This window comes from Desulfovibrio sp. ZJ746, assembly GCF_011039155.1.
Taxonomy (GTDB): domain Bacteria; phylum Desulfobacterota; class Desulfovibrionia; order Desulfovibrionales; family Desulfovibrionaceae; genus Desulfovibrio.
Map to the genome: position 1 here is coordinate 221,446 of NZ_JAAKEK010000002.1, position 54,190 is coordinate 275,635.

General features: G+C 68.0%; 54 protein-coding genes and 1 pseudogene (2 of these 55 running past the window's edge). 21 read left to right on the plus strand and 34 right to left on the minus strand.

Translation table 11 applies throughout. The features are described from left to right. The 3 genes from G7Y54_RS05335 to G7Y54_RS05345 form a co-directional block, all read left to right on the plus strand. A protein-coding gene (locus G7Y54_RS05335; protein ID WP_346773628.1) for an ATP-binding protein crosses the window boundary here: on the plus strand, positions 1–1,000 show its 3' portion. 545 nt of this gene lie to the left of the window's left edge; only the last 1,000 of its 1,545 coding nucleotides appear in the window; its start codon lies beyond the left edge, outside the window; it ends in the stop codon at positions 998–1,000. A gap of 20 nt (positions 1,001–1,020) precedes the next feature. Beyond that, the gene (locus G7Y54_RS05340; RefSeq protein WP_165078252.1) at positions 1,021–2,400 is read left to right on the plus strand and encodes a sigma-54 dependent transcriptional regulator; all 1,380 of its coding nucleotides are present in this window, start codon (positions 1,021–1,023) and stop codon (positions 2,398–2,400) included. Positions 2,401–2,541: 141 nt separating this feature from the next. Further along, on the plus strand, positions 2,542–2,985 hold the full coding sequence (locus G7Y54_RS05345; RefSeq protein ID WP_165078253.1) for a cytochrome c3 family protein: 444 nt from the start codon (positions 2,542–2,544) through the stop codon (positions 2,983–2,985). Positions 2,986–3,185: 200 nt separating this feature from the next. On the opposite strand, the gene htpG is transcribed toward G7Y54_RS05345, so the two are convergent. Continuing rightward, positions 3,186–5,132, minus strand: coding sequence for a molecular chaperone HtpG (gene htpG, locus G7Y54_RS05350; protein ID WP_165078254.1), 1,947 nt, complete (start codon positions 5,130–5,132; stop codon positions 3,186–3,188). Between the two features lie 202 nt (positions 5,133–5,334). Here htpG and lepA point away from each other — a divergent pair, with 202 nt between their 5' ends. Continuing rightward, entirely contained in the window at positions 5,335–7,140 is a 1,806-nt protein-coding gene (gene lepA / locus G7Y54_RS05355) for a translation elongation factor 4 (protein ID WP_165078255.1), read from the plus strand. Between the two features lies 1 nt (position 7,141). Here the strand turns inward: lepA and G7Y54_RS05360 are convergent, their stop codons facing one another. After that, the gene (locus tag G7Y54_RS05360; protein WP_165078256.1) at positions 7,142–7,390 is read right to left on the minus strand and encodes a molecular chaperone DnaJ; all 249 of its coding nucleotides are present in this window, start codon (positions 7,388–7,390) and stop codon (positions 7,142–7,144) included. Positions 7,391–7,468: 78 nt separating this feature from the next. Then, positions 7,469–8,959, minus strand: a complete 1,491-nt coding sequence (locus G7Y54_RS05365; protein ID WP_165078257.1) for a hypothetical protein — start codon at positions 8,957–8,959, stop codon at positions 7,469–7,471. A gap of 325 nt (positions 8,960–9,284) precedes the next feature. Between G7Y54_RS05365 and rpsL the strand changes: the two genes are divergently transcribed. From rpsL to fusA, 3 genes are all read left to right on the plus strand, one after another. Continuing rightward, positions 9,285–9,656, plus strand: coding sequence for a 30S ribosomal protein S12 (rpsL, locus tag G7Y54_RS05370; RefSeq protein ID WP_165078258.1), 372 nt, complete (start codon positions 9,285–9,287; stop codon positions 9,654–9,656). 161 nt (positions 9,657–9,817) lie between these two features. Beyond that, positions 9,818–10,288: a 30S ribosomal protein S7 gene (gene rpsG, locus G7Y54_RS05375; protein ID WP_165078259.1), complete on the plus strand. Its 471-nt coding sequence runs from the start codon at positions 9,818–9,820 to the stop codon at positions 10,286–10,288. Between the two features lie 124 nt (positions 10,289–10,412). Continuing rightward, positions 10,413–12,491 carry an elongation factor G gene (gene fusA, locus G7Y54_RS05380; protein WP_165078260.1) on the plus strand — a complete coding sequence of 693 codons (2,079 nt, stop codon included), beginning with the start codon at positions 10,413–10,415 and terminating at the stop codon, positions 12,489–12,491. Between the two features lie 124 nt (positions 12,492–12,615). Here fusA and G7Y54_RS05385 read toward each other — a convergent pair whose 3' ends face one another. Continuing rightward, on the minus strand, positions 12,616–14,334 hold the full coding sequence (locus G7Y54_RS05385; protein ID WP_165078261.1) for a glutamine--tRNA ligase/YqeY domain fusion protein: 1,719 nt from the start codon (positions 14,332–14,334) through the stop codon (positions 12,616–12,618). A 287-nt stretch (positions 14,335–14,621) separates the two neighbouring features. On the opposite strand from G7Y54_RS05385, the gene G7Y54_RS05390 reads away from it, so the two are divergent. The 3 genes from G7Y54_RS05390 (at position 14,622) to G7Y54_RS05400 (ending at position 16,875) form a co-directional block, all read left to right on the plus strand. Next, positions 14,622–15,887: an AMP-binding protein gene (locus tag G7Y54_RS05390; protein ID WP_165078262.1), complete on the plus strand. Its 1,266-nt coding sequence runs from the start codon at positions 14,622–14,624 to the stop codon at positions 15,885–15,887. 204 nt (positions 15,888–16,091) lie between these two features. Beyond that, positions 16,092–16,466: a hypothetical protein gene (locus G7Y54_RS05395; protein ID WP_165078263.1), complete on the plus strand. Its 375-nt coding sequence runs from the start codon at positions 16,092–16,094 to the stop codon at positions 16,464–16,466. Positions 16,467–16,494: 28 nt separating this feature from the next. Then, positions 16,495–16,875: a RidA family protein gene (locus G7Y54_RS05400; protein WP_165078264.1), complete on the plus strand. Its 381-nt coding sequence runs from the start codon at positions 16,495–16,497 to the stop codon at positions 16,873–16,875. 63 nt (positions 16,876–16,938) lie between these two features. Here G7Y54_RS05400 and G7Y54_RS05405 read toward each other — a convergent pair whose 3' ends face one another. The 19 genes from G7Y54_RS05405 to G7Y54_RS05495 form a co-directional block, all read right to left on the minus strand. After that, positions 16,939–17,514, minus strand: a complete 576-nt coding sequence (locus tag G7Y54_RS05405) for a hypothetical protein (protein ID WP_165078265.1) — start codon at positions 17,512–17,514, stop codon at positions 16,939–16,941. Then, positions 17,505–18,005 carry a GNAT family N-acetyltransferase gene (locus G7Y54_RS05410; RefSeq protein ID WP_165078266.1) on the minus strand — a complete coding sequence of 167 codons (501 nt, stop codon included), beginning with the start codon at positions 18,003–18,005 and terminating at the stop codon, positions 17,505–17,507. Before G7Y54_RS05410 ends, G7Y54_RS05405 begins: the two co-directional genes overlap by 10 nt. A gap of 23 nt (positions 18,006–18,028) precedes the next feature. Further along, positions 18,029–20,092: a hypothetical protein gene (locus G7Y54_RS05415; RefSeq protein WP_165078267.1), complete on the minus strand. Its 2,064-nt coding sequence runs from the start codon at positions 20,090–20,092 to the stop codon at positions 18,029–18,031. Further along, positions 20,083–22,089 carry a phage tail assembly chaperone gene (locus G7Y54_RS12595; RefSeq protein WP_241159383.1) on the minus strand — a complete coding sequence of 669 codons (2,007 nt, stop codon included), beginning with the start codon at positions 22,087–22,089 and terminating at the stop codon, positions 20,083–20,085. The genes G7Y54_RS05415 and G7Y54_RS12595 overlap by 10 nt, the downstream gene beginning before the upstream one ends. Continuing rightward, entirely contained in the window at positions 22,086–22,688 is a 603-nt protein-coding gene (locus G7Y54_RS05425; protein ID WP_165078268.1) for a hypothetical protein, read from the minus strand. Before G7Y54_RS05425 ends, G7Y54_RS12595 begins: the two co-directional genes overlap by 4 nt. Before the next feature lie 87 nt (positions 22,689–22,775). Further along, positions 22,776–23,210 carry a hypothetical protein gene (locus tag G7Y54_RS05430; protein ID WP_165078269.1) on the minus strand — a complete coding sequence of 145 codons (435 nt, stop codon included), beginning with the start codon at positions 23,208–23,210 and terminating at the stop codon, positions 22,776–22,778. Positions 23,211–23,236: 26 nt separating this feature from the next. Then, a complete protein-coding gene (locus G7Y54_RS05435; protein WP_165078270.1) occupies positions 23,237–24,223 on the minus strand; it encodes a major capsid protein in 987 nt (328 codons plus the stop codon). A gap of 128 nt (positions 24,224–24,351) precedes the next feature. Continuing rightward, positions 24,352–24,834 carry a hypothetical protein gene (locus G7Y54_RS05440; RefSeq protein ID WP_165078271.1) on the minus strand — a complete coding sequence of 161 codons (483 nt, stop codon included), beginning with the start codon at positions 24,832–24,834 and terminating at the stop codon, positions 24,352–24,354. Continuing rightward, the gene (locus G7Y54_RS05445; RefSeq protein ID WP_165078272.1) at positions 24,803–25,144 is read right to left on the minus strand and encodes a hypothetical protein; all 342 of its coding nucleotides are present in this window, start codon (positions 25,142–25,144) and stop codon (positions 24,803–24,805) included. The genes G7Y54_RS05440 and G7Y54_RS05445 overlap by 32 nt, the downstream gene beginning before the upstream one ends. Continuing rightward, on the minus strand, positions 25,141–26,907 hold the full coding sequence (locus G7Y54_RS05450) for a portal protein (RefSeq protein WP_241159384.1): 1,767 nt from the start codon (positions 26,905–26,907) through the stop codon (positions 25,141–25,143). The genes G7Y54_RS05445 and G7Y54_RS05450 overlap by 4 nt, the downstream gene beginning before the upstream one ends. An 11-nt stretch (positions 26,908–26,918) precedes the next feature. Beyond that, positions 26,919–27,122 carry a hypothetical protein gene (locus G7Y54_RS05455; protein WP_165078273.1) on the minus strand — a complete coding sequence of 68 codons (204 nt, stop codon included), beginning with the start codon at positions 27,120–27,122 and terminating at the stop codon, positions 26,919–26,921. Further along, a complete protein-coding gene (locus G7Y54_RS05460; RefSeq protein ID WP_165078274.1) occupies positions 27,119–27,661 on the minus strand; it encodes a hypothetical protein in 543 nt (180 codons plus the stop codon). Before G7Y54_RS05460 ends, G7Y54_RS05455 begins: the two co-directional genes overlap by 4 nt. After that, entirely contained in the window at positions 27,658–29,001 is a 1,344-nt protein-coding gene (locus tag G7Y54_RS05465) for a hypothetical protein (RefSeq protein WP_165078275.1), read from the minus strand. The genes G7Y54_RS05460 and G7Y54_RS05465 overlap by 4 nt, the downstream gene beginning before the upstream one ends. A 10-nt stretch (positions 29,002–29,011) precedes the next feature. Further along, positions 29,012–29,257 (minus strand): hypothetical protein, encoded by a 246-nt coding sequence (locus G7Y54_RS05470; RefSeq protein WP_165078276.1) that lies wholly within the window; start codon positions 29,255–29,257, stop codon positions 29,012–29,014. Continuing rightward, positions 29,257–29,649, minus strand: coding sequence for a DUF2730 family protein (locus G7Y54_RS05475; RefSeq protein WP_165078277.1), 393 nt, complete (start codon positions 29,647–29,649; stop codon positions 29,257–29,259). Before G7Y54_RS05475 ends, G7Y54_RS05470 begins: the two co-directional genes overlap by 1 nt. 12 nt (positions 29,650–29,661) lie before the next feature. Next, positions 29,662–30,039: a hypothetical protein gene (locus tag G7Y54_RS05480; RefSeq protein ID WP_165078278.1), complete on the minus strand. Its 378-nt coding sequence runs from the start codon at positions 30,037–30,039 to the stop codon at positions 29,662–29,664. Continuing rightward, positions 30,039–30,722, minus strand: a complete 684-nt coding sequence (locus G7Y54_RS05485) for a glycosyl hydrolase 108 family protein (RefSeq protein WP_165078279.1) — start codon at positions 30,720–30,722, stop codon at positions 30,039–30,041. Before G7Y54_RS05485 ends, G7Y54_RS05480 begins: the two co-directional genes overlap by 1 nt. Before the next feature lie 257 nt (positions 30,723–30,979). Next, on the minus strand, positions 30,980–31,570 hold the full coding sequence (locus tag G7Y54_RS05490; protein ID WP_165078280.1) for a Mor transcription activator family protein: 591 nt from the start codon (positions 31,568–31,570) through the stop codon (positions 30,980–30,982). After that, positions 31,557–31,811, minus strand: a complete 255-nt coding sequence (locus tag G7Y54_RS05495) for a hypothetical protein (protein WP_165078281.1) — start codon at positions 31,809–31,811, stop codon at positions 31,557–31,559. The genes G7Y54_RS05490 and G7Y54_RS05495 overlap by 14 nt, the downstream gene beginning before the upstream one ends. Before the next feature lie 254 nt (positions 31,812–32,065). Here G7Y54_RS05495 and G7Y54_RS05500 point away from each other — a divergent pair, with 254 nt between their 5' ends. The 3 genes from G7Y54_RS05500 to larC all read left to right on the plus strand — a co-directional run bounded on the left by G7Y54_RS05500 (position 32,066) and on the right by larC (position 34,625). Beyond that, positions 32,066–32,743: a helix-turn-helix transcriptional regulator gene (locus tag G7Y54_RS05500; RefSeq protein ID WP_165078282.1), complete on the plus strand. Its 678-nt coding sequence runs from the start codon at positions 32,066–32,068 to the stop codon at positions 32,741–32,743. A gap of 323 nt (positions 32,744–33,066) precedes the next feature. Continuing rightward, complete coding sequence (larB, locus tag G7Y54_RS05505) at positions 33,067–33,741, plus strand: nickel pincer cofactor biosynthesis protein LarB (protein ID WP_165078283.1); 675 nt, start codon at positions 33,067–33,069, stop codon at positions 33,739–33,741. Continuing rightward, entirely contained in the window at positions 33,738–34,625 is an 888-nt protein-coding gene (gene larC, locus G7Y54_RS05510) for a nickel insertion protein (protein ID WP_165078284.1), read from the plus strand. Before larB ends, larC begins: the two co-directional genes overlap by 4 nt. A 98-nt stretch (positions 34,626–34,723) precedes the next feature. Here larC and G7Y54_RS05515 read toward each other — a convergent pair whose 3' ends face one another. Further along, positions 34,724–35,935, minus strand: coding sequence for an iron-containing alcohol dehydrogenase (locus G7Y54_RS05515; protein ID WP_165078285.1), 1,212 nt, complete (start codon positions 35,933–35,935; stop codon positions 34,724–34,726). 162 nt (positions 35,936–36,097) lie between these two features. Here G7Y54_RS05515 and G7Y54_RS05520 point away from each other — a divergent pair, with 162 nt between their 5' ends. The 3 genes from G7Y54_RS05520 to G7Y54_RS05530 are packed head-to-tail and all read left to right on the plus strand — an operon-like array spanning position 36,098 to position 38,743. Then, positions 36,098–37,414 carry a cytochrome ubiquinol oxidase subunit I gene (locus tag G7Y54_RS05520; RefSeq protein WP_165078286.1) on the plus strand — a complete coding sequence of 439 codons (1,317 nt, stop codon included), beginning with the start codon at positions 36,098–36,100 and terminating at the stop codon, positions 37,412–37,414. A 2-nt stretch (positions 37,415–37,416) separates the two neighbouring features. Next, on the plus strand, positions 37,417–38,442 hold the full coding sequence (cydB, locus tag G7Y54_RS05525) for a cytochrome d ubiquinol oxidase subunit II (protein ID WP_165078287.1): 1,026 nt from the start codon (positions 37,417–37,419) through the stop codon (positions 38,440–38,442). Continuing rightward, a complete protein-coding gene (locus tag G7Y54_RS05530) occupies positions 38,432–38,743 on the plus strand; it encodes a hypothetical protein (protein WP_241159385.1) in 312 nt (103 codons plus the stop codon). Before cydB ends, G7Y54_RS05530 begins: the two co-directional genes overlap by 11 nt. Before the next feature lie 161 nt (positions 38,744–38,904). Here G7Y54_RS05530 and G7Y54_RS05535 read toward each other — a convergent pair whose 3' ends face one another. Next, the gene (locus tag G7Y54_RS05535) at positions 38,905–39,312 is read right to left on the minus strand and encodes a thioesterase family protein (RefSeq protein ID WP_165078288.1); all 408 of its coding nucleotides are present in this window, start codon (positions 39,310–39,312) and stop codon (positions 38,905–38,907) included. 171 nt (positions 39,313–39,483) lie between these two features. Between G7Y54_RS05535 and G7Y54_RS05540 the strand changes: the two genes are divergently transcribed. From G7Y54_RS05540 to dinB, 5 genes are all read left to right on the plus strand, one after another. After that, positions 39,484–39,876, plus strand: a complete 393-nt coding sequence (locus G7Y54_RS05540) for a DoxX family protein (protein WP_165078289.1) — start codon at positions 39,484–39,486, stop codon at positions 39,874–39,876. Positions 39,877–40,027: 151 nt separating this feature from the next. Then, entirely contained in the window at positions 40,028–40,240 is a 213-nt protein-coding gene (gene rpmE / locus G7Y54_RS05545) for a 50S ribosomal protein L31 (RefSeq protein ID WP_165078290.1), read from the plus strand. Then, the gene (locus G7Y54_RS05550) at positions 40,227–41,225 is read left to right on the plus strand and encodes a DUF1385 domain-containing protein (RefSeq protein ID WP_346773629.1); all 999 of its coding nucleotides are present in this window, start codon (positions 40,227–40,229) and stop codon (positions 41,223–41,225) included. Before rpmE ends, G7Y54_RS05550 begins: the two co-directional genes overlap by 14 nt. A gap of 25 nt (positions 41,226–41,250) precedes the next feature. After that, positions 41,251–42,321, plus strand: coding sequence for a peptide chain release factor 1 (prfA, locus tag G7Y54_RS05555; protein WP_165078292.1), 1,071 nt, complete (start codon positions 41,251–41,253; stop codon positions 42,319–42,321). A gap of 48 nt (positions 42,322–42,369) precedes the next feature. Then, positions 42,370–43,632, plus strand: a complete 1,263-nt coding sequence (dinB, locus tag G7Y54_RS05560; RefSeq protein ID WP_165078293.1) for a DNA polymerase IV — start codon at positions 42,370–42,372, stop codon at positions 43,630–43,632. 46 nt (positions 43,633–43,678) lie between these two features. On the opposite strand, the pseudogene G7Y54_RS05565 reads toward dinB, so the two are convergent. The 9 genes and pseudogenes from G7Y54_RS05565 to G7Y54_RS05605 all read right to left on the minus strand — a co-directional run. Next, a pseudogene (locus tag G7Y54_RS05565) lies at positions 43,679–44,386 on the minus strand (prephenate dehydrogenase/arogenate dehydrogenase family protein); the annotation flags it as partial. A gap of 95 nt (positions 44,387–44,481) precedes the next feature. Beyond that, positions 44,482–45,921, minus strand: coding sequence for a 3-phosphoshikimate 1-carboxyvinyltransferase (locus G7Y54_RS05570; RefSeq protein WP_165078294.1), 1,440 nt, complete (start codon positions 45,919–45,921; stop codon positions 44,482–44,484). A 1-nt stretch (position 45,922) separates the two neighbouring features. Then, positions 45,923–47,116, minus strand: coding sequence for a prephenate dehydratase (gene pheA / locus G7Y54_RS05575; protein WP_165078295.1), 1,194 nt, complete (start codon positions 47,114–47,116; stop codon positions 45,923–45,925). Between the two features lie 2 nt (positions 47,117–47,118). Continuing rightward, the gene (locus G7Y54_RS05580) at positions 47,119–48,114 is read right to left on the minus strand and encodes a 3-dehydroquinate synthase II family protein (protein WP_165078296.1); all 996 of its coding nucleotides are present in this window, start codon (positions 48,112–48,114) and stop codon (positions 47,119–47,121) included. Positions 48,115–48,116: 2 nt separating this feature from the next. Further along, entirely contained in the window at positions 48,117–48,914 is a 798-nt protein-coding gene (locus G7Y54_RS05585) for a 2-amino-3,7-dideoxy-D-threo-hept-6-ulosonate synthase (RefSeq protein ID WP_165078297.1), read from the minus strand. Positions 48,915–49,224: 310 nt separating this feature from the next. Continuing rightward, positions 49,225–50,154 carry a potassium channel family protein gene (locus G7Y54_RS05590; RefSeq protein WP_165078298.1) on the minus strand — a complete coding sequence of 310 codons (930 nt, stop codon included), beginning with the start codon at positions 50,152–50,154 and terminating at the stop codon, positions 49,225–49,227. A 538-nt stretch (positions 50,155–50,692) separates the two neighbouring features. Next, positions 50,693–52,039, minus strand: a complete 1,347-nt coding sequence (locus G7Y54_RS05595) for an MFS transporter (protein WP_165078299.1) — start codon at positions 52,037–52,039, stop codon at positions 50,693–50,695. Between the two features lie 14 nt (positions 52,040–52,053). Further along, positions 52,054–53,091, minus strand: coding sequence for an urea transporter (locus tag G7Y54_RS05600; protein ID WP_165078300.1), 1,038 nt, complete (start codon positions 53,089–53,091; stop codon positions 52,054–52,056). Between the two features lie 420 nt (positions 53,092–53,511). Then, on the minus strand, positions 53,512–54,190 hold the 3' portion of the coding sequence (locus G7Y54_RS05605; protein WP_165078301.1) for an urease accessory protein UreD. It continues 269 nt past the right edge of the window; 679 of the gene's 948 nt are visible here — the last part of the coding sequence; its start codon lies beyond the right edge, outside the window — the gene reads right to left on this strand; its stop codon occupies positions 53,512–53,514.

Sequence of the window (54,190 nt, forward strand, 5' to 3'; positions counted from 1 at the left end):
GGGCACCTTCGTCCTCCGGGTGCTCTATCCGCTGCGCGGCGAGCCCATGGGCCCGGAGCACAAGGTGCCCGTCATGGGGGCGCTGGAGCTCACGCAGGACATCACGGACGACTACGAGCGCGTGCTGGCCTTTCAGGGCATCATCGTGGTCATGTGCCTGCTCTCGTCCGTCTTGCTCTTCGGCGTGTTGCACCTGCTCATCCAGCGGGCCGAGCGCGTGCTCGCCGAGCGCATGCAGAAAAACCGCCAGCTCGAGAACGAGCTGCACAGCAACGAGCGTCTCGTGAGCATGGGGCGGGTGGTGGCGAGCATCGCCCACGAGATCCGCAACCCGCTCGGCATCATCCGCTCCAGCGCGGAGCTCTTGCAGCGGCGCACCGCCGGGGCCGACAAGGGCACGGCGCGCATCCTGGGCGCCATCTACGACGAGGCCGTGCGCCTCTCGCAGACGGTCAACGACTTTCTGGACTACGCGAGGCCGCGCAAGCCCCGCGAGGACATGGTGGACGTGGACCTCGTGCTCGGCCAGGCGCTGGCCTTCCTCGAGGGGGAGTTCAGCCGCAAGGGCGTCAGCGTGGAGCGCGAGCTGGAGCCCGGGCTCTTCGTGCGCGGCGACAAGGATTTGCTGTACCGCGCCTTTTACAATATCCTCGTCAACGGGCAGCAGGCGCTGGACGGCCCGGGCGTCATCCGGGTGAGCGGGCGCAGGCTCGACGCTCAAGCGGGAGGCCCGGAAACGGCGGACGGCCAGCCGCCCGAACCACTCGTGGCGCTGGAATTTCTGGACTCCGGCCCCGGCTTCGACCCGGCAACCCTCGGAAGCCTGCTCGACCCCTTCTTTACCACCAAGGAGGGGGGCACGGGCCTGGGGCTGCCCATCGTGCAGTCCATCATCGTGGGCCACGGCGGGCGCATCGAGCTAGAAAACGGCGAAGAAGGCGGGGCGCTCGTGCGGGTCATCCTGCCCGGGGCGGCCGCGGCCCCCAAGGAACCGGCCTGACCACCGAAGAGAGACACGGCATGGGTGAAAAGGCGCATATCCTCGTCATCGACGACGAGAAAAACTATCTCCTCGTTCTCCAGACCCTGCTGGAAGACGAGGGCTATACCGTCACGGCCATCAGCGACCCGGAGACCGCGCTCGCCTTTCTGGAGGAGAGCGAGGTGGACGTGGTCGTCACGGACATGAAGATGCCCAAGGTGAGCGGCCGCGAGGTGCTCCAGCGGGTGAAGAAGGAGTGGCCGTATATCCCGGTGCTCATCATGACGGCCTTCGGCTCCATCGAGAGCGCCGTGGACGTGATGAAGTACGGCGCCTTTGACTACATCACCAAGCCCTTTTCCAACGACGAGCTCCTGCTTTCCATCCACAACGCCGTGGAGCTCTCGCGCGCGCACCGGCAGTACCGCCTCTTGCAGGAGGCCATGGAAAACCGCTACGGCATCCACCAGATCGTGGGCCGCAGCAAGGCCATCCGCGACGTGCTCGTCATGGTGGAGCGCGCGGCGCCGAGCCGTTCGACGGTGCTCATCAGCGGCGAGTCCGGCACGGGCAAGGAGCTCGTGGCCCGCGCCATCCACTACGCAAGCCCGCGCAAGGACAAGCCCTTCATCTCGGTCAACTGCATGGCCCTCAACCCGGGCGTTCTCGAAAGCGAGCTTTTCGGCCACGAGAAGGGCTCGTTCACGGGCGCGGTGGCCCTCAGGCGCGGCCGCTTCGAGCAGGCGGACGGCGGTACGCTCTTTCTGGACGAGGTGGGCGAGCTCACGCCCGACTTGCAGGTCAAGCTTTTGCGCGTCCTGCAGGAGCGCAAGTTCGAGCGCGTGGGCGGCGGCGAGGAGATCGAGGTCGACATCCGCGTGGTGGCCGCCAGCAACAAGGACCTCGCCGCGCTGGTGGAGCGCGGGGCCTTCCGCGAAGATCTCTTCTACCGGCTCAACGTGGTGCAGATACCGCTGCCCCCCCTGCGCGAGCGGCGCGAGGACATCCCGCTGCTCGTGGCGCACTTTGTGGAAAAGGTCTGCACGGACGACAACCTGCCCCCCAAGACCTTCTCCACCGAGGCGCTCAACTACCTCACGGGCTACGAGTGGCCGGGCAATATCCGCCAGCTGGAGAACGTGGTGGAGAGCTGCCTCGTGCTGGTGCCGGGGGCGACCATCGGCGTGGACGACCTGCCCGCCGAGATCCGCGACGAGGAGGCCCAGTTCAAGAGCGCCGTGGACCTTTTGCCCGTGCAGCTCGACCTCGCGGACACGCTGGAGAAGATCGAGGCCGCGCTCATCCGGCGGGCTCTGGTGCGCGCGGACCTTGTGCAGGTCAAGGCGGCGGAATATTTGGGCATTTCCAAGAGCCTGCTCCAGTACAAGCTCAAGAAGTACGGCATCACCGGCCATTAGCGTATTTTCGTTGGAAATTTTCCCGTTTCCGGCCATAATGGGCGCCGGGCCGTCTGGCGCGACGCTTTGCCCGGCTGCCCAGGCCCGTGCGTGGCCGCGGAGCGCCCCGGCGCGCTGAAACCCTCTAGCCGAGGAGCGAAGATGAAATCTCTCTGCATCGGGCTCTGCGCCCCTGTTCTCGTGATCCTTGTGCTCGGAGCCGCGGCTTCGGGCGCGTACGGCAAAAACCTCCTGGACCTGGGTGAGCCCATGGAGCTGGATGCGGGCAAGTCGCCGCGGATGTATGTGACCTTCAACCACAGCTCGCACAAGAAGATCGCCTGCCGCACCTGCCATCACGAGGGCCTGCCCGGCAACCGCTACGCCGCCTGCACCAACGAGGAGTGCCACTCCCTCCCCGGGCCTTCCGAACGCGACCCCATGAGCGTCTACATGGCCTACCACGCGCCGGATACCGACCGCTCCTGTTACGGCTGCCACAAGAAGCTCGCCGGCAAGTATCCCAATTTCAAGGGCTGCCAGCCCTGCCACATGACGCCGCAGGGCAAGAAGCTGGCCGCGGAAAAGGCGGCCGCCAAGAAATAGCGCCCGGGACGCTCCGGGGCCGGACATTTCTCGGCCCCGGCTCCAGCAAAACCTCTGCAAAAAACAGCCCCTTTCCCCGCCAGTCGCGGCCGGGAAAGGGGCTTTTCGTTTCACGGGGCGCCCCCGGTGCGGGGGCAATCTTCAACCGGTTCGCGCCCCCGGGAACTCGCGCCCCAAAGGCTTGCGCCCAAAGGCTCGTTCTAGATCTTCTTCACTTCCACATACCAGGCAGCGGCCTCGGTGAGCAGGCGGTTCTCACGCGTGGCCAGAGCCTGCGGGTCCTTGAGGTAGCCGTCCAGCAGGAGGCAGCTGTCAAAGAGGTTCTGGGTCATGTCGGAGAGCACCCTGTCCTCGCGGTCGGCCTTGAAGATGGTGAGCATGCTGCGCAACAGCGGATGGTCGCGGTTGACCTCCAGCACCTTGACGGGCAGGGAGTCGTCCTTGTTCATCACCTTGAGCAGCTTTTCCATGGAGGCCGTCATGCCACCGTCGGGCGAGACGAGCACGGCCGGGCTGTCGGCGAGGCGGCGCGAGACGCGCACTTCCGTCACCTTGTCGCCCAAAATCTCCTTCATGCGGGCCATGAGGCCGTCGAAAGAGGTGGAATCGTCCTCGGAGAGCGGGGCCACCTCCTCGGGCTTCTCCTTGTCCTCGAAGGCGGCCAGCGCGTCGTCCCCCGCGGTCTCCACGGCCTTGAACTCCCAGTCCTTGTAGGAGCCGAGGCCGTCCATGACGAACTCGTCCACGGGCTCGAAGAGGAAGAGCGCCTCGATGCCCTTCTTTTTGAAGATCTCCATGTGCGGGTTGAGACGCGCGGCCTCGCGGTTGGGAGCCGTCACATACCAGATGGTCTTCTGGCCCTCGGGCGCGCGGGCCATGTAGTCGTCGAGGCTCGTCAGGGCCTCGGCGTCGGGCAGCGCCGAGGAGTTGAAGCGCAACAGCGCGGCCACGCGCTCGCGGTTGACGAAATCATGGTAGCCCAGCTTGAAGACCTTGCCGTGCAGCCGCCAGAAGCGGTTGTACTTCTCCACGTCGTCGCGGGCCATGGCCTCGAGATGGGAGAGGGTCTGCTTGACGATGACCTGGTTGATCTTGCGCAGGATGATGTTTTCCTGAAGCGTCTCGCGCGAGATGTTGAGCGGCAGGTCCTCGGTGTCCACCACGCCCTTGAGGAAGGCCAGGTATTCGGGGATGAGCTCCTTGTTGCGGTGCTGGATGAGCACCCGGCGCGCGTAGAGGTCAAGGCCCCAGTAGTCGCGGTCGGCCCCGAAGAAGTCCATGCTCGAGTCGGGGATGAAGAGCAGGGCCGTGAACTGCACGGGCACGTCCACGGCGATGTGCTCCACGTCCAGCGGGTCCTTGCCGTCATAGGTGATGGCCTTGTAAAAGGCGGCGTAGTCCTCTTTTTTCACACTGGTCTTGGGCTCGCGCCAGAGCGCGGGCTGGGTGTTCACGCGCTCGCCGTCCACGAAAATGGGGAAGGGCACGAAGGCCGAATGCTTGCGGATGGCCGACTCCACGCGGAATTTCTCGGCATATTCGAGGCAGTCGTCCTTGAGGTGGGCGGTGATGACGGTGCCGCGCACGGGCTCGGACGCCGTGCTTTCCTCCACCGTGTAGGTGCCGAGGCCGTCGCTCGTCCACACATGGGCGGGAACGTCCTCATTGCCGAAGGCCGGGCGCGAGGTGACCTCCACCTTGTCGGCCACCATGAACACGGAATAGAAGCCCACGCCGAAACGGCCGATGATGCTGGCCGCGTCCGCAGTGGCCGCGGCCTCCTCGCCTCCGGGGTTTTTCGCGTTCTCGGCGGCGAGGTCGGCCAGAAAGGCCTCGGAGCCGGACTTGGCGATGGTGCCGAGGTTTTCCGCCAGCTCCTCGGCGGTCATGCCGAGGCCGGTGTCCGCGATGGTCAGGGTCTTGGCGTCTTTATCGAGCGTGATGCGGATTTCCAGCGGCAGGTCGGGGTGGCGCGGCGTCTCGCCGCGGTTGACGCGGAAGCGCAGCTTGTCCAGCGCGTCCGAGGCATTGGAGATGAGCTCGCGCAGGAAGATCTCGCGGTTGGTGTAGAGCGAATGGGTGAGGATATTGAGAACCTTGCGCACTTCGGCGCGGAACTGGCGTTTTTTCTTGCCGTTTTCGGCCATGGGGAACCTCCTTGGGTGATGCCGCCGGCCTCCGGGCCCGGCGGCGGAAGGGCGAACGCCCTTGAAGAGAATTAAGCCCGGCCGGGGCGGCGTCAAGGGCCGGGAGGGGCAGCCACCTTGGCCGCCAGCGCCGGCCGGCGTGGACTTTGGGCCGGCCTTGGGATAGGATATTGCGCCAATCGCCCAAGCGCAGGAAGGTTCCATGATCCCCCAGAGCCGCATCCGCAATTTCTGCATCATCGCCCACATCGACCACGGCAAGTCCACCCTGGCCGACCGCATCCTCGAGCTCACCCGCGTGGTGAGCGCGCGCGAGGCGCGGGAGCAGTATCTCGACCGCATGGACCTCGAGCGCGAGCGCGGCATCACCATCAAGGCCCAGACCGTGCGCATCCCCTACACCGCGGCGGACGGACAGGAATACGAGCTCAACCTCATCGACACCCCGGGCCATGTGGACTTTCACTACGAGGTCTCGCGTTCGCTGGCGGCCTGCGAGGGGGCGCTGCTCGTGGTGGACGCCACCCAGGGCGTGGAGGCCCAGACCCTCGGCAATGTCTACCTCGCGCTGGACCATGACCACGAGATCGTGCCCGTGCTCAACAAGATCGACCTCCCGAGCGCCGACCCGGCCCGGGTGCGCGGCGAAATAGAGGAGGGCATCGGGCTCGACTGCGCGGGCGCGCTGGAGGTCTCGGCCAAGACCGGCCTTGGCGTGGACGCGGTGCTCGAGGCCATCATCGAGCGCCTGCCCCCGCCGGACGGCGACCGCGAGGCGCCGCTCAAGGCGCTCATCTTCGATTCGTGGTATGACAGCTACCAGGGCGTGGTGACGCTTTTCCGCGTCATGGACGGGCGCATCCGCAAGGGCGACCGCATCCGGCTCATGAGCACGGGCAAGGAATACGAGGCCCTGCGCCTCGGCGTGTTCTCGCCCGAGGCCGTGGACGTGGAGGAGCTCGCGGCCGGCGAGGTGGGCTTTCTCTCCGGCTCCATCAAGGAGCTCGGCGACGCGCGCGTGGGCGACACCATCACCCTCGCCAGCCGGCCCGCGGACGAGTCCGTGCCCGGCTTCAAGGAGGTCAAGCCCGTGGTCTTTTGCGGGCTCTACCCCACGGAGTCGGACGAATACGAAAACCTCAAGGCCGCGCTGGAAAAGCTCCAGCTCAACGACGCGGCCTTCAGCTTCGAGCCCGAGACCTCGCAGGCCCTGGGCTTCGGCTTCCGCTGCGGCTTTCTCGGGCTCCTGCACATGGAAATCATCCAGGAGCGGCTCGAGCGCGAGTTCGAGGTGGGCCTCATCGCCACCGCGCCCTCGGTCATCTACAAGGTGGAGACCACGGACGGGCAGACCCTCGAAATCGACAACCCGAGCCGCCTGCCCGACCCCTCGAAAATCCGCGCGCTCTACGAACCGTATGTGCGCATGGATATCCACGTGCCCAACGAATATGTGGGCAATGTGATGAAGCTCTGCGAGGAGAAGCGGGGCGAGCAGAAAAATCTCCACTACCTCGCCGCCAACCGCGTGGTGGTGACCTATGAATTGCCCTTCGCCGAAATCGTCTACGACTTTTTCGATAGGCTCAAGTCCGTGACGCGGGGCTATGCCTCCATGGATTACGAGCCCGTGGACTACCGCCCCTCCGACCTCGTGCGCCTCGACATCCTGCTCAACGGCGAGCCCGTGGACGCCCTGGCCGTCATCGTGCACCGCGAGCGCGCCTATCCCTACGGCCGGGGCCTCGCGCTCAAGCTCAAGCGCACCATCCCGCGCCAGCTCTTCCAGGTGGCCATCCAGGCGGCCATCGGCCAGAAGATCATCGCCCGCGAGACCGTTTCGGCCTTTCGCAAGGATGTCACCGCCAAGTGCTATGGCGGCGACATCACCCGCAAGCGCAAGCTGCTGGAAAAACAGAAGGAAGGCAAGAAGCGCATGAAGCGCATGGGCAATGTGGAGCTTCCGCAGGAGGCCTTCCTCGCGGCGCTGAAAGTGGGGGACGAGTAGGCTAGAACAGGTAGCCCGGCCTCCACTCGCCCGACATGTCGCCGCATTCCGGGCAGGGCAGGCTGTTGCCGCACACCGTGCAACTCGGCGGCGTAAAGCGGCCCACGCCAGCGCAGCGGCCGCAGGGCGCGCCGTCCTTCTCGCTCACGCCGTTGCCGCGGCAGTCCGGGCAGAGGGAAGTGGACTGCCCGTTCCAGCAGGCGCCGCAGGAAAGGCGGCCGGAGCCGCCGCAGGTTTCGCAAATGGGCATGGGGTCTCCTTGTGGGATTTGCAGGGGCGCAGGCTGTGGAAAGCGCGGGCCGGCCCCCATTCATGTGCCTGGTCCAGCTCAGCGCGCACAGTACAGTCTCGCGGCCTTTTCCTCAAGAACCAGCACGATGAGCCCGGCCTCCGCGTCAATCAGCAGGGCGCCCGGTTTCGGCCAGGCCGGTGCCTGCTCCAGAAAGCCCCTGTGTCGCGCACACACCGTATCGCGCGCACCCGTGAAGTTCCCGAAATCCAGTTGTGGCGCAATATAGTTGAAGATCTCGGCGAAATTTCTCCCCAGATGCTGCGGCCGCTGGAGCTCCAGCGTGCCGTGCCCGTAGCCCGGCCAGAAGCGATTCCCGAAAGCCGGGCGCTCACCTAGGGCGAGGATGCGCCAGGAGCGGCCGGCGTCAAAGGCCGGCGCGGCCTCGATGCGCGCGAGCATCCGGTTGACATAGAAGAGGTCGGCGTCGATGGTGATCTTCCACACCTGCAGCGCCCGCGCGTCGCTACCCATGCTGAGGATGACGAGCAGCGCGGCAGCTGCGGTGAAGAGGCGCCCCCAAAGGCCGCCCGCGCCGAGCGCGACTGTGGCGCAAAAGCTGAGGATGAAGGGCGCGGAATAGTAGTCCATCCGCAAATTGCCGGTATTGGCCGACGCATCGCCCGAAATATAGGCGGCCACATTGTTGGTCAGCACGAGCGCGGCGATGAGCAGCAGGCGCAGGACGAAAACGCCCACAGGGATCGGCCCGAGGCGTGGGGCGTGGTAACGCGCGGCCGCTTTTTCCGGGCGCGCGAGCAGCAGGACGAAGCCCGCGAGGCAGATACAGGAAAACAGGGCCTTGAACAGTCGGTTCATGGGCGGCTGGGTCTGCCAGAAACAGGCCACGGAGGCCTTGAGCTGGGGCAGGAGGTTTTTCAGGAAGGCCCCGGCCCCGGCCAGCTGGTTATTGTAAAAGGGCTGCACGGGGAGCACGAATTTTATCATCAGGACATAGATGACGAGCGCCGCCGCAAATGCGCCGCCATAGCGGAAAAGCGGGACTTTTTCAGCGCGGGCGGACCAGCACAGCAGCAGGATGAGCAACACTGTCCAGAAGGTATTGACGATGCACTGGTTGACACCGAGCGCAAAACCAAACAACACAACGGCAAGCAGGAGAGATGCCTTCCCCTTGGCATGCACGCAGAAATTCGCGCCGAGCAAAAAACAACACAGGGCCACATTTTCGCCGATACCCGCGCCCTCATAATAGAGGCGCCCCAGCAACGTGGGGGAAAGGACGAACAACAGCAGGACGAGCAGGAACGACCGCCCCCGTATCTCCCGTGACGCAGGCAAAAGCGTGAGAAAGAGAACCCCGGCGGCGAACCAGGCGAGGAGGCTGAAACACGGCGTCAGCACGGGCAGGTAGAAGCCCTGCCACACCTGAAGCGGCAGAAAAGCGAAGGGCCGGGATTGCCACGTCTTGGCGTAGCCGAGCACGGGAGAGAAAATCATCCCCCAGTCGTGGTTGCCAAACAGGAAATTGCAGATAAAGAAGGCATAGACGAGAAAAAAGATCGCCAAGGCCCAAAGGATCTCACGCCTGCGCGCAGAGAGCGTGCTTTTCAGCCGAGAGAGAGAGAGAGAGAGAGAGAGAGAGAGAGAGAGAGAGAGAGAATTTCGGGGCGCATGGGGCTTCTCCTGAAAAAACGCCTGGGCGAAGTGATACGGAAGCGGAAACGCCGCTGTCAAGGTAAAGGTCAGTCCGCCGCCCCTGCGGCCGGGCGTATGAGGCGCGTCCCCCCACGCAGCGGGTTTTCTCACGCGGCGCGGCTTGACAGGGCCGCGCCCATCCAGTACAACCTTGCCCCTGTCTCAGTGTCCAGACCCACATTTTTTGGAGGAATCCATGCCCACCATCAATCAGCTCATCCACACCGAGCGCGAGCCGGTGGTGAAGCGCAAGAAGACGCCGGCCCTGCAGGGCTGCCCGCAGAAGCGCGGCGTCTGCACCCGCGTGTACACCACCACCCCGAAAAAGCCGAACTCGGCCCTGCGCAAGGTCGCCCGCGTGCGCCTGACCAACGGCATCGAAGTGACCGCCTACATCCCCGGCGAGGGCCACAACCTGCAGGAGCACTCCGTGGTGCTCATCCGCGGCGGCCGCGTCAAGGACCTTCCCGGCGTGCGCTACCACATCATCCGCGGCACGCTCGACGCCTCCGGCGTGGCCGACCGCCGCAAGAGTCGTTCCAAGTACGGCACCAAGCGGCCCAAGTAGTTCGCGGCGGAAATCCGCCCTTCCCGGCCCGGGCGTGCGCCCGGCCAGAACCAGAAGCCCTGTGGGCGTGCGCCATGCGCCGCGCCACGGCAGCCGCGCAAGCGGCGCCGGCGCGTCGCGGGGTTGGTGGCGCCCAGTGAGGGAATGAAAGGAGAAACCCCATGCCACGCAAAGGCCCTGTCCCCAAGAGGGAGATTTTGCCCGATCCGCTCTACAACAGCCGCCTTGTCACCAAGTTCGTGAACCGGCTCATGTATGACGGCAAGAAGGGCGCGGCGGAAAAGATTTTCTACAGCGCGCTGGACACGCTCGCCGAAAAGACCGGCGAGGATCCCATGCGCGCCTTCGAGAAGGCGCTCGACAACGTGAAGCCCCACATGGAGGTCAAGGCGCGCCGGGTGGGCGGCGCGACCTATCAGGTCCCCATGGAGGTGCGCCCCGAGCGCCAGGTCTCGCTGGCCATCCGCTGGCTCATCAACTATGCCCGCTCGCGCGGGGAAAAGGGCATGACCGCCAAGCTCTCCAACGAGCTGCTGGACGCCTGGAACGGCCGCGGCGGCGCGGTGAAAAAGCGTGAGGACACGCACCGCATGGCCGACGCCAACAAGGCTTTTGCCCACTACCGCTGGTAGCCGGGAGCGAACGCATCTGACGCCGCCGGGGCCGCATCCGCCAAGGATACCGCCCCGGCGTTGACTATCAAGGCGCCCCGCCAGCCGTTTTCAACGCCCTTTTTCGCCGCAGGGAGGAACCACCGTGGCACGCACCGTTCCCATAGACCATCAGCGCAATATCGGCATCATGGCCCATATTGACGCCGGCAAGACCACCACCACCGAGCGCATCCTCTATTACACCGGCGTCTCGCACAAGATCGGCGAGACCCATGACGGCGAATCCGTCATGGACTGGATGGAGCAGGAGCAGGAGCGCGGCATCACCATCACCTCGGCCGCCACCACCTGCTTCTGGAAGGACTGCCGCATCAACATCATCGACACCCCGGGCCACGTGGACTTCACCATCGAGGTCGAGCGCTCCCTGCGCGTGCTCGACGGCGCGGTCTGCGTGTTCGACGCCGTGGCCGGCGTGGAGCCCCAGTCCGAGACGGTGTGGCGCCAGGCCGACCGCTACCATGTGCCGCGCATCTGCTTCGTCAACAAGATGGACCGCATCGGCGCCAACTTCTTCCGCTGCGTGCAGATGATCCACGACCGCCTGGGCGCCAAGGCCGTGCCGCTGCAGCTCCCCATCGGGGCCGAGGACAAGTTCGAGGGCGTGGTCGACCTCGTGCGCGGCAAGGCCATCTATTACGACAAGAGCACCAAGGGCGCTGAGTTCAAGGTCACGGACGTGCCCGCCGACATGCGGGCGCTCTTCGAGGAAAAGCACCACGAGCTCATCGAGGCCGTGGCCGAGGAGGACGAGGCCCTGCTGGAGAAGTACCTCGGCGGCGAGACCCTCAGCGAGGACGAGATCATCTCCTGCATCCGCAAGGCCACCATCGCGCGCAACATCGTGCCCGTGCTCTGCGGCTCGGCCTTCCGCAACATGGGCGTCCAGCCGCTGCTCGACGCCGTGGTGGACTACCTGCCCTCGCCCGTGGACATCCCGCCCATGACCGGCCATGTGCCCGGCCATGACGACGAGATCATCGAGTGCTACTGCAGCGACAAGGAGCCGCTGGCGGGCCTCGTGTTCAAGCTCTTCTCCGACCCCTTCATCGGGCACCTCTCCTTCTTCCGCATCTATTCCGGCGTCATCGAGACGGGCATGAGCGCGCTCAACGCCAACACCGGCAAGAAGGAGCGCATCGGCCGCATCCTCAAGATGCACGCCAACAAGCGCGAGGACATCAAGTGGGCCGGCGCGGGCGACATCGTGGCCCTCGTGGGCCTCAAGAACGCCTCCACCGGCGACACGCTCTGCGACGAGAAGCGCCCGGTCATCCTCGAATCGCTCAACATCCCCGAGCCGGTCATCGAGGTGGCCATCGAGCCCAAGACCAAGGCCGACCGCGACGCGCTCTCGGCCGCGCTCGCCAAGCTCGCCAAGGAGGACCCCTCCTTCCGCGTCAAGGGCGACGAGGAGACCAACCAGACCCTCATCGCCGGCATGGGCGAGCTGCACCTCGAAATCATCGTCGACCGCCTGACGCGCGAGTTCAACGTCAACGCCAATGTGGGCAAGCCGCAGGTGGCCTACCGCGAGACCATCTCCAAGCCCTCCAAGTCGGACATGAAGCACGCCAAGCAGTCCGGCGGCCGCGGCCAGTACGGCCATTGCGTCATCGAGGTGGAGCCGAACCCGGGCAAGGGCTACGAGTTCGTCAACTCCATCACCGGCGGCGTCATCCCCAAGGAATACATCCCGGCCATCGACAAGGGCATCCAGGACGCCATGAAGTCCGGCGTGCTGGCGGGCTTCCCGGCGGTGGACCTCAAGGTCAACCTCGTCTTCGGCTCCTACCACGAGGTGGACTCGTCCGAGCAGGCCTTCTATGTGGCCGGCTCCATGGCCATCAAGGACGCCATGAACAAGGCCGCGCCGGTGCTGCTCGAGCCCATCATGGACGTGGAGGTGGTGACGCCCGAGGAATACCTCGGCGACGTTATGGGCGACCTCAACGGCCGCCGCGGCCGTGTGCAGAGCATGGAGGCTCGCGCCGGCGGCGCGCAGAGCGTGCGCGCGCAGGTGCCGCTCGCGTCCATGTTCGGCTACGCCACGGATTTGCGCTCACGCACCCAGGGCCGCGCCACCTTCACCATGCAGTTCGACCATTACGAGCGCGTGCCGCAGGCCCTCGCCGAGGAGATCCAGAAGGCCCGCGGCTAGACGCGGCCGGCTCACCGCGCATACGAAAAAGCCCCCGGCGACGGGGGCTTTTTTGCGGGCTCTGGCGAGGTATGCGTGGTGGCGGCTCCGGGCAGGCGCGCTAAGCGCCTTCCGAAAACATCCCCTATTCCCCCTTCTTCTCCAGCTTGGCCCAGGTGTCGCGCAGGGTGGCCGTGCGGTTGAACACCGGGAGCTCCTCCGTGCTGTCACTGTCCTTGCAGAAATAGCCCAGGCGCTCGAACTGCACGGTCTTGCCCGGTTCGAGGCGGGAAAGCGCGGGCTCCAGCCAGCCTTCGGTCACGGTGAGGGAATCGGGGTTCAGGTTGTCGATGAAAGTCCCGCCCTCCGGGGTCTTGTCCGGGTCGGGCACGGCGAAGAGCTGGCCGTAGAGGCGCACTTCGGCCTTGTGGGCGTGCGGCGCCGAGACCCAGTGCAGGGTGCCCTTGACCTTGCGGCCGTCCGGGCTCTGGCCCCCCCGGCTTTTCGGGTCATAGACGCAGCGCAGCTCCGTCACGTTGCCGTTTTCGTCCAGCAAGGCGTCGCGGCAGGTGATGAGATACGCGTGGCGCAGGCGCACCTCGGCGCCGGGCGAGAGGCGGTGGAACTTCTTGGGCGGCTCCAGCCGGAAGTCGTCCCGCTCGATATAGAGCTCGCGCGAGAAGGGCACCTTGCGGCTGCCGTAGCTCGCGTCCTCGGGGTGCCAGGGCATGTCCAGCTCTTCCACCTTGCCCTCGGGCCAGTTCTCGATGATGACGCGTACCGGGTCGAGCACGGCCATGGCGCGCGGGGCCACGGCGTTGAGCCGTTCGCGCACGCAATGCTCGAGCAGCGAATACTCCACCGTGGAGTCGGCCCTGGCCACGCCGATGCGCGAGCAGAAGTCGCGCAGGGCCTCGGGCGGCACGCCGCGGCGCCGAAGGCCGCTCAGGGTGGGCATGCGCGGGTCGTCCCAGCCCGCCACGTGGCCCTCGCGCACGAGCTGGATGAGCTTGCGCTTGGACAGGATGGTATAGGTCACGTTGAGGCGCGCGAACTCGATCTGCTGCGGATGGTAGACGCCGAGCGCGTCCAGCACCCAGTCATAGAGCTCGCGGTTGTTGACGAATTCCAGCGTGCAGAGCGAATGGGTGATGCCCTCCAGCGAGTCCGACAGGCAGTGGGCGTAATCGTACATGGGATAGATGCACCAGGCGTTGCCCGTGCGGTGGTGCGCCTCGTGGCGGATGCGGTAGAGCGTGGGGTCGCGCATGACGAGGTTCGGCGCGGCCATGTCGATTTTCGCGCGCAGCACCCGCGCCCCGTCCGGGAACTCGCCCGCGCGCATGCGCCGGAAGAGGTCGAGGTTTTCCTCCACGCCGCGGTTGCGCCAGGGGCTCTCCTTTCCGGGCTCGGTGAGCGTGCCGCGAAATTGGCGGATCTCGTCCGCCGAAAGGTCGTCCACATAGGCCTTGCCCCGGCGGATGAGCTCTTCCGCAAAGTCGTACAGCCGCTCGAAATAGTCCGAGGCGTAGAACTGCCGGTCGTCCCAGTGGCCGCCGAGCCATTCCACATCCTCGCGGATGGCGGCCACATATTCCGTTTCTTCCTTCACCGGGTTGGTGTCGTCAAAGCGCAGGTTGCACAGGCCCCCGTATTCCCCGGCCACGCCGAAATTGAGGCAGATGGACTTGGCGTGCCCGAGGTGCAGGTAGCCGTTGGGCTCCGGGGGAAAGCGCGTATGCACCACGCCCCCGAAGCGCCCGGAGGCCGCGTCCGCCTCGATGCGGGCGCGGATGAAGTCCGTACCGGGCCGGGAGGGGACTCCGGCCTGCTGCTCCTGGGTCGTGCTCTGCTGCGATTCCATGGGCGCTCCCAAAAAGGTGTGGGCCGCGAAAGTGCCAGCCCGTAACGGTGAAACCTAGCGCAGGCGCCCGCGGCGGTCAAATCCGCCCTTCCCTCCCCGCGCGCACGGGGGCACCCGATACCGCCGCGCCAAAATCTGCTCCAACACTGTGAAATATCAGGATAAATAAAAAAATGCTTGCTTTTTTACGGCGCAATGCGTACATATGACCATTCCGCCCCTCATTTCGCGTTTTTCGCCGGCAGCCGCAAGGGCCGCGGCTTCCCGCACCAGTGCCAGGAGATGTCATGACCCGCAAAGACCGCACCGAAGGCATCTACAGCCGCCGCGAGGTGCTCGACGAGAGCGAGCGCCGCCAGTACTGCCTCATCCAGTTGAAGGACCTTCTCTCCTACGCCTACCGCTATTCCGAAGATGTCAAGAAGCGCTTTGACCGCGCCCAGTTCAATGTCGAGAAGTTCAAGACCCTTTCGGACATCAAGCATATCCCCATCCTGAAGAAGAAGGAGCTCATCTTCCTCCAGTCCATGGGCCCGAGGCTCGGCGGCCTGCTCACCAAGGACATCGGCGAGCTCAAGCGCGTCTTCCTCTCGCCCGGCCCCATCTTCGACCCCGAAGACCGCGGCGAGGACTACTGGGGCTATACCGAGGCCTTCTATTCCGTGGGCTTCCGCCCGGGCGACGCGGTGCAAAACACTTTCAACTACCAGCTCACGCCGGCGGGACTGATGTTCGAGGAGCCCCTGCGCAACCTCGGCTGCGCGGTCATCCCGGCCGGCCCCACGGACGCGGGCACCCAGCTCGACATCATGCAGAAGCTGCGCGTCTGCGGCTATGTGGGCACGCCGAGCTTCCTCATGCACCTCGCGCAAAAGGCCGAGGAAAAGGGCCTCAACCTGCGCAAGGATCTCTTCCTCGAGGTGGCCTTCGTCACCGGCGAGCGGCTTTCCGAAAAAATGCGCTCGCAGATGGAGAAAAAGTACGACCTCATCATGCGCCAGGGCTACGGCACGGCGGACGTGGGCTGCATCGGCTACGAGTGCTTCCACAAGACGGGCCTGCACATCGCCAACCGCTGCTATGTGGAGATCTGCCACCCGGATACGGGCATCCCTCTCAAGGACGGCGAGGTGGGCGAGATCGTGGTCACGGCCTTCAACAAGACCTATCCGCTCATCCGGCTGGCCACGGGCGACCTCTCCTATATCGACCGCGGCCCCTGCGCCTGCGGCCGCACGAGCCCGCGCCTCGGCAGCATCGTGGGCCGCGTGGACACCACGGCGCGCATCATGGGCATGTTCGTCTACCCGCACCAGGTGGAGCAGGTCATGAGCCGCTTCGAGGAGATCAAGCGCTGGCAGATCGAGGTCACCAACCCCGGCGGCATCGACGAGATGACGCTCTTCATCGAGACGAGCGGCTTCAAGCGCGGCGAGGAGCTGCTGCACCAGTTCCGCGAGAAGATCAAGCTGCGCCCCGAGCTCAAGATCTTAGCACCCGGCAGCCTGCCGCCGCAGATCAGGCCCATCGAGGACAAGCGCCACTGGGATTAAACCGCGCCCGGGCCCGGGCCCCTTTGCCCTCCGCCTGTGTCAAAACGCCGTTTTGCTGCGGTCATGTACGAGAAGAGTACACCCCCTCCACAACACGGCGTTTTTCCTTGGCGGAGAACAAAATTGCCGCGGGCCTGAACGCGGTTGCGAATCGAGCGCAAAATCGGGAAAAACGCGAACTTCGGGAAAGCCGGGGGAGAGAGCATGAACAACGACATCACGCCTGTCATCGACTGGCTCAAGACGCGGCATGCGGCCATCATGGCCGACGAGGCCGAGGCGCTGGCCCGGCTCAAGGCCGGCGACACAAAAGGCTACAACGAAAAGATGCGCGCCAAGGCCGAGGCCGTGGCCGCGCTCGCCAAGGACGCGGCCCCGGTGCTCGCCGGCCTGCCGGAATCCTGGCGCGAGCCGGTCCTGCGCGGGCTCATGCGCTTTTCGCAAAGCGCGGCCATGGGCCTCAAGCTGGGCTCGGTGTTCTACATGTCGGCCCTGCTCTATCCCGATGACCACAAGCCCGGCGAGCCCGACAACCTCGGACTGTTCATCGAGGAGCTGGTGGCGGGGAAGCCCGCCTGAACGCCGCGCCGGGAGTAAAGGAAACAGCATGCCCATCACGAGATACGGAACGCCCGCCAAGCCCGGCGCCTTGCCCTTTGCCAAGGCCGTCAGCGCCGGCGGCTGGCTCTTCGTGAGCGGCCAGGTGCCGCGCGATGCCGAGGGCGAGATCGTCGAAGGCTCCATCACCGTGCAGACCACGGTGGCCCTCGAAAATCTCAAGGCAGCTGTGGAAGCGGCCGGCTATTCGCTGCGCGACGTAGTGCGCGTGTCCGTCTGGCTGGACGACCCGCGCGACTTCGCGGGCTTCAACAAGGTCTATGCCCGCTATTTCGAGGCCGAGCACGCCCCGGCGCGCGTCTGTGTGCAGGCGCGGATGATGAGCGACATCCGCGTGGAAGTGGACTGCGTGGCCTACAAGGAACCCTAGGGCAACGGGGGCGGGGGCGCGCCGTTGCCCCCGCCCCTTCAAATCATCCCGCAGCCCCTGTCCTCAGATACGCGGCCCCTGCACGCCGAGGCTGTAGAAATTGCGGCCCGTGCGGGCCGCGCCGTTGAGCAGGGTCGAGCGGATGCCGCCGAGATAGTCGGTCTCCGCCTTTTCCTTCAGGGCGCGGGCCTCCAGTTCCGAGGCCTGGGCCTGGTTGCGGTAGCCCCAGGCGCGCAGGTCCTGGTTATGCGCCGCGTCCTCCCCCTTTTGCCGCGCCGCCAGCGCGTCCAGCTCGCCGCGCTCCGCGGTGTCGAGCACGCGGTCGAGCGCCGCCCCTTCGTCCACGCGCGCCCCCGAGGCGCCGGCCTGCGCCCTCTGGGCGCCGATGAGCCGGGCCGCCTCCTGCCGCTTTTTGGCCGCGTTTTCCGCGCCTTCGCGCCGCTCGGCCGCGGCCTCGCTTTCCGCCGCCTGAGCGTTCTGCTCGGAGATGGCGGCCGAGCGCTGCGCGAGTTTTGCCTGGTACCGCGCCTGATCGCGCTGGGCCTGGGCCTGCCGGGCCGCGCCCACCACGCCGGCGGCTGTGCCTGTGAGCGCCATGGCGGCGCTGATGGCCGCGGCCGTTCCCGTGGCTATTGCCATGCTGTGCCTCCTGCTTTTACGAGCCGCTTGTGCCAGATGGTCTCGGTGTGCGTGGCGCCGAGGCGGCGGTACAGCGCCCCGCAGGGCCTGGAGGCCGGCGAGCTGTACTGGGCGAGGGCGGCCCCCCGCGCCGCCACCGCGGCCTCGGCGCTGCGCAAAAGCGCCAGCGCGTTGAGCCCGCGCCGGGCCTGCGGCGCCAGATAGAGCGCGTCCAGCGCGGCCACGGTCTCGCCCTTCAAATGCGGGCACGGCGCCAGCGTGAACACCGCATAACCCGCGAGGCGCCCCTCCCTGTCGCGCGCCGTGGTGATGCTGAGCATGCCCAGCCGCTCCAGCGCTGCATAGCGCTCCCCGTCCGGCGCATAGTCCGCGCCGCCGTGAAGCTCCGCCTCCACCTCGCGCCAGTGCGCGGCCGCGAGCTCCGCCGCCTCGCCGAGCACCCCCGCCCCTTCCTGCCGGAACACAAGACCCGGCGCCGCTTCGTCCTTCATGCCCATTCTCTCCCAGCCCCGCTTCACTGTTCCGCAAAATCCACATCCAGCATGAGGGCCGTGAGCCTAAAGGGCAGCGGCCTGTCCTGCACGATCCACAGGCTCGCCGCGCCTTCCGGCGTCCCCCCGGGGAAGAACTCCACATCGCCCGAAAAGGGCTCCACCGGCGCGCCCCAGGCCTCGGGCAAAAAGGGCAGGTCGTGCAGATCCTCGCGCGTGGGGCCGTACTTGCCGCCCACGCTGCGAAAGAGCCGCATGGCGCAGCGGCCAAAGGCGCGCATGCGCCCGAGGCTGCTCCCGTTCTGCATCTCGGCCTCCAGCGGCAGCGGCGACAGCGCGGACACATAGGCAAGCCCCGCCTGCACCACCCGCGCCGGATAGGGCAGCTCGATGGCGCCCTGCCGAACCACGCAGCCCTCCACCGGGCTCCCGTCGGCGAGCACCGCGAGCTCCCGGCCCTCGAGGTGGCCGAGGCCGGCCACCGTGGTTTCGGGCGTCTCGCGGCGCAGGGTGAGGCCGCAATCCACGAAGAAGGCCTCTTCCACGGGCGCGCTGTCGGGCCACTGGTCGGCCAGACGCTCGAGGAACCAGCGCTTCGTGCCCCCCGTCTCGCGCTCGACCACCAGAAAGAGCGTGTCGCCGCCCGCGCCCGGCACCGAGGCCACGGACCACACGTGGCCGTCGGTCATCTGGCGCGACCAGCCCCAGATGTCGTGCTCCTTCATATAGGTGAGGGCCAGCAAAAGGCCGTCATCGCGCACGGCCCAGATGGTGGAGCCGGGGCTCTGCTGGTAGGCCCACTGGCGCAAGGAATGGCCCTCGAAGAGATGCGGCGCGAGGATGGAGAGATCGTTGCCGGCGTAGCCGTCCTTTTCCAGCGAATAGAAGAGGTCGCGCACCCGGCTGCCGTGCCGCTGCACATGGAGGATTGAATTGCCGATGATGATGGGCGCAAGCCCGGCGCTCCCCCAGTAGGACTGGGCCGTAATGCTCACGTTGCTGGCCGTGATGGCGCCGCCGTCGCCGCCTGTCGCCTTGTATTCGCTCCCCGAGGTGCCGAGCAGAAGGTCGCCGAAGCTCGCCGCCCAGGTGATGGCGTCGATGGCGCCGGAGGCGATCTGGTATTCCACGGGGTCGTCGTCCTGGAGCGGGCGCGACTTGCGGAAATTCTCGAAATCCCCGCTGCGCGACATATAGAAGGCCTGCGGCGCGCGCGGCGTGGACGCGAGCACCATGCGCTGCTGGTGGAAGGCCACCACGGCCGGGTGGTTGCCGCCGGCGAAGGGCGCCCAGTCCTCCAGCGGTGTGTCGGCGGTGTCGGCCTCGTAGTTCTGGTCCGAGAAGCTGGTGCCCCGGGCCACGCCAATAAAACCGTAATAGCCCGCCTCCTCCCGGTAGACATTGTATTCCGCCGCGCCGGCCACGGCCTTCCAGGAGAGGGCGACGGCATTGCCCTGCACCCAGTCCGACGGGTGGCGCGCCCCCGTGACCGCCACGGCCGGCGACGGCAGGGACTGGCGGCCCGCCGCGTCCACGGCCGCCACCTTGTAGCGCAGGGTGAACGAGCCCGACGTGCCGGAAAAGCTGGCCGTGGGCGTGCCCGGCGCGGACAATGTGGTATTGAAGGCCACCTCTGCGAGGCTCCACGCGAAGGGATGGCCGCCGGCCGGCGACGCGGCATCGCTGCGCACCACCTTGTGCAGCGGGTGCTTGGGGTGCGCGAGATAGACCACGTCGCCCACCTGTGCGTGGCTTATGGCGTGCAGGTCGGCCGCGGCATAGGGCGTCGCGAGCGTGGGGAGGCCCGGCACGAGGCCGTCGGCGTCCGCTATCCGCAAGCTGCGCTCGCCGAAGACGAGCAGGAAGTTCTGGCCGGCCCCGGCGCTGAAACTGAAAGGCAGAAGCACCGAGGGGCCACCCAGCTCGGCGAGGAAGCGCGTGCCCGGCCGCCGCGCCGCGTCCCCATGCAGCCCGGGCAGCATGTTTTCGAGCGCCGCCAGCGAGTTGCGGTAGCGCGCGAGGTCATAGCGCGCGGAAAGCGTGGGCGCGATCTCGCCGCCGGTGAAGTTTTGCAGGGCTACGCGCATGAGGGGGCCCCCTCCTCCACTGCCTCCGCGGGCGCCACCTCGTCAGGGAGCGCCGGCCACGGTGTCAGCTCCCCGCCGCCGTCCCATGGGGCGCCCTCTTGCGCGGGCAGGTCGCGCAGGGCTTGGCGATAGCTGATGACGGCCGCGCGCTGCTCTTCTGTGATCGGATAGTCCGGGGCCACGAGATAGTCCGTGGCGGCGAGCTTGGCGTCCCGCGCGGCCCGCAAAAGCTCGAAGCGCCCGGGCTCGGTCTCCGGGCTGCCGAGCCAGGCCGCGTGTTCTTCCGCTGCCCTGGCTTCGCGGATTTCCGTCCAGGCCGCCTCGGTAATCAGCCCCTCGGCCAGCTTGGCCGGGGCATCCTCCTCGCGCCAGACCGACCCCTGGCCGGTCCCGGGGTCGTAGAGGTTGACGGTGGCCGGCTCGGGAGCCACGCGAACCGCCATGCGCCGGGCCATGAAGCGCGCGGGCGCCGCGCCCGCGGCCTTCGCCGGGTCATGCCAGCGCACGCGCACCGCCCCCTGATGCCCGGCCCCGGCACGGGGATTTCCAGAGGAATAGTAGGCCCCGCCGCCCGCGCCGTAAAAAGTGGCGGGATTCGGATTGAAATGGCCGATGCCACCGCCGGGGCCGCCGCCCGGGGCTTCCGCCGTCCTGTCCGCGGCGAGGGCCTGCAGCACGGGGGCGGCATACGCATTGCTGAATCGCGGGGAGCGGCCACCGAACGAGGTAATGCCCCCGGCAGCCGGATAAGCACTCGTGTTTGACGCCACTACGCCGGGGGAACCGGCGCCAATCGTCACGGCCGCGCTCTCCCCCTCCTCCAAATATACCAGAAAGGAGTCGAAAGCACCGGAAGCCCCTCCCACAACCTGCCGGATGGTTGCGGCTGTATTGGTGTACCCCCCAACGCCGCCGTTTATCAGCCACACCTCATACCACGACGCCACCGGCGCCGTGAAAGTGCCGCTCGCGGTGATCCACTGCTCGCTGTTGAGGAGAAGATGGCCGCCGAGCGCCGAAATGAGGCCGTCCTCGTCCACCATGGTGGTCACGCCGTCCGGCCGCATGATGCCGGGCTGTTCCTCCGTGGCCTTGTCAGCGGTGAGCATGTCCGTTTCGCCGTTTTCGCCGGCCTCGAGATGCAGCCCCGCGCCCACGCGGACGGCGCCGCGCCGCTCGGCCGTGGGCGGCTCGATGGCGATTTTCTGCGCGTTCTCGGCCCAGTGGCGCGCGGAATAACGCGGGTTGCCCTCCGCGTCATAGTCCACGGGCGTGTCCGGGGCCTTCTCCGCCCACTGGCGGGCGGCCGTCACCGCCGCCTGCTGGTCCGTCCTGTTGGCGGCCACGATGGCGTTCACCTTGGCGAGCTCCGCCTCCATGAGCGTGTTGGCCGCCTCGGCCTGGGCGATGGCAACGTCGCGCGCGTCCCTGGCCTCGCCCGCGCAGATGCAGGCCGCCTCGCGCTCTTGCGTGGCGATGGCGGCGCTCCCGGCTGCCGACTGGGCGGAATCCGCCGCGGCGGTGGCATTGGCCTGGGCGCTTAAGGCAGAAGCGGCGGACGAGGTGCGCGCGTCGCGAATGTCGGCCAGGAGGGCCTCGGGGCCGGCCTCGTCCGTGGGCTCCACCACCACGGCCCGGGCGAGGCGTTCCAGCAATTGCTGGCGCTCGGCCGTGGCCACGTCCAGCGCGGTCTCGATGACCTCCGGGTCGAAGCGCGTGCCGGTGATGAGGTCCACCTCCTGCACGAAGGGCATGTCGCGCATGATGGCCAGCTTCCAGCCCTCGGGGAGCGGCGCGCCGTTGTGCAGATAGCGCACCGTGCCGCCGCCCTCGTCCAGCTCGGCCGTCCAGCCCTCGGCCCCGCTGGTGACGCCCGCGGGCGAGGTGATGAGGACGGAAAGCTGGTCTTCCTCGAACACCTTGAAAAAGAAGGGAAATTCCACCGCCTGGCCATTGCCTGCATAGAGGGCGCGGCTCGCGCCGCGCGGCATGGTCATGCGACCTCCCGGCGGGCGGCGATCCAGGCGTCACCGGCGCGCGCCTTCCCGAGCTCTGCGGCGGCAGCTTCCCGGGCGCGCGGCAGGCTCTCGGCATAGAGCCTTTCGAGCTCGGCCACCTTCTGGCTGTTGTTCTTGAGCAGCGGCACGGCCACGAGCGAGGCCAGCCGGCGCGCCAGCGTGTGCGCGAAGAGGTCGTCAAAAAAGGCGCTCTGGCGCACGTCCGCCGTATAGAGCAAAAGCGCGCGCGAGGCGTCGGTCAGGAGGCAGGGCGCGCCGTCAGCGCCGTTTTGGGCGATGGTGAAGGGGCGCCTCCCGATGCCCTCGTGGCGCACCTCGTGGGCCTTGAGGCAGTCGCGCGGGAGCGCGTAGGCAAAACGGAACTCGGCCTCATAACCGGCCGGGAGCTGCTGGCGCCCGAGCCAGGCCCGGCGCTGGGCGAAACTCCACGGGAAGTCGCGCAACATCTGGCGGCGCGCCGAATCCCAGTAAAGGCGGCACTGGATGGCCTCGGGCGTGTTTTCGCGCTCGGAGGCCACGGTGCGCGCGCCCAGGAAGCCGAGGGCGTGGTTCCAGATGGAGATCTGGGTGATGGTCATGGAGCTCCTTTCCGCAGGCTGCGGATTTTGCGGGTTTCGGCGCCGGGGCGGGCTTGCGGCCGCGCCCCGGACGGGAAGGGGCGGCGCCTACTTTTTCTGGAGCGCCGGCTCCCAGGGCAGATCATCCTCGCGCATCAGGGCCGCGAAGATGCGGCCCTTGCCGATGGTCGTGCCCTCCTTGGGCACGGGCGTCAGCGTGAGCCGCAGGAAGGATTCGCGCACGCCCTGCGGCAAAAAGCGCGGCCCGAGGCGGGCGCCCAGGTTGAGGGCGTCCCCGGGCACCGTCCACGCGGCGCCGGGCACGGCCGCCCAGTCCGCCGCGTCGGCGGATGCGGCCTCCTCGAGCGCGAGGGCGAGGGTCGCCACCTCGGCGGGCTCAAAGGCCTCGGTGACGGAGATGCGCAGCGGCATGGGTTCCATGCGGCCCGGCAGCGTGAGCGCGGTGAGGGCCACGGGATCGCCCGTGACGACGCCGGTCAGCGGACCCTCGAAAAAGATGCAGGTGCGGTCGATGATCGCCATGATGCCTCCTTGGGCTTGGGGTGAAGCTAGATGACGGCCTCTTCGGAAGAGATGGCGTCGCACTGGCGCACGGGGCGCCCGTGGAGCACGGGCACGGCGCGGGCGTCGAAGAACTCGCCGTACTGGAGCTGCACGTTGCCGGCGTCGGAGTTCTGGAGCTCCAGCGCGGTGAGCACGTCGCTGTTGGCGTACCAGACGGCCTTCTGGCGCAGGTGCTGGGGCATGCGGTTCTTGGCCTCGATGGTGAGCTTCTGGAGGTCCACAAAGCCGCCCTGGCCCTTGCGCTTGGAAAGCGCCGCCACAGGCACGTTGGCCACGCGCACCGCGGCGCGCCAGTCGCGCACGGCGAGGCCGCAGCGCCAGTTATATTTGTCGCCCACCACCTGGTACTTGCGGCCGTCCGGGTCCTGCGCCATGTAGGCGTTGAGGTCTTCGTGGGAGAGGCCGCCGGCGCTGCCGCGCGGGTAGATGCCGTGCACGGCCTGGGCGCCCCACGCCACCAGCCAGAGCGACGTGCAGGCCGTCTCGCGGCCGCCCGCGTCGAGCACGTTGTTGGCGTCCGCCGCGGGGTAGCGCATGGCGAGGCCGTTGAACTCGTCGGGATTGACGTTGCTGTCGCCATAAAACAGCGTCGCGGCCACCTTCTGGCGCATGGCCTCGGCGAAGGCCACGCCCTCGCTCATGCGGAAGGCGCGGTCGCGGCCGCCGTAGAGACGCAGCTCCTCCACGTCCAGCTCCATGATGGCCTCGAGGATGCCGCAGCTTTCCTTGACCTGGCTCCACTGCGACTTGGAGGGCGGCGTGCCCTGGTAGAGCCGGCGCCAATACACGGCCGGCAGGCCGGTGCGGATGCGCGTCAGGTGGCCGTCGGACTGGTTGGCCTCCATCCACGGCACATCGTCCATGATGTCGTTGGTCTTGTTCATGAGCTCGATGATCTGCCCGGCCTTGCCGCCGCGGTAGAACTGCTCCATTTCGGCGAGCGTGGCCACGAAACCGAGCGTCTGGGACATGTGGGCTCCTTCTTGGATTGGTATTGTGGGTTGGGATGCGTCCCTGCTGCACTTGCTGCTTCTGAAATGCCGAAATTATCCTCGCTGGCATTCCTTCGCAGCTCCTGGCTTGAGCGCTTTCACCCCTTTTACGAATGCCAGTTGGGATACATGCGCTCCTCCAGAGGGGCGAGGCCGCCTTCAGGGGTGCCGGGCGCGGGCACGTCCTCCATCACCGCGTCGGCGAGGCGGTTGAAGAAGCGCACGATGTCCGGGTGATTGCCGTAGCCCGAGCTCTCGAGCAGGCGCCCGATGCGGCCGCCCGTATCAAAGCGCCCGAGGGCGAGCTGCGCGCGGGCCACGCTGGCCTCGAAGCGCTCGCCGCCGAGCTCGGGGTCGCGCGCCACCTCGTCCCGCCAGGCTTCCACGCGGGCGCGCCACTGCTCGCGCTGCGCCGCCTCGTGCCGGCGGAGCACGCCTTCCAGCCGGGCCGCGTCGTCGGCCGCGCCGGCTTCGGCCACGGGCGCGGCGCCCTCCCGCGGGGCCGCATCCGCCTCACCGGGCACGAAGCCCGGCAGGGGGATGTCGGGCGCTTCGGCCTCAGGCCCGGTTGCCATTTCCGTCACTTCCATCATCGTCCTCCCGTGTGCGCAAAAGGTTGGGGAAATGCGCCGGATCCGCGGCTTCCAAAAGGCGCAGGAGCCGCATGCCCACCTGCCTGGCGCCCTCGGCGAAGAGCAGGCGCTCGGCCAGGGGGGGCGCCCCGGGCGCCGGCGCCTCGGCCTCGAAACAGCGGCACAGGGCGAGCAGCCAGCGCAGGAAGGCCCGGCCCTCCGGCCCTGCCATGAGGCCGTTCACCGCCACGGCAAGGCGCGCCTCCTGCCGGCGAAGGACATCCTCCGGCCCGGGCGCCGTCTCCTCCGCGAAGATGCCGGCGCTCATGGCCGCGCCTCACCATGCGCCCCCGCCTCGAGCAGGCGCGCGAGCGCGTCAAGGGCGCTTCCCTCCGTACCGTCGGGGAGCGTCAGCTGGCTTCGCGCCAGCCGCTCCACCATGCCCGTGGCCTCGCCGGCCAGCTTGAGCGCCTCGCCCTGGCCCGCGCTTTTGGCGCGCTCCTGTCGCAGGGCGTCGCGCTCCTCCTGCGGGCGCGTGAGGCTCACGGGCAGCCCCAGGCTGTCGGCGTAGGAATCGAGCAGCCTGTCCACATTGAGGCAGTCCAGCGCCTCGGGCCACGCGCCTGCCGCGCGCCGGGCCATGTCGAGGAAGCGGTCGGCCGCGCCCATGCCCACGATCTTCTGCGCCTGCGCGAGCAGGGAGACGAATTCCACCTTGAGGCGGCGCCCGGCGAGCTCCGGCGGCGTGGGCGGCAGCATGTCGAGCTCGCGCATGAGCTCGAAGGTGCGGTCGATGAGCGGCAGGAAGAGCTCGTCGTGCAGCCGCTCCAGCACCGGGCCGATGAGCACGAGCTTTTCCTCCTCGCGGGCCGCGATCTCGCTGGCCGTGACCTGACTGCGGCCCTCCAGCACCAGCTTGAAGAGGTCGTTGTACAGCCCCTGGCGGATCTGGTTCTGCACCGATTCCATGGCTTTGCGCGCCGTGGCGAGGTCGGGCCGCACCTGGAAGAGCGGGGTGGCCGCCTGTGGGCTCTGGCCGGGCACGCTGTCCACGTAGTTGATGGCCCCGGGCGTCAGGTCGAGCCCCACCGAGCGCAGGCCCGCGGCCACGCTCATGGGCGGGTCCACGGCCTTGTGGATGGCCTTGAGCGTGGTTATGCCCATCTGTTGCAGCATGCGGCAGTCGGGCAGGGCGTCCATGGCCGGCGAGCGGCCGTAGACATCATTGCCCGCCGCGTCCCAGCGCGGGCCGAAGCCCGGGAAGGCCCGGAAGCCGGACACGCGCAAGGGATGCGCGCCCTCGCGCCCCTCCAGCCAGTGCAGGGAGGCGAAGGCCATGGACGCGGCGTCCACGCGGCCGGGGCGCCGCTCCGCCCGCGGAAAGACCGCCTGGGCCACGGCGAAGCGCGCATCCGGCGTGCGGGAAAGCGCGGCGCGCATGTCTTCCGGCAGGGCCTCCGGCCCGAAGGCCGCGGCCATCTGGCGCAGGCTCATGAAGACCCGGCGGAAGACCGTGTCCACCCGGCGGCGCTCGTTCACGTCCAGCGCGTACTCGCCCGCGCAGAGCGGCACGAAGCTGAAGCCCCAGCGCGGGTCGGCCAGCTCGAAGGCGAAGGCCGTGCCGAAGGTGCCGAGCTCCGCATAGAGCGTGTGCATGACGTTGTAGAAGTTGGAACGGTGGAAGACCACGCGCATGCGCGAGGCGCATTCGTCGAGCCATTCCTGCCCCTGCCGGCTTTTGGCGAGCTCCGCGTCGTCGAGCGAAAGGCGGAACCACGGCCGCGCCGGGCTCGTGAGGCCGCCCTGCAGCCCGGCCGCGAGCACCCGCATGGCGAGGATGCCCGTGGCGTCCACGAGGCGGCTGTTGAGCATGGGGCCGCGCTCCTCGCCCGCGCGCTCCCGCTCCGTGTCCAGCCTGAAGCGCGTGGGCAGGAAGTGCTCGGCGAGGCTCTTCCACGCGCCTTCCCACGGGGCGCGGCGGCGCAAAAGCTCGCGGTGGCGGCGCGCGAGCCTCGCCACTTCCGCGCGCAGGCGGCCGCCGCTCTCGCCATCCTCCGCGGCCCCGCCGTCCGCACAAGCCTGTGTGCGCATCCTCTCCTCCTTCATTGGCCGAGCAGGGTCTTGCGTTCCTCGCTGCGGGCCCGGGCCAGCGGGCTCGTGGTGATGGCGCCGCCGATGCCCGCGGCCTTGGCCGCCTTGTCGCGCTGGTTCTGGCGCGCCGCCGTGGCCGCCTCGGTGACGGGCTTGGCCACCTCCTGCTTGGGCGCGGGCGTCACTTCCGGCACGCTGGGCGTGCTTGAGCTCATGCCTCCTCCAAATCCCATGATCCCTCCTTGGGTGTATGCGTGTGGTGCGCGCGGGCCGCCCACTCCGCCCGGGAGAGGCTGACCAGCACGCCGTCCACAAAACGGCCCTTGCGGGCGTAAAAGCAGGCCCCGGCGAGGCGCCCGAGCACGCGGAAGCCGCAGGCCCCGGCCAGCCGCCACGCATGGCGGTTGGGCACAGGGCAGATGCCGGCGATGCCGGAGCACTCCGTCTCCCGGAAGATCCAGGTGAAGCCGCCGGCCGCCATGGCCGGGGCCTCTCCCGCGCTCTCCCTGAAGGTCGTGAAGTCGAATTCCAGCAGGTTGCCGCGCCAGGGCGTGAACAGGCCGCAGGCGCAGAGGCGCCCCAAGGCGTCCTCGCAGCGCAAAAGCAGGCCCCGGGCCGTCACCTCGCGCCAATCGTCCAGCGTGGGCTCGGCGAAGGCATACATGGCGCAGCCGAGCAGCCCCTCGCGGCGCATGCGGAGAAAGGGCTCGTCGCGCTCGGCGTCCGTGACGGCGGGGCGATAGCTGAAGTTCATGGCCGGCCTCCCTGCTCCCCGAAGATGTCGTAGCCCGTGCGCGCCCGGCCCGGCGCGAGGGCCCCGGCGGCGCTCCCGGGCCGGAAGCCCGTGGCCGCATAGCGCAGGGCGTCCGCCGCGTGGCTCGTCCAGTCATGGAGCGGGCCCGTGGCCTCGCCGTGGCGCCGCCACTGGCGCCGGTAGGCCCGGAGCGCGCGGATGCCGGCGGCGCAGTGCATGGCATCGAACCAGAGCCGCGGGATGCGCCTGCGCGTGGCGTCGATGCCGTCCGCGAGCGAAAGGCCCGGGGCCACGCTGAAGCGGATGCCGAGGGCGGCCGCGCTTTCGAGGCGGCTCTGCCCGGTGCCGAGCTCGCGCACGCGGATGTCGCGCGGGGCGATGTGCTCCCCGTAGACGAAGCCGCGCCCGGCTATCCCCGAAAGGTCCGCCGGCGCCGGGGAGCCCGCGGGCTGCGCCTTGAGCCCGAGCACCCGCGCATAATGGGCGAGCCCCTCGCCGCCGGCCTCGTAATAGTCGAGCATGCGCCACGCGCCCGAGGGCTCGGCCTGGAAGAACCAGATGGCCGTGGCGTCGTCCATGCCGAGGTCCCACGCGGTATGCACGGGGAGGGCCGGGTCCGGCGCAAGGCGCGTGATGCGCCCCTCCCCCTCGGCGGCGTCCAGCAGGGCCGCGTAATAGGCCCCGCGCAGGGCGGCCGCGAAGGAGCACTCGAACTCCTGCCGGTATTCGCTCTCGTCCATGGCGCGCCGCGCGGCGGCCAGCTCCGCCTCGGGCAAATAGCCCGTGGCCGAGGCCGGAAAGCGGAAGCGCGACCACAGCCCCGTGGCGTCGGCACCGGCCTCCTGCCACACGTCATGGAGCAGGTTTTCCGTGCCGCGCGGCGTGCCGCAAAAGAGCGCCCGGCCCTCCCGGTCGGCCAGCATGGGCCGGAAGACCTGGCTCCAGACGCGGCGCTCCATGTCCGCCGGCTCGTCCAGCACGAGGTCGTCGAGGTAGAGGCCGCGCAGGGCGTCGGCGTTTTCCGTGCCCACGAGGCGGATGCGCGCGCCATTGGGCAGGATGCAGCTAAGCTCGCTCTCAAGGAAGCGCGTGCCCGTGACCGCCCCGGCGAAACGCCGCAGGTAGTCCCAGGCCACGGCCTTGGCCTGCCCGAGGAAGGGCGCGGCATAGACGGCCCGCCAGTCCGCGCCGCCGCGCCGGAGCGCCTCGCGGATGAGGTCGTTGATGGCGGCCACGGTCTTGCCGAAGCGGCGGTGGCAGAGGAGCACGCAAAAGCGCGTGCGCTCCTCATGGAAGCGGCGCTGCAGCGGGCGCGGCGTGTAGGGGATGACACAGGGCATGCGGCCTTCCTCACTCCGCCTTTGGCGGCGTATCCGCCCAGACCACCACGAGCCGCGGGGGCTCGGCCCGGGTATGTTCCGCCCCGTCCCCGAGCGCGCGCAGCAGGGCGTGCACTTCCTTGAGCTCGCGCACCACGTCGAGCCCCTTGTCCGCCACCGGCGCGGCGTCGAGGGTGTCGGCGAGGAGGCCGAGGCGCCGCTCCAGCCGGGCGAGCAACTGGCGCTCCTGCGTTTTTTTGGTGGCGCGCGCGGCCATCAGCGGCGCCGCCCTTCGGCCGGGAGCTGCCCGAGCCGGTCTTCCTGGCGGTCGAGGCCGTGCTCGAGGCGCGCGAGCAGCCTGTCCAGCCCGGAAATGCGGGCGTTGAGCGCCTGGATCTCGCCGCGCAGGGCCGCGAGCTCGCCGTGAAGCGCCGCCATGTCGCCGGCGGCGGGGAGCTCGCGCACGCGCTCCTCCAGCGCCACGAGGCGCCCGTTGAGCTCCGATTCGCTACGCGCCTCGCGCTGGAGGTGCAGCAGCCACTCGTCCGAGCGCACGAAGGCGCGCCTAAGGCTCCACAGCGCCAGCGCGAACAGCCCCTGCACCGCGAGGATGAGAAGGGACGCGCCCCCGCCGCCGAAAAGCCCCTGCCAAGCCTGTGCTGTCAGCATGGTATCCCTCCTTCAGAAGCCCAGGCCGAGCATGCCCAGGAGCACGGTGAGAATCTGGTCCAGCGCCGAGGGGGGCAGGTGCCGCTCCAGCTGCGGGAAGAGGATCGGTATGACGATGAGCCGGCCGGCCACCTCCCACGCGAAGAGCAGGGTCAGCACCCAGCCGAGGAAGGAGCGCCAGAGCCTGAGCCGGCTTTGCGGGGCGCCCTCGATCTCGGCGCTGTTGATGCGGCCCTGCGCCTCGTTCTGGCTGGCGCGGCCGGTGAGCACGCGCTCCGAGGCGCGGGCGAGCTCGCCGGCGATGCCCTTGTCCCCTCCCTTGCGGCCGAAGAGGCCGCCGAGCACGCCGCCGGTAAGCGTGCCCAGCGCCTTGCCGAGCATGGCCCACATCAGAAAGCCCCCCTTTCGAGCTCGCCCAGATAGTCGGCGAGGGCCGCCACGCGGTTGCGCCAGCCCTGCACAAAGGCCTTCATGGAGGGGCGGCGCGCGGCGAGTTCGCGATAGAAGGCCTCGCGCTGGCGCAGGGCCTGCCGGGCCGCGCGGAAGGCGAGATCCACCCCGGCGAGCGCCTCTGCCAGTTCGCGCGTTTTCGGGCCCATGAGGCCGTCTTCGGCGATGGGGCTCCAGTGGTCGAGCTCAGCCTCGCCCACAAGGTTCATGGCCCGCTGGAGCTGGCGCACGGCGCGGCCCGGCCCCATGTTCACCGCCCCGTCGTAGAGGGTGACGGCAAGGGGCAGCGGCAGCCGCTGGCAGCCGAGCTTGTCCCAGAACTCCCGGCGGAAGAGCGCGGCGGCCTGGGCCTGGGTGCAGGCGCGGATGTCGTCGGCGTCCACATCGCCGTCCATGTCGAGGTCGAGCGACTGCCACGCGCAGGTGCCGGCGGCCGGGCGCGGGCACGAGGCGCAGTCGCGGGCGAGGCGCAGGCATTCCTCCCGGGCCTCGCGGGCCAGATCCTGCACAAAGCGCAGGGAAACGCCGTGGTTGGTGAGTCCGCCCGGGTCGGCGGGATGGTCGGAAAGGCCTCCCTCCCAGCGGGCGGTGAAGGCATGGGCCACGGAAAAGGCGTCGCGCATGGTGTGCTCCCGAAAAAATATTCCGTTACGATGGCGGGCCGGATGCCGCCCTGTGCGGCGCCCGTGGGAGCAAGGTGCCAAAAAGAAAGCGCGGCGTAAGAGTGAAGCCTTTCACCAGCGGCAAATACAGGACCGGCGCGGCTTTTGCGGCGCGGACGGGGAGTTTTTGGGCTGGGGGACACGAAAAAAGCCCGCGATGCCGCGGGCTTGAAAATTTTGAGGGAGTGTTTTCGGGGCAGACTTCCTGAAGCGGAGCCTCAGTTCTCCGCACGCTCCGGGGCGCCTTGCGTCAGCCGGCGCAGGGCCTTGGCGCCGCGCGGCGCGGACGCCGTGGTCTTGAGTATCTGCCAGATGCGCCGGTCGGAAAGGCCATAGCGCCCGGCGAGCGCGGCCACCGCGTTCACGCTGCTCATGCCGCGGCCCGCGGCGCGGCTGAAATCGCGGATGATCTCCTGCTGCCGGAGGCGCCCGAGCACGGCCCGGCAGGTGGGCACATAGAGCTCGGTGCCGCCGTAGCGCGCCACCAGCCGCTCCGTGCACGCGGCGCCGAGGCTTTGGCGCAGCCGGTGCCCTGGCGGGGGCACCGACGCGGGGATGCGCAGGGTCCGGCCGCCGTATGTCATGAGCACGCGCTTGAAGCGGTCAAGGTCGTCAAGGGCCGCCCAGAGCTGGCGCGCGCCCTCGGGGAGGTGCGGCACAAGCTCCTCCCACTGGCGCACTTCCTCGTCCCTGTCCTGCGCCCGGGCGCTGCGCCGGCGTGGCGCCGGCGCGCCCGAGGAGACACTCCCCGCCCGCCATGCGGGAGAGACGCGGCCCCCATGGCCGCCGGCCCGCTTACTGGAGCACATGGCAGGCCCCCTCCGGCGCGGGCAGGCTCATGCGGGCGCCCGCAAAAGGCTGCGCCGGGGCGCCCTGCCCGGCAGGGCCATACCCCGGGGCCTGGGACGCCCCGCGCGCCGCCAGCTCGGCCAGCAGGTGCAAATGCCGCTCCGCCAGGCGCAGGGCCGGGCGTTCAGGCCCGCCCGCCTCCAGTTCCGCCAGCACCGCGCACACGGCGCGCATGCCCTCATACATACAGCTCTCGTCCATGTGTCCACCTCTTCGCTCGTTCTCTGCCCGCACCTGCCGCCACGCCCGCAAGGAAAAGTTTCAGCATGCTGCGGCCACAGGAGGCCGCCCGAATCCTTGCGCTTTGCCTGTGGGCGGTATATCTTCTTCCCCGTCGGGACGGCGTGGATCAGTATTCTCAAAGTTTTCCTTTTTTTGCAAAAGAAAAATTTTCAACTTTTCCATAAGGTTTGCGCCAAGCCCGCCGAAACCTTGAGGAAAAAAACGGTTATCCTATGAATTCCACCCCGCCCACCGCCCAGGCCTCGGCCTTTGCCGCGCGCCTACGCCAGCGCCGGGCCCAGCTCGGCCTGCGCAAGCCGGACGTGGCCACGGCCGTGGGCGTGAGCCTGACCACCATCCAGCAATATGAGAACGGCCAGTTCCCCCGCGGGGAGCTCGCCATGCGCCTCGCCGACACCCTGCGCTGCACCCTTGACTGGCTTTTGGCCGGCCGCGGCGACCCCGAGGGCGGCATCGTGGACACGCCGGAAACGCGCCTCGTCATGGTGCCCATGGTGGAGGCCCGGCTTTCCGCCGGCACGGGCAGCTTCGAGACCGGGGGCGAGGTGCTCAGGCACTACGCCTTCCGCTGGGACTTCCTGCGACGCAAGGGCAACCCCGCGCGCATGGCGCTCCTTCGCGTTTCGGGCGACAGCATGCAGCCGCTCATCCTGAACAACGACGTGGTCCTCATCGACCAGTCCCAGAACGACCCCATCCCCGGCCGCATCTACGCCGTGGGCGTGGAGGACATGGTCTACCTCAAGACGGTCAACGCCGTGCCGGGCAAGATCATCCTGACGAGCGTCAACCCGGACTATGCGCCCATCGAGGCGCCCACGGACGAGCAACTGGCCGACCTTGTGCGCATCATCGGCCGCGCCGTGTGGGTGGGGCGCGAGCTGGAATAGGTGTTTTGCCTTTCCATAAACCCTGATGTACATATTTCAAGCCGATGTGGCGATGGAAATGCAGCCGCCTGTCTGTTGCCCTGTTACGCCGAAATTATCCGTCAAAAACAGCCTTTTCGGCGCTGGCTGCGTCAGAGAAAAATTTCCTTGGTCGAGTACTTAAGTACACTCCTGCGGAAATTTTTATCTTCCTTGCCAGCGCCGAAAAATCTTATTTTTTAGGATTCTTCCGGCACCAGCATCCGTCTTCCGCTTCGCTCCAGACGGAATCTGGAATTTTCCTTGCCGCAGGTTTGCAAAAAGACTTTTCACCCGGAGACCACATGGATGCACCCAAGGCCGGGAATCTCCCCGGCATCCTTTTCGACCATGCCCGGCGCGCGCGCATCGGCCTCCCCGAGGCCGTGTTTTGCGAGGGCAAGACCCGGGAGGCGCTGCTCGCGCTCTTGCGCCGCTTCCCGCGCGGTTCGGGCGAGGCCATCCTGTTCACGCGCCTTGCGCCGGACATCTTCGCCAGTTTTCCTGAAGATGTGCGCAGCGGCTATGATTATGACCCTGTCTCGCGCACGGCCTTCGGCGACCGCATGCCCGAGCGCCCGGGCGCCAGCGTGGCCGTGGTCTCGGCCGGCGCGGCCGACGCGCCCGTGGCCCGCGAGGCGGCGCGCACGCTCTTGTATCTCGGCATCCCGCACACGCTCTTTGAGGACTGCGGCGTGGCCGGCCTGTGGCGGCTCACGGAGCGCCTGCCCGAGATCAACGCCCACAGCGCGGTCATCGCCGTGGCCGGCCTCGAGGGCGCGCTCGCCAGCGTGCTCGGCGGCCTCACGCCGCTCCCGGTATTCGCGGTGCCCACTTCGGTGGGTTACGGCGTGGCGCGCGACGGCGCGGCGGCCCTCACCGGCATGCTCGCCAGTTGCGCGCCCGGCGTGGCGGTGCTCAATATCGACAACGGCTACGGGGCGGCCTGCGCGGCCGCCCGGGTGGTGAACCTCGCATGAAGCACGACCACGAACATCCGCACGGCCACGGCCATCATCACCAGCACGAACACGACCCCGGCGAAACCGGGCACGGCCGCGTGCTCACCATCCGCAGCCATTCGGGCCTTTCCGGCGACATGCTGCTCACCGGGCTCGCGCTCATGAACGCGGCCGCCGACACCGAAGCGCACAGGGAAGCCGGCGCTCCCGCGCCCGTGGGCACCGCGGCCCTTGTGGACGCGGCCAACGGCCTGCTCGCGGAACTGCTGGCGCCGCTGGCGGCCGCCGTGCCCGCGCTCGAAGGCTGCGTCAGCCTCGTGCGCAAGGAGGTGGCCGGCATCGGCGGCTGGCATGCGCATGTGCGCCTGCCCGAGGCGCACGAGCACCGCACTTTCGCCCACATCCGCGAGCTCATCGAGGCCACCGGCCTCACGGAGCGCGCCCGGCATCTCGCCCTCGACTGCTTCGCCCTGCTCGCCCGCTGCGAGGCCGAGGTGCATGGCAAGAGCCCGGACGAGGTCTGTTTTCATGAGGTGGGCGCCCTCGACAGCATCCTCGACATCTGCCTCGCCTGCGCCCTTTTCGACCGCCTCGCCCCGGCGCGCTTCGTGGTGGGGCCGCTGCCGCTCGCCGACGGCAGCGTGCTCTGCGCCCACGGCCACATCCCCGCGCCAGCGCCTGCCGTGCTCGCCCTGCTTTCCGGCGTGCCCGTGCGGCCCTTCGCCGGCGCCCCCACGGCCGGCGAGCTCGTCACGCCCACGGCTCTCGCCCTCTTGCGCGCCTTCGCCTGCGATTTCGGGCCCTGGCCGGCCTTTCGCGTCACGGCCACGGCGCTCGTCTACGGCAGCAAGGTCTTCCCGGGCACGGCCAACGGCGCGGTCTTCGCCGTGGGCATGAACTAGGCCCGCAGCCCGCTTAAAAAGCGGCGCGCCGGCGGTCAGCGGAACCACCGGCGCGCTTGTTGTTTCAGGCTACGCGCGGGCTGCAGCGTATCGCCGCCTTAATCCAGCGTCTTCATGGACACGCGGTAGATGGTCTCGATGCGCTCGGGCGTGGCGTCCACGGGCGCCATGGAGAGCAAGAGCCCCAGGGAGGGCGTGGTCCGCGTGAGCTCCACGAGGCGCGCGATGTCGCCCTCGCCGAAGCCCTCGGCGGCCAGCTTCTCGGGCACGTTGACGGACTCGAGCCACTGCTCCACCCCGGAGGCCGCGGCGTGGGCCTCGGCCGGGATGCCCTTGAGGCCGGGCACGATGGGCTCGAGGATCTGCGCGAGCACCGGCGCCGAGGAGGGATAGATGAGCTCCACCACGGCGGGCACGATCATGGCGAGGCCGAGGCCGTGGGCCAGTTCCGGCTTGACCGCGCTCAGCGGGTGCTCGAGGGCGTGGGTGTAATGCAGCAGGCCGTTGTCGAAGCTCACGCCGGCGAGCAGGGCCGCATAGGCGAGGAAGTAGCGGGCCGTGAGGTCGCCCGGGTTTTCCTCCGCCGCCGGCAGCCAGCGCGCCACGAGGCGGATGCACTCGCCGGCCAGCAGGATGGCGAAGGGATTGGTGGCCTTGGAGGTGGCGGCCTCGATGCTGTGGTTCACCGCGTCGATGGAGACATAGCGCGTCTGCTTGGCCGGGAGGGACGCCATGAGCGCCGGGTCGTCGATGGAGTACCACGGGTAAAGGCACTCGAAGGCGATGGCCGGCTTGTAGTTGAGCTTGGTGATGGTGGCCACGGCGAAGCGGTTGGCTTCGCTGCCCGTGCCGTGGGTGAGGTTGATGACCACGATGGGCGCGGCCTTCTCCGGGGCGAAGGCACCGGTATAGAGCTCTTCCGCGCTCTTGCCGGGATTGGCGAGCAGCACGGCCGCGCTCTTGCCCGCGTCGATGGGCGAGCCGCCGCCGATGCAGATGACGGCCGTGGCGCCGTTGTCGCGGCCGAGCGCCGCGGCCTCGTCGATGGAATCGGTCGTCGGGTTGGGCGTCACCTTGTCATAGAGGGCGATCTTGATGCCGTGGGCCGCGCAGGCCTTCTGCACATGGTCCCACGCGCCCGTGCGCTTGTAGGAGCCGCCGCCCGTGACGCAGAGCACGCTTTTCACGCCCTTGCGCGCGAGCTCGGCGGCGATGAAGTCCATCTTGTCGATGGCGCCCACGCCGAGAAAGACCGTGGTCTTGACGCGGATTTCCTTCACTTCATTGATATTGACGCTTTCTTCCCACATGGGGGCCTCCTTGTGCGGCAGGGGAATGGCTTGTGAAAAAAACAGCAACGGTAAACTTGCGCCAGCCCGCGCCGATTGTCAAGCCGCGCCGCGCATTGCCATCCGGGCCGGGGCATGCTAGGGATTTCAAGGCAAGTTTTGCTTCCGTAGCAGGAGGACGTTATGGATGTCGTGATGCTTTCACGGCTGCAATTCGCGGCGACGGTTTTCTTCCATTTCATCTTCGTGCCGCTCACCCTCGGGCTGTCCGTCATCCTCGTCTGGATGGAGACGCGCTACGCCATCAGCGGGGACGAGTTCTGGAAACGGCAGGTGAAATTCTGGGGCAGGCTCTTCCTCATCAACTTCACCCTGGGCGTTGTCACGGGCATCACCCTGGAGTTCCAGTTCGGCACCAACTGGTCGCGCTATTCCGAGTATGTGGGCGACATTTTCGGCTCGCTGCTCGCCATCGAGGCCACGGTGGCCTTCTTCCTCGAGTCCACCTTCATCGCGGTCTGGCACTTCGGCTGGAACAAGCTCGGCCGCAAGGCGCACTGCGTCTGCATCTGGCTCGTGGCCATCGCGAGCAACACCTCGGCCTTGTGGATCATCCTCGCCAACGGCTTCATGCAGCACCCGGTGGGCTACACCATCAATGACGCCGCCGGCCGCGCCGAGCTCACCAATTTCGCCGAGGTGGTGTTCAACAGCTACGCCTGGGGCGAATACGCGCACACCATTCTGGCCTCGTGGACGCTGGCGGGCTTCTTCGTGCTCGGCGTGTCGGCCTGGCACCTTCTGCGCAAGAGCCATTCGGACTTTTTCCACCGCGCCTTCCGCATGATCGCCCCCTACACGCTGGTGCTGGCCATCATCCTGGCCTTCAGCGGCGACCAGCAGGGCAAGGCCGTGGCCGAATACCAGCCCGTCAAGCTGGCCGCCATGGAGGCCCACTGGCACACCGGCAAGAACGTGCCCTTCTATCTCTTCGTCTGGCCCGACCCGGCCAACGAGAAAAACAGCGTGGAGATCCTCGGCATCCCGAGCCTGCTTTCGTGGATCGCCTATGACAATATGGACGCCGAGGTGAAGGGCCTGCTCGACTATCCGCCCTCTGACTGGCCGCCGGTCTCCGAAGTGTTCTGGTGCTTCAGGAGCATGGTGGCCCTGGGGCTGCTCTTCATCGCGCTCGCCATCGCCGCCACCTGGCAGCGCAGGCGGGTGGACATCTGCCCCTGCCTGCTCAAGAGCCTCGTCTGGAACGTGCCGCTGCCCTACATCTCCATCATGCTCGGCTGGTCCGTGGCCGAGATCGGGCGCCAGCCCTGGATCGTCTACGGCCTCATGCGCACGTCGGACGCGGTCTCGCCCGTGCCGCCCTCGAGCGTGGGCATCTCGCTTCTGGGCTTCATCGTGGTCTATTCCATCCTCGGCATTCTGGACATCTACCTGCTCCGCAAATACGCGATCAAGGGCCCTGACGCCCAGGAGGCATAATCATGCTCGAAACCATCTGGTTCGTCCTCTGGGTCCTGCTCTGGGCCGTGTATTTCGTGCTGGACGGCTTTGACCTCGGCCTCGGCGCCCTCATGCCCGCCGTCGCCAAGACCGAGGAGGAACGCCGCATGGTCTACAACGCCTCGGGCCCCTTCTGGGACGGCAACGAGGTGTGGCTTATCGCGGCCGGCGGCGTGACCTTCGCGGCCTTCCCCAAGGTCTATGCCTACATGTTCAGCACGCTCTACGCGCCGCTCCTGCTCCTGCTCTTCGCGCTTATCCTGCGCGCCGTGTCCTACGAGTTCCGCAACAAGGTGGACAGCCCGGCGTGGCGCGCCATGTGGGACATCGTGCACTTCATCGTCAACCTCGCGGCGTGCCTGCTTCTGGGCGTGTTTTTCGCCAACCTCTTCATGGGCATCCCCTTTGACGCCAACGGCGTGTATCAGGGCAACCTCCTGAAGCTGCTCAACATCTACGGGCTCGCGGGCGGGCTCTTCTTCCTCGCGGCCTTCATGATGCACGGCGCCATCTGGCTGACCATCAAGAGCCGCGACGAGCTCCAGACTAGGGCGCTGGCCGCCGCCGGCGTGTGCTGGGTGGCCGTGGCCGTGCTGCTCATCGTCTTTTTGGTGCTGACCTTCTTCTGCACCAACATCTTCGGCAATTACCTGCGCATGCCCTGGCTCATCGTGCTGCCCGCGCTGGCCGTGCTGGCGCTGCTTGCGGTGCCGCGCATGCTCAACAAGGGCCACCTCTGGCTCGCCTGGAGCGCCAGCGCGCTCTTCCTCATCTGCGTGACCTTCTTCGGGGTCATGGGCATCTATCCCAACATGCTCATTTCGAGCATCGAGCCCGCGGCCACGCTGACGGCCTTCAACGGCGCCTCCACTTCCAACACGCTGGAGATCATGCTGGTGGTGGCGCTCGTCATGGTGCCCATCGTGCTGCTGTACCAGTTCTGGATGTACCGGCTGTTCTCCAAGCCGGTGACCCGTGAAGAGCTGGAAAGCGACCATGCCTACTGAGACCGGCGGCGCCGGGCGGAAGACTTCCACCGCCCGGCGCCGGGCTCTTTGGCCCCGGCTGCCCGCGCGCTTTCTGGCGGCCGCGCTCCTCGCGCTGGCCCTCACGGCCTGCGGCCCGCCCCGGCCCCTCACCTTTGAGGAGCGGGAAGCCTACATGGCGAAGCAGCAGTGCGAGCAGGAGGCCACCAACATGGCCGGCTCCTCCTGGGGCGGCAGCAATCCCTACTGGACGGACTATTTCGTCATGTGCATGAACCGCTTCGGCATCTCGGGCGCGGCGCTCGACCGCATGTGGTATTGAGCCACCCGATTTTTAAAAGCAAAAAGCCGGTCATCTGACCGGCTTTTTGCGCGCCAGAAGCTGCGAGCCAGTGAAGCCTGTCGCGCGGCGGCCGCGCGTGTCGGGCGCCGCTCACCGCTGCATCTTCCTTTGTCGGGGCCGCCCCGCCACGGTGCCGGTTTTTACGCCGCACCGCCCTTGGCCCGCGTCCGGGCCTCGAATTTCTCTTTTTCCACCACCACGCGCCTGTGCAGCCCCTCGCCGATGATGCCGGCCTCGTCCCGCGCCTCGACGCGGAAGGTGAGGCCCTTGCCATTGGGGGAGACCTCAAGAAGCTCGCAGACGAAGGTGACGCGCATGCCGAGGGGCGTGGCCGCCTTGTGCGCCACGTCCACATGCACGCCCACCGTGGTCTCGCCCGGGCCGAGCAGGGGCTGCACGGCCTCCACGGCCGTAGCCTCCATGCCCGCGATCATCATGGCCGTGGAAAAGACGCTCACCAGGCCGCTGCCCACCTCGCTCGCCAGGTGGCGTTCTTCCACAAGATGTGTCATTTCGCCCCGGATGCCGGGGCGCAAGGCTCGTTCCATCAGTTCCCCCTTTCATGGCCGGTTCGTCGCTGTACCGGACCACTATCCGGGCGCTTCGTCCCCCCTGTCAAGCGGGCCCGCCTTGACGGCCCCGCCGCCATCCGGCACCATCTTCCGGCGCCCCGCCATGAACCGCGTGCGGCGCGGCGTCCCCAAAACCCCGGAGCCACCATGTCACTCGCCACCATCCTCACCACGTCCGTTCCCGGCGACTGGGCCATCCTCCTCCTGCGCTGGGTCATCGGCCTCGCGCTTTTGCCCTATGCCGTGCAGAAGATCCGCACGCCCACCATGGCCGAAAAGTTCCCGGCCGTTCTCGGCCTGTCGTCGAGCCTGAGCTTCCATCTCGCCATGTGTGTGGAGACGCTGGCCTCGGTGTGCCTGCTCCTCGGCCTCGGCACGCGCATCGCGGCCGTGGCCGGCATCTGCAACATGTCCGTGGCCTTCAAGGTGAACCACGGGCCCTACCTCACGGCCGCGTCCGCGCCCTTCCTGCTCGGCTTCATCGCCGTGCTCGTCACCGGGCCCGGGCGCTTCGCGCTGGACGCCCTCCTCTGGGGCTAGGGCCGGCGCCCCGACGGGCCAGCGGCTGTGCGGGCCGCCCCGGCTTGCCAAGCGGCCCGGATAGGCTTATAGTATTCGCCCGCCCGGGAGCTCCGGGCGCCATATCTTGCGGCCGGCGCCTGAAACGGCCGGCCGCCGCGAGGACGCCTTCATGAAAAAAGATATCCATCCCAAGGTTTACAAGGCCACCATCACCTGCGCCTGCGGCAACCAGGAAGAAGTGCTCTCCACCAAGGGCGAGCAGGTGCATGTGGAAGTGTGCTCCGCGTGCCATCCCTTTTTCACGGGCAAGCAGCGCTTCCTCGACACGGCGGGCCGCATCGACCGCTTCAGGAAGAAGTACGCCAAGTTTGAACAGAAGTAGCCGGCTTTTCCCGCTGCTTCGCGCCCTTGCGGCGCCCTCGCCCGTGGTGGGGGGCCAGGCCGTCATGGAAGGCGTCATGATGCGCAACGGCGACGTTTTCGGCCTCGCCGTGCGCCAGCCCGACGGCGGCATCCTCGCCCGGCGCCTGCCGTGGTTTTCGCTGACGAGGCGCCCGTGGCTCCGGGCGCCCTTCGTGCGCGGGTTTCCCATCCTGCTGGAGACGCTGGTCAACGGCATCCGCGCGCTCAACCGCTCGGTGGAGATGGCCGACGGCGGCAACGGCGACGCGGCGCCCCTCACGCCATGGCAGATTTTCCTCACCCTCGGGCTCGCCCTGCTCATGGCCGTGGGGCTCTTTGTTGTCGCGCCGCACCTGCTCTCGCTCATCATGCTCTGGCTCGACCTCGGCGGCGACGTGGAAGGCCTCTCGTTCCACCTCTGGGACGGCTTTTTCAAGTGCTGCATCTTCCTCGGGTATATCTGGCTCATCTCGCTGGTGCCGGAGATTCGCCGCGTCTTCCAGTACCACGGCGCGGAGCACAAGACCATCCACGCCTTCGAGAGCGGGGGCCCGGTGGAGGCCTGTGGCGCCCGTGGCATGAGCCGGCTGCACCCGCGCTGCGGCACCACCTTCCTGCTCTTCGTGATCTGCATTTCCATCATCCTGCAGGCGCTGCTCGTGCCGCTGCTGCTCGCCGTATGGACGCCGGAAAGCGCCGTCGCCAAGCATGCGCTTTCCATCGGCTTCAAGCTTTTGCTCGTCATCCCCATCAGCGCGCTCGCCTATGAGCTCATCCGCTACGCCGCGCGCCTGCCTGACGGGCCTGTGGCGAGGCTCCTGCGGACGCCGGGGCTCGGGCTCCAGCGGCTGACCACCCACGAGCCGGACGAGCGCCAGATGGAGGTGGCCGTGGTGGCCCTGGCCGAGGCCCTGGGCCGCGATGCGGACACCGAGATCCGCACGCCCCCCTATTCGCGCCTCTGAACCCCCGAGCCTGCGGGAGAGCCCCATGTTCGCCAAACTCGAAGCCCTGGAAAAGAAATACTTGGAACTGGAAGACGCCCTGGCCCAGCCCGACGTTTTCAACGACCAGGAGCATTACCGCAAGCTCACCAAGGCCCACGCGGACCTTCGCGACATCGTGGAGCTCTACCGCAAGCACCGCGCCCTTGAGCGGGAGCTGGCCGACAACAGGCAGCTTCTGCGCGACGAAGACCCGGAAATGCGCGAGCTCGCCCATGAGGAGACGCGGCGCATCGAGGCCGAGCTCCCCGAAATCGAGCAGGCCCTCAAGGTGGCCCTGCTCCCGGCGGACCCGCTGGACGAGAAAAACACCATCCTCGAGATCCGCGCGGGCACCGGCGGCGAGGAGGCCGCGCTCTTCGCGGCCGACCTGTTCCGCATGTACTGCCGCTTCGCCGAGCTCCAGGGCTGGAAGGTGGAGGTGCTGAGCGAATCGCCCACCGAGGGCGGGGGCTACAAGGAAGTCATCTGCCTCATCGCGGGCAACAAGGTCTACAGCCGCCTCAAGTTCGAGGCCGGGACGCACCGCGTGCAGCGCGTGCCCGTCACCGAGACGCAGGGCCGCATCCACACCTCTGCGGCGACAGTGGCCGTCATGCCCGAAGCCGAGGAGGTGGACGTGGAGATCCGCCCAGAGGACCTGCGCATCGACATCTTCCGCGCGTCCGGCGCGGGCGGCCAGCACGTCAACAAGACCGAGTCGGCCGTGCGCATCACCCACATCCCCACGGGCACGGTGGTCACCTGCCAGGACGAGCGCTCGCAGCACAAGAACAAGGCCCGGGCCATGAAGGTGCTGGCCTCGCGCATCCTCGCGGCCGAGCGGGAGCGCCAGAGCTCGGAGCAGTCGGCGGACCGCCGCGCGCAGGTGGGCTCGGGCGACCGCTCGGAGCGCATCCGCACCTACAACTTCCCGCAGGGCCGCTGCACCGACCACCGCATCAACCTCACCCTCTACTCGCTGGACCGCATCATGGAGGGCGAGCTTTCGCCGCTGCTCGACGCGCTCGCCACCGCGGCCCAGGCCGAGGCGCTCAAGGCCCAAGCCGAGGGCTAGGGCCGGCCCTGCGCAGCACGGGCGCGGCCGCGCCCGCCGGAGACCGCCATGATCCTGCACCTGGACATGGATGCGTTCTTCGCCTCCGTGGAACAACTGGACGACCCCAGCCTCAAGGGCAAGCCGGTCATCATCGGCGGGGACAAGCGCGGGGTGGTGTCCACGGCCTCCTATGAGGCGCGGCGCTATGGCGTGCACTCGGCCATGCCCATGGCCACGGCCCGGCGCCTCTGCCCGCGCGGCGTCTTCATCCGCGGGCGCCACGGCCGCTATTCCGAGCTTTCCGCGCGCATCATGGAGGCCCTGCGGGGCTTCTCCCCCTCTGTGGAGCCGGCCAGCATCGACGAGGCCTACCTTGACGCCGGCGGCCTCGACCGCCTTTTCGGGCCCCCGGAGGCGCTGGCGCGCGCGGTCAAGGCGGCCGTGGCCGAAGTGACCGGCGGCCTCACCTGCTCGGTGGGCATCGCGCCGGTGAAATTCCTTGCCAAGATCTGCTCCGAGGTCAACAAGCCGGACGGCGTCTTCATCCTCGCGCCCCAGGAGGCCGACGCCTTCCTGCTCTCGCTCGAGGTCACGCGGCTCCCCGGCGTGGGGCGGAGCATGGCCGCGAGCCTCGCGGCCCTCGGCATCACCCATGTGGCGCAATTGCGCGGCCTCCCCCGGGAGTTTCTCGAGCGGCGCTACGGCAAGTGGGGACTGGTGCTCCACGACCGCGCCCATGGCATCGACCCGCGGCCGGTGACGCCCGGGCACGAGGTCAAGAGCGAGGGCGCGGAGCGCACCTTCGCCCGCGATGTGCGCGACCGCGACCTGCTGGCCCGGGCGCTCTTCGCGCATGCCGAGCGCGTGGGCGCGCGCCTCAGGCGCCACGGCCTCGCCGGGCGCACCGTGACCCTCAAGATCAAGTTCGCGGATTTTCGCCAGATCACGCGCTCGCGCACCCTGGGCGGGCGCACGGACGCCACGCGCACCATTTTCGAGACCGCGCGCGGGCTCTTGGAAGAAGAACCCCTGGGCCAGCCCGTGCGGCTTATCGGGCTCTCGGTCTCCGGCTTCGAGCAGGGGGCCGAGCAATTGTTGCTCCCGGGCGCCGCGCGAGGTTCCGCCCCGCAACGCCCGGGGAGCCTGCCGGCCCCGGAGGAGGAAGCGCGCCGCCGGCGCCTTGACCGGGCGCTGGACACCCTGCGCGGGCGCTTCGGCAAGGACGCCGTGCAGCGCGGCGGCATCCACGGCGCCGACCTTTCCGGCGAGACCCAGGATCCGCCCCCGGGCGGCCCTCTTCAGCCCGGGGGCACGCGGCGCCCGGACTAAACCCGCCTCCCGCAACGCCGGCCGTGCCCTTGCCGGCCCGTGCCCCTTCCTCCCACCACCACGCCGCGCGGTGGCAGAGCAGGTCGATGTCGCCGGCCGCGGCCACATTGAGCATCTTGCGGTACTGGCGCACGGCCTCGAGGCTGTGGGCATTGGCCTCGAAGAGGCCGCTGAAGAGCTCCGCATCCTCGGTGAGCATCTTGGCCGCGGCCGCCCGCCGGCGCTCGAAGGAGGGCGTGAGGAAGGGCAACAGCTCCTCCTCGCCCGCGAGCAGCGCGAAGTACGCGAGATTGGTGATGAAGTTGGTGTTCTGGATGCGGGCCATGGCGCGATCGTGCGCGGCCGCGGAACAGCGGAAGGTGCGGCAGCCGAGGGCCGTGAAAAAGCCCTCCACCCGGGCGAGGTGCGCCTCTTCCGCGCCCTTGCCCGCCACCACGGCCACGGGCTGGTCGGCCCCCGGGGCGGACTTGGGCCCGAAGAGCGGATGCGTGCCCACCACCGGCCCCCCCCAGAGGCGTTCCATCTGGCGCAGGGGCCGCTCCTTGACCGAGGTGATGTCCGCGAGCACCGCCCCGGGCGCAAGCTGCGCCGTCACGGCCTTTGCCACTTCGGCAAACACGGCCGCGGGCACGCAGAGCAGGGCGAGGTCCGCCCCCGCCAGCGCCGCCTTGAGCGCTTCTGTGGTGAGCGGCTGATCAACGCCCGTGACATCAAGGCCGGCCGCCCGCGCCCGCGCAAGCAGCATGGCGCCCATGCGCCCCCGGGAGCCGACGATGGCCGCCTTTCCGGGGGCACCGGGGCCCAGGGACGGGCGCTGCCCCGGAGCGGGCGTTTCTCCCTGTTCCGCAGTCATGAAAGGCGGCTCCAGAGCTCCCAGAACCCGGGGAAGGACTTGCGCACCACCGTGGGGTCGTCGAGGCGGGCGCGCACATCGAGCTTGGGGTCGCGCAGGCCGAGGAGCGCCAGCGACATGGCCATGCGGTGGTCGTTGTGCGCCGAGAGCGTGACGCCCTCGCGCAGCCGGGGGGCGTCGGGCCGGTTGCGCACATGCCCGGCGAGGCCGCCCATGCCGCTCACGAGCAGGCCGTCCGAGAGCGCGTCCACCGTGACGCCGGCCTTGGCGAGCTCCTCGGCAGGGGCGGCGATGCGGTCGGACTCCTTGAGGCGCAAGTGCGCCACGTTGCGCACCCGGGTCGAGCCCTTGGCAAAGGCCGCGAGCACGGCCACCGTGGGCACGAGGTCCGGGCAGGCGCCCATGTCGAGCTCAACGCCGTGCAGCTCCGTGGGGGAGACGGTGACGGCGTCCGGCTCCACCTTCACGCGCGCGCCCATTTTCTGGAGGATGGCGAGCATGGCGCGGTCGCCCTGGAGCGAGTCTGCCCTGAGGCCCTCCACGCGCACCGGGCGCGGGCCGAGGGCGCCGGCCGCGAGAAAGTAGGACGCGCCCGACCAGTCCCCTTCCACCACATAGTCGCCCGGCCTGTAGGCGCCTGGCCACACGGTCACGCGCAGGCAGCCCGGGGCGGCGTCGCGCAGGTTGCGCCAGGCCGTGCCGGTGAGGGATTCCCACGGGTCGGAGAGCCGCGCGCGCATGGACACGCGAAAGCGGATGCCGAAATCCGTCAGGCACTGGAGGGTCAGGCCCACATAGGGCCAGGACACGGCCTTGCGCCCGGCGAGCTCCAGCGTGAGCGGCGAGGGGCACATGGGCGCGGCGAGCAGCAGCCCGGAAAAGTACTGGCTGGAAGATTCCATGCCCACGCGCACCACGCCGTCGGCGAGCGACGGCGCGAGCCCGCAGGCCTGGAGCAGGAAGGGCGGGCAGCCCGGCTTGCCCTCCCACGTGACGCCGGCGCCAAGGCGCACGAGCACGTCGCAGAGCTCGCCGATGGGGCGCTCGTGCATGCGGCCCTCGCCATGGATGCGGAACAGGCCCGCGCCCGCGGCGAGAACGGCGGTGAGCAGGCGGCAGGTGGTGCCGGATTCGCCCACGTTGCAGGCGAGCGGGCTCCCGTGGCCCCCGCGCGGGGCGCCGGCCATGCCTTGAACACGCCAGCCCGTCGGCGCGCCGCCGGCGTCGCCCTCGTGCAGGGGCTCCATTTTGGCGCCCGCCTCGCAGAGGATGGCGCGGGTGCGCTCAAGGTCCGCGCTTTCAAGGGTGTGGCGCACACGGGATTCGCCGTCGGCCAGGGCCGCGCCGATGAGGTAGCGGTGCGAGAGGGACTTGGACGCCGGCGCCGGGATGATGACCGGCGCTTCGGCCGCGTCCGTGCTGTTCTGGTCAGTCATGTCAGATACCTTCTTCGTCGTCGCGGGCGCCGGCATCGACGCTCATGCGGTCGAGCTGGGGCCCGGTTGGATAGGTACCGAGGATGCGGAAGCTGGCGCAGGCGTGGCCGAGCTGCTTCAAAAGCTCCGCATGGCGCGGATGGTCGAGGTCGCTCTCCACGTCGGCGAAAAAGACATACTTGCCGAGCTGCCCGTGGAGCGGCCGCGACTCGAGCTTGCGCATATTGATGCCGTTGGCCGCCAAAAGCTCGAGCACGGTGGAGAGCGCGCCGGCCTTGTCCGGCACGGTGAAGAGCAGCGAGGTCTTGTCCGCGCCCGACTGGCCCCCGGGCGTGGGCCGGGGCACGATGGCCGCCCGGGCCGAGGCCGCGCGCGGGGCGATGATCACAAAGCGCGTCCAGTTGCCGGGCTCGTCCTCGATGCGCCTGGCGAGCACGCCAAGGCCCAGCATGTCGGCGAGCTTGCCGTTGCCGATGGCGGCCGCGCCGGGCTCCCGGGCGGCCCGCTCGGCCGCCGCCGCCGTGGACTCCACGGGCACGAGCGCCGCGGCCGGCAAATGCGCGCGGAGCCAGCCGCCGCACTGGGCCAGCGGCTGCGGGTGCGAATACACCGTGCGCACCCTTGCGAGGCTCGGCTCGTTGGAGAGCAGGCAATGCGAGATGCGCGAGAAGAGCTCGGCCTCGATGACCACATCATGCTTGAGGAAGAGGTCGAAGCTCACACCCACCGTGCCCTGAAGCGAATTTTCCAGCGGCACCACGCCGAGCTCGCAGGCGCCGGAGCAGACCTCCTCAAAGACGCCCGCAATGTCCCGGCAGGGATGGAAGCTCGCCGCGTGGCCGAGGTATTCCACGCCCGCGAAGTAGGAGAACGTCCCCTCGGGCCCGAGGTAGGCCACGTTCTGCGGCCGCTGGAGCGCCCTGGAGGAGGACAGTATCTCGCGCCAGATGGCCCGCAGGTGCGGCTCGGGCAGGTCGCCCGGGTTGCGCGCGGCGAGCGAGTCCAGAAGGTCGCGCTCGCGCAGGGGCTTGAAGATGAGGTCGCGCCCCTCGGCCTTGATGCGGCCCACCTCGCGGCTCAGGGCCGCGCGCCGGTTGAAGAGCCGAAGCAGCTCCTCGTCCACGGCGTCGATCTCGCCGCGGATGGCGCCAAGGCGCGCGCTTGCGTCCGCTCCCTCATGCGTCTTCGCGCACATGCTCAGACCTCCCTGATGTCCTCGGCGACGCGCATGCCGAAATGCCGGCCGGCCCCGCCCTTGGCGTCGTCCACGCGGCAGAGCACTTCGTCCCCGGGCTCGAGCGCCACCACGCTCACGGGCTCGCCCCTGGGCGTCACGAGGCGGATGGTCTCGGCATTCTGGAGAAAGACCGCGCCCTTGACCGGCCCGTTCTCTCCCGGCACTTCGGCCTCGATGAGCAGCATGGGCCTCACCTCGATCTTCACGCGCCCGAGCGTGGCCACGCCCGTGGAGCCGTCCGCCGAAACGATGAGTACTTCCTGGCCGGCGCGCAGCTCGCCCAAATAGGTGGTGCGGTCATGCGGCAGGCGCACATAGGCATGCACCGCGCCCGCGTTGACGCGGAAGGGCCGGGAGGCCACATATTCGTTGTGCTCGGTCTCGGCGTGCACGAGGAAGGTGAAGGCGCTGGCATTGCCCACCAGCATGCCCTGCCCGCGCTGAAGCAGGGAGAGCGTGTCCGCGCAGACGCGGTGCCCGAGGCCCACGGGCTCCACGCGCGTGACGCGCGCCGGCACGAGCGTTTCCTCCCCCTGCGAGAGCTTGCACTGCGCCACGATGGCCTTGATGTCGGATACGGCCGAGACCGGCACCACGATGCCGGCCACGCCGCGCTCGAGGATGCCCGCGGCGAGCCTGGCCTGCTCGAGGTTCGCGGCCTCGACGAGCACGTCGTCGCTCTGGGCGAGGAGGTTCTCCACCGGGATGATCTCCCAGCCGGAGGCCAGCACCACGCGCTCGCCGGCGCGCAGGCGGGCAAGCGCCTCCTCCTCGTCCGCCTTGGCGGCGAGGCTCATAAGCGGGGTCTCCTCGTCGTTCCAGACCTCGCAGCGCGAGAGCGTGGCGGCCTGGGGCGCATGCGCTTCCGGCACGATGACCCCATCCACGCCCGACTCGAGCGCCAGGGTCAGGCTCTCCTTGTCATAGGGCACACAACGGAAATAGATGCGCGGCATGACTACTCCCCAAGGATCTTGAGGGCCTGGTCCACGGTGGCGTTTTCATGCACGATGGCGCGCAGCGCCCGCACGAGCTCCACGCGGCGCGGATGCTGGAAGACGTTGCGGCCCATGGAGATGCCGGCCCCGCCCGCCTGCAGGGAGTCATACACCATCTGGAGCACGGCGCGGTCGGAGTCCATGCGCTCGCCGCCGGCGATGACCACGGGCACGCAGCAGTTGGCCACCACGTCGGCGAAGCTGTCCACATCGCCCGTGTAGGAGACCTTGACGATGTCCGCGCCGAGCTCCACGCCCACGCGCGCGCAATGGGCGATATTGGCCGGGTCAAAGCTGTTCTTCACCTGCGGGCCGCGCGCGTAGACCATGGCGAGCAGCGGCATGTGCCAGTTGTCGCAGGCTTCGGCGATGGCGCCCATGTCGCGCAGCATGTCGCGCTCGTTGACATCGCCCAAATTGATGTGCACGGAGACCGCGTCCGCGCCGTGCTTCAGGCCCTCTTCCACCGTGCCCACAAGGGTCTTGGTGTTGCCGTTGGGCGAGAGCGCGGTGGAGGCGGAGAGGTGCACGATGAGGCCGATGTCCTTGCCGGCGCTGCGGTGCGAGCAGCGCACGAGGCCCTTGTGCATGAGCACGGCGTCCGCGCCGGCCTTGGCCATGTCGTTGACGGTCTCGCGCATGTCGATGAGGCCGTCCACGAGGCCCATGGTCACGCCGTGGTCCATGGGCACGATGATGGTGCGGCCGTCCGTGCGGTCGATGATGCGCTCCATGCGAACCTGTTTGCCGAGATACATGGGAAGCTCCTTCGGTTTGTGGCCCCGAAACACGCCGGCGCGGCCGGCGGAACAAAAAAGGGCCGCCGGCACATGCCCGCGGCCCTGGACTTCACGTTGGCGGTATGGCGTCAGCGCAGTTCCCGGCCGCAGGCATCCGTAAAGTAAAAGTACGCAAAGAAAGAGCGGCTGGCGCCGGCGGCGTACTGGATGGCTGCGGGGGAAAGAACGCTCGACATGGGTGACTCCGTTGACTTGGCATAGCGCCCGCCGGGGCGGCGTGTCAAGGATTTTCCCGGCGGCCGCAAAACAAAACGCGCCCGGGCGCCCGCTACCGGGCGGGCTTTTCCTTGAGCTTGTTGTTGTAGGCCGTGACCATCTGCCCGAAATACACGGTGAACAGCGGGAACATGATCAGGCCGACGAGAGAGAGGATCAGGCTCAGCACCTTGCCCATGGGTGTCGCCGGGTTGATGTAGCAGCCCACGGTGGAGGCGTTCATGCCGGCCCACCACAGGGCGTTCCAGAAGTTCTCGACAGCCGGGTTCACGGCCTTCTCGGCCACATAGAAGATGAGGCCCGACATGTAGATGAAGGGCACGAGCACGATGATGTACGACACAAACACCGTGGAGGCCAGGTTTTCGCTCAGGTAGTTGACGACCATGACGAGCGCCACGATGCCGCGCACGATGGGGATGAAGCAGATATAGCTCAAAAGCTCGTGGCTCACCGCGATGTTATACTGCTCGATGAGGTTCAGGTACGGGATGGCGATGAAGAGAAAGGGGAAGGAGACGATGAAGAAGCGCAGCTTGTGCTTCGAGGTGATGAAGCGGTAGAGATATTCCAGCAGGAAGACGATACAGACGTAATACTGGTACTTCATGTAGAGCGGATTTTCCAGATAGTCCACGCCCTTGAAGGTATCGAAGGAAATGAAGGCGATGAGCCCGAAAGAGAGCACTATGGTCAGGATATTGAGGATGTGGGGCAGCGTTTTCGACCAGAAGGGATACCTGTGGCCCGAGGGTTCCGGCCCTTTGCTGCCGCTGGTGGCGGCCTTGAGGGCGTCGGCCGCCGTGGCCTGTACCGCCTTGGCCGCGGCCACCTGCTCCTTGCCCTCCGCCGCCACCTGCGCCGCTTCCGCGGCCGCCGTCTTGGCCGCCGCCGCGGCCGTCTGCGCGGCCTCCGCCGCTGTCTGCGCCGCCGCTGCCGCGGCCTGTGTGGGTTCAGTCGTCCCGGTCGTCTCGGTCGTCATGGTGTCCACCTTCACCGAAGGTTAGATTCCTTAAGGCAGTTGACAGTTCTTCCTTAAATCCGTCTGGAGCGAAGCGGAAGACGGGGGCGTGTGCCGGAAGAATCCTAAAAAATAAGATTTTTCACTGCTGGCGCGCTAGCCGTTGGCGAGCCTGCGAGCCTTACGGATAGCGACAGAGGCAGTGTTGGCTGTCCAGCGAGCTACCTAACTGCTGTCTTCATCCGTAGCTTCCTTCGTCGCAACGGCTGAAGCAAGGAAGACAAAAATTTCCGAAGGGAGTGTACTTAAGTACTCGACCGAGGAAATTTTTTTCTGACGCAGCCAGCAGTGAAGCGCTAGCCGTTGCCCGGCTTGCCGGGCTTACGGATAGCGACAGTGGTTTCGTTGTCTAAACTCCGTGGTAGCTAATTGCTGTCTTCATCCGTAGCTTCCTTCGTCGCAACGGCTGAAGCAAGGCTGTTTTTGACGGATAATTTCGGCATTACCCAAGCCGCACAGCCACATCGCGAACGCGAAAACATGACCCCACAGCGCGGCTTCACGCGAGCTTCAGGCGCTTGCCATAGATAAAGGTCACGGCCGCGCCCATGAGCTGCACCGCGATGGAAACCAGCAGCACGGCCGTTATGCCGCCGAGGCTCAGGAGCACGGGCATGAAGAACACGCCGAGGATGGCCCCCACCTTGCCGAGCATGGCGGCGATGCCCATGCCGGCGCCGCGCTCCGCCACCGGGTAGATCTTCGAGGGGATGATGAAGGTGACGAGGTGCGGCCCGGCGTTGAGCGCGGTCTCAAAGACCACGAATGCCAAAAAGCTCACCCACACCGGCCAGCCCCACGCGTGCCCGGCCCAGAGCACGGCCAGCGAGAGCGCGCAGAGCACGAAGGTCCAGCCCATGAGACGCACGGAATTCACCTTGTGCAGCACGGCAAGCCCGATGGCGAAGCCCGCGCCGATGAAGATATTGATGAAGATGGTCGTGCGCACGGAGTCGAGCACCTTGGGCAGCCCCTCGTCCGCGCCGCCCTGGAGCCCGAGGGCCATGACGAGGATGGGCAGGAACACGCCGAAGCCATAGACCCCCAGGCCCTCGCAGGCCCAGGAAATGCCGCTGAAGATGACCTTGTCGAGGTTTTCGCCGCGGAACATGGCCCCCCAGGAGACCGGCTTGCCCGCGTCCTGTTTCGGCAGCGGGAGCACCTCGGCGCGGGGCCCGAGAAAGTCCCGCGCGGCCTCTTGGGCCTTTTTGGTCTCGCCGCGGGCCATGAGCCAGCGCGGGCTCTGGTACCAGCGCAGGCGCAGCAGGAACCCGAGCACCCCGAGCCCGCCCACGAAGAGGATGAGGTCTGGCCACGCCGCGGCCGTGGGGTCGGTCTTGAGGAGAAAGTACGCATACGCCGCGCCACCCACGAAGCCCACGGCGCAGGTGGCCTTGGCGAGGCCCACGAAGAAGCTCTCCCACTTGGCCGGCATCACCTCGGAGATATAGCCCGAGTCGAGGCTGTAGCCGCCGCCCACGCCGAGCCCGATGACAAAGAGGCTGCCTGCGAGCGGCCAGAAGCTGTCGGAGAAATACACCCCGCCGGCCCCGGCCGCGATGATCAGCGGGCAGAGGCGGAACCAGACGAGATAGCCCATGCTGTCCATGAGCTTGCCGATGAAGAGCGAGCCCACGGCGATGCCCACGAGGCCGCTTGCGCCGAGGATGCCCTGCTCGGCGGCGCTGAGTGACGGCGTGCCGAGGAGCAGGATGAGCGGGATGATGATGCCCGCGATGGTGGAGAGCGCCGCGCCGATGAGCTGCTCCAGCGAGGCCACGGCAAAGATGTACCAATGCCGGGCCCGCAGGGGCATCCGCGCGATGGGGACGAGCTGTTCTGCCATGATGGTGCCCCGGACTAGTCCTTGCCGGCCTTGACGTTCCTGGCCGATGGCGGCGTCTGGCCGGTGTGCTTCCAGTCGCTCTTGTCCGGGTCGTTCTCATCGAGCTTGTAGAGCGGCAGCAGGAAGAGCCAGGTGGCCACGCAGAAGGGCCCGGTCAGGGTGGGCAGGCCCCAGGGCGTCATGAGGGCGTCCATGCCGGCCTGGATGAACACCGTGGCGACCACGCCCGTGATGGCCCAGAGCGCCGTGCGCCAGTTGACCTTGTAGAAGGTGCAGCCGAGCGCGATGGCGGTCAGCACGGGGCTGAAGCCGAAGAGGCCGGCGGTCACGTCCGCCGGGTCGGCCGCGAAGGCGATGGCCACGAAAAGCGCCACGGCCGAGCCCACGGCCGCGTAAATGGCCGCCCACAGGCTGCACACGGCGAGGCCCACGAGGAAGATGAGGCCGGTGACGGCGTTGTTGATGAGGAAGACCTGCGCAATGCCCTTGAGCCAGTAGATGACGAAAGACTGGATGCTCCAGTCGATTTCGCCGCCGATGTGGATGATGAGCGCCGGCGAGTCCGCATCGGCGAGCGGCATGCCGGTGAGCACCCGCGCGGAGAGCAGAAAGACCCAGGTCAGGAAGACGAAGGGGAAGGTCAGCGAATTGATCTTGAAGCGCACGGAGACATTATTGAAGCCGCGCCGCATCCACGTGGTGAGCATGGAGCAGAAGATGAGGGCGATCCACATGAGCGGCACGGGCGCGAGAAAGGTGGGGAAGGCGCAGCCCACAAGGATGCCGTTGAAGCCCCAGAGGCCGTCTTCGCCGTCCTCGGGATATTCGCCGATGATCCAGCCGGCGAAACTGCTGGCGATGAGGCCCACGAGCGCGCCCCAGGCCACCTGCGGCGCGCCGGCGTTGTAGGCGCCCCAGAAGATGCCGGCCAGGAAGAGGATGCCCGTCCACGCGCTCTGCTGGAACATCACCTGGCCCGAGCCGCGCAAGGTGCCCCGCACGGCGCCCTGGAGCGAGAACACATAGGTGCGGGGCTGGTCAGTCGTCGCCATAGCCTTTCTCCTGGATGTTATGTTCTATCAAGCAGTTGCCAGATTTTCCTTAAGTCCGTCTGGAGCGAAGCGGAAGACGGGTGCTCGTGCCGGAAGCATCCTAAAAAATAAGATTTTTTGGTTCCGACGCGCTAGCCGTTGCCCGGCTCGCCGGGCTTACGGATAGCGACAGCGGTTTCGTTGACTGGCTGACGCGCTACCTAACTGCTGTCTTCATCCGTAGCTTCCTTCGTCGCAACGGCTGAAGCAAGGAGGATAAAAATTTCCGCAGGGAGTGTACTTAAGTACTCGACCAAGGAAATTTTTCTCTGACGCAGTCGGAACCAAAAAGGCTGTTTTTGACGGATAATTTCGGCATTATCCAGACAGCAATGACACACAACCGCCTCGCAAGCATGACAAAAGCCTTCCCCCTGCCTCTCAGCGCCAGGGGAATTCCTTGGGCAGCGGATGCCCCTTGACCGCCTGGCGGACGGCGGAACAAAACTCCCTCACCACGGCCTTGACCGGCCCCGGCTCCATGCCCAGAACCTTGAAGAGCAGCCCGGCCCCGTTGGGAAGATGCGTCACGCCCGAGGCGAGACGCCTTTCCGCGTCAATGAAGGGCTCGGTGGCCGCATACACGCTCTCGGCCTGCGCCTCGGGCGCGAGCACGATGACATTGGCGAACACGTCATAGCCGTGCATCACGCCCACGTCGCGCAAATGGCCCTCGCGCGGGTCGATGACGAACTTCTCCCTGAAGAGCGGCGTGCCGTCGGGGCGCCGCGCGTGCGCGCACACGGAGAGCACGTCATACTGGAAGATCTCCCCTTCCTTGTAATACTTGCGGCCCGGCATGTAGATCTCGGAATAGAACATGGCCGCGGTCGGGTCCACGATGATGTCCGTGTCCGAGATATAGCGGGTGTGGCGGCAGGGGATGATGGGCTCGGGCAAATATTCGAGATACGCATCCGCCTCGAGGGTGATGGTCTGGCGCATGGCGGAATAGTTGCTCGTCATCTCCGCGAGCTTGGTGGCGGCGCCCGTGCTGATAAAGGCCATGGCGCCCTTTTTCAGCACGAAGTTCTGCACATAGCGGTCGCCGTCCACATTG

What these genes read in the sequence shown, in the direction of transcription:
- G7Y54_RS05340 (WP_165078252.1), top strand. Translation starts at nt 1,021, where the DNA reads ATGGGTGAAAAGGCGCATATCCTCGTCATCGACGACGAGAAAAACTAT.
- G7Y54_RS05345 (WP_165078253.1), top strand. Translation starts at nt 2,542, where the DNA reads ATGAAATCTCTCTGCATCGGGCTCTGCGCCCCTGTTCTCGTGATCCTT.
- htpG (WP_165078254.1), bottom strand. Translation starts at nt 5,132, where the DNA reads ATGGCCGAAAACGGCAAGAAAAAACGCCAGTTCCGCGCCGAAGTGCGC.
- lepA (WP_165078255.1), top strand. Translation starts at nt 5,335, where the DNA reads ATGATCCCCCAGAGCCGCATCCGCAATTTCTGCATCATCGCCCACATC.
- G7Y54_RS05360 (WP_165078256.1), bottom strand. Translation starts at nt 7,390, where the DNA reads ATGCCCATTTGCGAAACCTGCGGCGGCTCCGGCCGCCTTTCCTGCGGC.
- rpsL (WP_165078258.1), top strand. Translation starts at nt 9,285, where the DNA reads ATGCCCACCATCAATCAGCTCATCCACACCGAGCGCGAGCCGGTGGTG.
- rpsG (WP_165078259.1), top strand. Translation starts at nt 9,818, where the DNA reads ATGCCACGCAAAGGCCCTGTCCCCAAGAGGGAGATTTTGCCCGATCCG.
- G7Y54_RS05385 (WP_165078261.1), bottom strand. Translation starts at nt 14,334, where the DNA reads ATGGAATCGCAGCAGAGCACGACCCAGGAGCAGCAGGCCGGAGTCCCC.
- G7Y54_RS05390 (WP_165078262.1), top strand. Translation starts at nt 14,622, where the DNA reads ATGACCCGCAAAGACCGCACCGAAGGCATCTACAGCCGCCGCGAGGTG.
- G7Y54_RS05395 (WP_165078263.1), top strand. Translation starts at nt 16,092, where the DNA reads ATGAACAACGACATCACGCCTGTCATCGACTGGCTCAAGACGCGGCAT.
- G7Y54_RS05400 (WP_165078264.1), top strand. Translation starts at nt 16,495, where the DNA reads ATGCCCATCACGAGATACGGAACGCCCGCCAAGCCCGGCGCCTTGCCC.
- G7Y54_RS05405 (WP_165078265.1), bottom strand. Translation starts at nt 17,514, where the DNA reads ATGGCAATAGCCACGGGAACGGCCGCGGCCATCAGCGCCGCCATGGCG.
- G7Y54_RS05410 (WP_165078266.1), bottom strand. Translation starts at nt 18,005, where the DNA reads ATGAAGGACGAAGCGGCGCCGGGTCTTGTGTTCCGGCAGGAAGGGGCG.
- G7Y54_RS05415 (WP_165078267.1), bottom strand. Translation starts at nt 20,092, where the DNA reads ATGCGCGTAGCCCTGCAAAACTTCACCGGCGGCGAGATCGCGCCCACG.
- G7Y54_RS12595 (WP_241159383.1), bottom strand. Translation starts at nt 22,089, where the DNA reads ATGACCATGCCGCGCGGCGCGAGCCGCGCCCTCTATGCAGGCAATGGC.
- G7Y54_RS05425 (WP_165078268.1), bottom strand. Translation starts at nt 22,688, where the DNA reads ATGACCATCACCCAGATCTCCATCTGGAACCACGCCCTCGGCTTCCTG.
- G7Y54_RS05430 (WP_165078269.1), bottom strand. Translation starts at nt 23,210, where the DNA reads ATGGCGATCATCGACCGCACCTGCATCTTTTTCGAGGGTCCGCTGACC.
- G7Y54_RS05435 (WP_165078270.1), bottom strand. Translation starts at nt 24,223, where the DNA reads ATGTCCCAGACGCTCGGTTTCGTGGCCACGCTCGCCGAAATGGAGCAG.
- G7Y54_RS05440 (WP_165078271.1), bottom strand. Translation starts at nt 24,834, where the DNA reads ATGGAAGTGACGGAAATGGCAACCGGGCCTGAGGCCGAAGCGCCCGAC.
- G7Y54_RS05445 (WP_165078272.1), bottom strand. Translation starts at nt 25,144, where the DNA reads ATGAGCGCCGGCATCTTCGCGGAGGAGACGGCGCCCGGGCCGGAGGAT.
- G7Y54_RS05450 (WP_241159384.1), bottom strand. Translation starts at nt 26,907, where the DNA reads ATGCGCACACAGGCTTGTGCGGACGGCGGGGCCGCGGAGGATGGCGAG.
- G7Y54_RS05455 (WP_165078273.1), bottom strand. Translation starts at nt 27,122, where the DNA reads ATGAGCTCAAGCACGCCCAGCGTGCCGGAAGTGACGCCCGCGCCCAAG.
- G7Y54_RS05460 (WP_165078274.1), bottom strand. Translation starts at nt 27,661, where the DNA reads ATGAACTTCAGCTATCGCCCCGCCGTCACGGACGCCGAGCGCGACGAG.
- G7Y54_RS05465 (WP_165078275.1), bottom strand. Translation starts at nt 29,001, where the DNA reads ATGCCCTGTGTCATCCCCTACACGCCGCGCCCGCTGCAGCGCCGCTTC.
- G7Y54_RS05470 (WP_165078276.1), bottom strand. Translation starts at nt 29,257, where the DNA reads ATGGCCGCGCGCGCCACCAAAAAAACGCAGGAGCGCCAGTTGCTCGCC.
- G7Y54_RS05475 (WP_165078277.1), bottom strand. Translation starts at nt 29,649, where the DNA reads ATGCTGACAGCACAGGCTTGGCAGGGGCTTTTCGGCGGCGGGGGCGCG.
- G7Y54_RS05480 (WP_165078278.1), bottom strand. Translation starts at nt 30,039, where the DNA reads ATGTGGGCCATGCTCGGCAAGGCGCTGGGCACGCTTACCGGCGGCGTG.
- G7Y54_RS05485 (WP_165078279.1), bottom strand. Translation starts at nt 30,722, where the DNA reads ATGCGCGACGCCTTTTCCGTGGCCCATGCCTTCACCGCCCGCTGGGAG.
- G7Y54_RS05490 (WP_165078280.1), bottom strand. Translation starts at nt 31,570, where the DNA reads ATGTGCTCCAGTAAGCGGGCCGGCGGCCATGGGGGCCGCGTCTCTCCC.
- G7Y54_RS05495 (WP_165078281.1), bottom strand. Translation starts at nt 31,811, where the DNA reads ATGGACGAGAGCTGTATGTATGAGGGCATGCGCGCCGTGTGCGCGGTG.
- G7Y54_RS05500 (WP_165078282.1), top strand. Translation starts at nt 32,066, where the DNA reads ATGAATTCCACCCCGCCCACCGCCCAGGCCTCGGCCTTTGCCGCGCGC.
- larB (WP_165078283.1), top strand. Translation starts at nt 33,067, where the DNA reads ATGGATGCACCCAAGGCCGGGAATCTCCCCGGCATCCTTTTCGACCAT.
- larC (WP_165078284.1), top strand. Translation starts at nt 33,738, where the DNA reads ATGAAGCACGACCACGAACATCCGCACGGCCACGGCCATCATCACCAG.
- G7Y54_RS05515 (WP_165078285.1), bottom strand. Translation starts at nt 35,935, where the DNA reads ATGTGGGAAGAAAGCGTCAATATCAATGAAGTGAAGGAAATCCGCGTC.
- G7Y54_RS05520 (WP_165078286.1), top strand. Translation starts at nt 36,098, where the DNA reads ATGGATGTCGTGATGCTTTCACGGCTGCAATTCGCGGCGACGGTTTTC.
- cydB (WP_165078287.1), top strand. Translation starts at nt 37,417, where the DNA reads ATGCTCGAAACCATCTGGTTCGTCCTCTGGGTCCTGCTCTGGGCCGTG.
- G7Y54_RS05530 (WP_241159385.1), top strand. Translation starts at nt 38,432, where the DNA reads ATGCCTACTGAGACCGGCGGCGCCGGGCGGAAGACTTCCACCGCCCGG.
- G7Y54_RS05535 (WP_165078288.1), bottom strand. Translation starts at nt 39,312, where the DNA reads ATGGAACGAGCCTTGCGCCCCGGCATCCGGGGCGAAATGACACATCTT.
- G7Y54_RS05540 (WP_165078289.1), top strand. Translation starts at nt 39,484, where the DNA reads ATGTCACTCGCCACCATCCTCACCACGTCCGTTCCCGGCGACTGGGCC.
- rpmE (WP_165078290.1), top strand. Translation starts at nt 40,028, where the DNA reads ATGAAAAAAGATATCCATCCCAAGGTTTACAAGGCCACCATCACCTGC.
- prfA (WP_165078292.1), top strand. Translation starts at nt 41,251, where the DNA reads ATGTTCGCCAAACTCGAAGCCCTGGAAAAGAAATACTTGGAACTGGAA.
- dinB (WP_165078293.1), top strand. Translation starts at nt 42,370, where the DNA reads ATGATCCTGCACCTGGACATGGATGCGTTCTTCGCCTCCGTGGAACAA.
- G7Y54_RS05570 (WP_165078294.1), bottom strand. Translation starts at nt 45,921, where the DNA reads ATGACTGACCAGAACAGCACGGACGCGGCCGAAGCGCCGGTCATCATC.
- pheA (WP_165078295.1), bottom strand. Translation starts at nt 47,116, where the DNA reads ATGTGCGCGAAGACGCATGAGGGAGCGGACGCAAGCGCGCGCCTTGGC.
- G7Y54_RS05580 (WP_165078296.1), bottom strand. Translation starts at nt 48,114, where the DNA reads ATGCCGCGCATCTATTTCCGTTGTGTGCCCTATGACAAGGAGAGCCTG.
- G7Y54_RS05585 (WP_165078297.1), bottom strand. Translation starts at nt 48,914, where the DNA reads ATGTATCTCGGCAAACAGGTTCGCATGGAGCGCATCATCGACCGCACG.
- G7Y54_RS05590 (WP_165078298.1), bottom strand. Translation starts at nt 50,154, where the DNA reads ATGACGACCGAGACGACCGGGACGACTGAACCCACACAGGCCGCGGCA.
- G7Y54_RS05595 (WP_165078299.1), bottom strand. Translation starts at nt 52,039, where the DNA reads ATGGCAGAACAGCTCGTCCCCATCGCGCGGATGCCCCTGCGGGCCCGG.
- G7Y54_RS05600 (WP_165078300.1), bottom strand. Translation starts at nt 53,091, where the DNA reads ATGGCGACGACTGACCAGCCCCGCACCTATGTGTTCTCGCTCCAGGGC.